Origin of the sequence: Sulfurimonas sp. (genome assembly GCF_029027405.1) — a bacterium.
GTDB lineage: Bacteria > Campylobacterota > Campylobacteria > Campylobacterales > Sulfurimonadaceae > Sulfurimonas.
Window position 1 is genome coordinate 1,384,114 of sequence record NZ_CP093396.1, and the last position, 57,671, is coordinate 1,441,784.

Genomic DNA, 57,671 nt, shown 5'->3' on the forward strand with positions numbered 1-57,671 from the left:
GCAAGACAGTCTATCCAAGCAACAGAATAAGGAAGCTCTTTGTACTCTTCAAAAGCTTCAAAAGTTTTTTTTAGGTTTTTTGTTTTTATGGTCGTTTGGTTTATAAACTGTGAAGAAACTTTTTTTAAAGAAATCTTTGCTTCAAGTATAAGACCTGTTAATCCCATACCTCCACAAGTTGCTAAAAAAAGTTCATCTCCTTTTTTACAGTTTTTTATCTCTCCACTAGGAAGTTGAAGTTTAAACTCTTCTACACACTCGCTAAAACAACCCTCAACATGATGATTTTTACCGTGAACATCAGATGCTATGGCTCCACCAATAGTTATAAGTTTAGTTCCTGGGGTAACTTTTAAAAACCAACCACGAGGTAGATAACTCTGTATGATTTCACTTAAAAGAACTCCACTTTGAATATGTAAAATACCTTTTTTATCATCAAAACCTAAGAAGTTGTTATAAGGTTTTGCGTAGATTATGTTTTTACTTAATGCGCTGTCACCATAACTTCTACCATTTCCGTAAGGTATGATTTCTTCATTTGCACCTATGAAGTCTTGAACTTGTGCTGGAGTTTTTAAAGTGATTTTATTATTGTCTATTTGTGGGTACATTCCCCAAGAGTTTAAACTCATGCTAATCCTTGAAAACGAATTTTTTATCTAAAAAGTATTTTACAGCGTAACCTATACTTAAACCTACAACTGCACCGATGTATTTTGCATTTTGATTATCAAAGAAAAAGTCAAAACCAATCTCAAAACCCCAAAATATGATAGTCGTAAAAACACTCATAAGGGTATAAAGTAAAAACTTTTTACTTTCATCTTTTTTGCTTTTTGTAGTATGAAAAAAGATATATTTTTTATCTAAAACATACTTTAAAACTAAACCACTTATAGTTCCAATAAACATAGCTATATAAAGTGAAAATGAACCGCTATAAATCAAAAAACTTAAATATTGAAAAAAGAGGTTAATTATGGTTGAGATTATAGCAAAAACTATATAACGAAAAGCAATCATGCGAAAGAGATTACCCCTATAAAACTAGCTATCCAAAGAACGATTGTGATTTGTAAAAATCTATCTTTTAGGACTATTTTAGTTGGACTTCCGCTTTGTTCTTCCACGAAAGTTATTTGCATATATCTAAAGATACCAAGGACAACAAAAAAGGTTGTTAAGTATAGGTTATGAGTATTTAAACGCTCTAAAACTTCAGGAGAAACTGTGTACTGAAGGTAGCTGACTATAACAACTCCAGCCATTAAAACCATAGATGCATTTACAAACTCTAAGTTATATCCATCTATATTTTTTCTCGTTTCTTTTCCTGCAATGGATAGAAGTACATCATCTCTTCTTTTTGCAAGTGACAAAAATATTGCAAGTAAAAAAGTTATGATGATTATCCACATAGAAAGTGGTGTGTCTGTTACTAAAGCACCAGCAAAAAGTCTTAAAACAAAACCAGTTGAGATAATGAAAATATCTACAATAGCGATATGTTTGAGTTTAAATGAGTATAGAACATTTAATGTAAAATAAAGAACTAAAACTGCAAAAAGTTTTAAATCAAAAATAAAAGAGAATAAAAAAGCTATTCCAGATAGAGATACTATAAGTTTTTGTGCAGTTGCTTTATTTACCGCACCGCTAGCGAGTGGACGATTTTTTTTACTTGGATGTTTTTTGTCTTCTTCTATATCCATTAAATCATTTAAAACATAGATGCTACTTGCAACAAGACAAAATAGTACAAATGCTATTACGGTTGAGAACAAACTCCCCACACTAAAGTGAAAACTAAAAAGAAGAGGAGCAAATATAAAAAGATTTTTTATATACTGATGTGGTCTTAAAAGAGTGATAATATGTTTCATTTTTTAATTATATCATTTAATTGGGTTTTTGACACGGTAAATATAGAATGTTTTAGTTGAGTTTATGCCTCTTTTAAAAGCCACACTATCTACTAACTTCACCTCTTTATATAAGTTTTTAAGTTGACTTTCTACGGGGTCTTGTGTTAAAACTAGTCCATCTTTAAGATAATCTTTTTTTCTCCACATATCGTACTGAGAAAATCTTGAACGAAGTGCTAGGTCGGTGTCAGGGTGATTTTTAAGGTAGTACTTTAGATAAGCAGCGATTGTTAAATGATCACCATAAAAAGAATCACCATCTTTTGCATAAGTTTGCACTAGATGCACGGCTTCTCTATTTCCATACATTCTGTCTTGAACTATTTCTAAGAAAAACATAAATCCAATACGACCGATTATACTAAAAGTAATGGCAATTATAAGACCAACTTTATAAGCTTTTTTAAACTCATACTTGGAAATGATATATGAGAGGAGAATCACACCGCCAATATACATAGGAGCAGCGTAGTTTAGACCCATACTTTTAAACAGACTTTTGTACATAAAAAAGCCTAAAATAACTACTATGCTAAGAGAAAGAAAAAAGAGTTTATTATCTTTGTAATAAAGTTTGTCTTTGACTAAGTAAAAGAAAAGAAGTCCTGCAAAAACAGGAGAAAATATACCAAATTGTCCTGCTAAAAAACCAAACATATCAGGAATATTTAGCGTAAAATCATCAGTAGAACCATGATCCATTTGAAAACCAAAACTTATCCAATCATTTTGATAGTTCCACCAAAGCATAGGTGAAACAACTAAAAAAGCTATGATTATGGCTAAGTAAAAACGAGGATTTAAAAATATATCTCGTCTTTTAAAAATTAAGAAAATAAGAAGAGTAAAAACAAATAAAATAGCTGTATATTTACTCAGCATCATAAGTCCAAGCATGATTCCAGTTAAAATATAATCTTTTGTTTTACCATAAAAAATAGCCTTGTATGAGTAGTACATACTAAGTGTCCAAAATAAAATAATAGGCGAATCAGTTGTAGTCATGATGTAGCCAGCATGAACTAAAATAACACTTGAAAAAATTATGATGGCATTTAAAGCAATTTTTTCATCAAACATTTCTGCTGAGAGTTTAAAAATATACACAGCTGCGATGCTAAAAGAAAATACATTTACAAGTCTTACTCCCCACTCAGCCTCAGAAATAAAATTTGTTAAATATATAAGATAGGCAATCATTGGTGGATGATCGTAGTAGCCAGTTTGTAAGTGATGACTCCACATCCAATAGTAAGCTTCATCTCCATGAAGAGGTGAAAAAGCATTGTAGATTGTGCTAAAAATTGCTAGTAAAAGTATAATTGTATAAGCACTTTTTTTAGGTGTATTATGTAGTAGTTCAAGCATTAAAAATATATCCGTTAGAGTTTAGATTGTCTAATTGTACAGTTTTACTCATAATATATATTAAAACACTTAAATTATGCAAGTTTCTTAGATGAAACCAACAATATAATCGAACTTAGTAATGAACCTAAAAACACTATGGTATAACCTGTTGGTAAATCATAATAGTAAGATATGATAATTGCACTTATACTAAAAAACCATCCAAATGCAAAACTACTTAAAAGTGATTTGTTTAGTTTAAGTGAAGTCGATACTAGTGCTGGAGCTATAAGAAGTACAAAAACTACAAGTACCCCCGCTAGGGCTACAGATGAAGTAACAGTTAATGCCAACAAAGAAAAGAACATTAACTCTTTAAAAAATCCTGTCAGTTTTGGATAAACCTTCCAAATAATTAAAGCTATAAAAGTATAGATGCCAGCACTCTTTATTACATCATCGACAGGAGTGAAAAGTATATCGCTCGCAAGTAGTGACTTGAAATGTTCCATACCTTCTGCTGAATGAGAAAGAACCATCATGATTCCACTCGCACCCAAGACATAAAGAAGCCCAATAAAGGCTTCTAGTTTTATGTTTCTTTGAGATGCAATAGCTATGATAAAAGCACTAAAAAGAGCAAAGATAAGAGTAAGAACATAGTAGTACTCAGAATGAAAATATCCAAGGCTTATGGCAGAACCAAGAGCAGCAAACTGCGCAATAGCTAGGTCTGTAAAGATGATTCCTTTTTTAAGGATTCTCATCCCAAACCACGAGTGCATCATAACAAGGATGATAACTAGCGCGATTGGAACTAAAAGAATATCTATCATTGCACTGCTCCTGTTAGGTAGTCAAAAAGAGATGTCAAATCCTTTATGCTTTCTAGCGCACCTATATCATGGGGCATTAGAACGATTTTTATACCTGTTTTTTCACGAATAAACTTAGCTGTTTTTGTAGAGTGATATACATCATGTAAGATGCAACAAGGCTTTTGCTCTTTAATGAGTTTTATAGTTTTTATAATGTGTCTTGATGATGGCGGAATTCCAGGTAGAGGCTCTATAGTACCTATATTTATAAGACCATAAGCCTTGTTAAAGTAAGCTAGATTGTTATGAAATTGTATAACTTTCATACCTTTTTTATTAGCCATTTTTTCTTGCCATACTTTCATCTTTTCTATCCAAGAAGTAGAAAACTTTTCATAGTTGTTTTTGTAAATATCAGCATGTTCACTATCTATAGAGATAAGAAACTTCTCGATACTTTTTGCTAAAATTAAAATATTGTGAGGGTCAAGATGAAAATGTGGATTCCCGTCTGGATGCACATCTCCACCAGAACGGTCAACATGAATAGGTTTATGTAAAAGATGTAGGGAATGAGAAAGGTTTAAAAAACTCTCTGAGCCAACATTTGTCTTTGGATTTCCTGCTCTACGAAGAAGTGGAGGCATCCAGCCAATCTCTAACTGACCTCCATTCATGATAAGAGCATCTGCATTTCTTACCTTAGATATAAGCGAAGGACGAGGAACCACAAAATGTGGATCCCAGTTTCCTTTTGCTAAAACAACAGTGTTTATATGCTCACCACCGATACTCTTTGTAATAGCACCAATGTAAGGATAACTAACAGCTATGTTCATGTGAGAAAATAGTGCTAGTGGTAAAAGTAGTAATAAAAATTTCATCTTTTATCCTAAAAACTATGAGCCCCATGAGCTCCAATTGATATATTTACTTGAAATATAATAGTATCTATATTTTGTTGTACATCTTGCCCTGCGACCTCTTTGTAAAGTGCATTATTTCGATTGTATTGAAGTCTAAAGCGTGCAAATTCACTTGTTGAATATTCTACCATAGCAGAGTATTTATCCATGTTTGTTGGCATATTCTTATTTACACCGTTAACTTCAACATCATTTTGATATATTGAATCATACCTTATGCCAGCTTTCCAGCTCTTGTCATGGGCATATACAAGCTGAGAGTAAAGACCTGCTTGCTTTTTTGTAAGATTTATACCATTTGGTTTAGCAGCATTATATTGCTTTCCATCCATATCACGCATCATCCACTCACTTTGCCATTTCAAAGAGCTATAAGAATCAAAATAGTGTTTAACAACTAAGTCAGCTCCATATATCTTAGAATCACCACTAAATGCATGAGCATTAGCATCATCAGTGTGGTCAAGTCTTGATTTTCCTTGTGCGTAAGACAAACCACCTAAGAAAGTAGTTTCTCCAACATCAAAAGATGTTTTAACATAACCTATAAAGAGTGATGGTGCATCTGCTGCTTCAACTTCTGTACCACCTATCGCACTCAAATCTATCTCTCCATTTCCAAGCATTTGCTCATTGTCACCTTGAAGAATTTCTGCACCTATCATAAGATAAGTGTCAGTTGGTGCTACCCACTGAAGCTGAACACCTTTTTCATTGATACCGTGCATCCCTAAAAATGACTCATAGACTAAAGGCATGTCTGCAAAGTCCCAAGAGTGGTGATGTTGCTCATTTAAGTAACCAAAGTTTGAGTTAAACTTTCCACCCTTTACTCTTGCTCCATATCCAAGAGCTGTACTTGTAAAATAAAGTTCCTCTATTTCTACACCATTTTCACTAAAGTGAAATACTCCATCCATAGTAAAGAAAGGATCCACAGAGCTAGATAGAACAAGCTCTGCATAGTTTAAGTTAAAACCATTTTTAGCATTGTAAGGTGAATGTGAGGCTGAACCGTGATCGTGTGAGCCAAGTAAACCATGTGCAACTCCTGGTAATTCAAGAGATTCTGTTTCATGGTCTTTAACACTTCTGTTTACATAAGAAACATCCATAACTAAAGAGATGTCAGGCATAAATTTAGACTGAGTAAAAGTTCTCTTTTCAACTGGAATCACATCGGTTCCACCAAAGGCTATAATCGCGCAGAATGCGCTTAGTAGTAATATTTTTTTCATAATTATCCTAATATTTTTTATATTTGTAATAGTTTTTTGTTTTATTGTTTAGGATACAAAAGGAGGGGCACGATTTTGGTAAGAGTGGTCTTTTCTGTGGAATTTGTGAACTAAGTTTGAAAGAATAATGTTTTCAAATTTGAAAACTTCTACATTTTTAAAATTATTTACGATATTTGCAGATACTGAGTGGTCGTCTATTATACATATCTGACATGTTGAATTGTCAATATCCTCATGTATATGTTCTATCTCATGCATAGCTGTGGCAGTTGTAGCGATGATAAATAGTATAGATATCAGCAGTCTTAGTTTCATAAATAACATTATATCAGATTATGATATTTATTAATAAAATAACTTTTTTATATTATTAGAAATAGCAAATTTTCCAGCAAAAAAAGTATATTTATTAATATTTGAAGATGATGTTAAAGTAAAATAGAAATATAAAATCTTTTTTGTGGTATTATAAGCTTAATATTTATTTTTAAGGTATTTGAATGGATTTAGGTACGGTAGTTGGTATAGTTCTAGTTATGGCTCTTTTACTTGGCGCCATGAGTATGGGTGTTGGGATAGGTGCGTATATTGATATTCCATCTATATTAATTGTTATTGGTGGTTCTATTGGTGCGTTGATGATTTCTTTTAAACCTGCCCAAATGAAGGGTTTTGTAAAAGTTTTTATGATTGCTATCAAGCCTCCTATAACAGATGAAATAGAATTAATAAAAAAACTTGTTGATTTTGCTACAAAAGCAAGAAAAGATGGTATTTTAGCCTTAGAATCAGAAGTAAATTCAGAACCAAATGAATTTTTGAAAAAAGGTCTTTCTATGGCGATTGATGGCAGTGAACCAGATACGATTCGTGAACTTCTAGAAATTGACATGGAACAAACCAGTACAAGACATAAAATTAATAGTTCTATTTTTAACAACTGGGCAGGATTAGCAGGAGCTATGGGTATGGTTGGTACACTAATTGGTCTTGTTGCGATGCTTCTAAACATGGCTGATCCATCAGCGATTGGTCCATCTATGGCTGTTGCTTTGCTTACGACGATGTACGGTGCGATTATTGGTAATGTTTTTGGTACTCCTATTTACAATATATTAACAATTAGAAATGATGAAGAAACTTTAGTTAAAGAGATGATTTTATCTGGAATCATGTCTATACAATCAGGTGATGCACCAAGGGTTTTAGAAGCAAAACTTCTTAGTTATTTAGCACCAAAAGACCGTATTAGTCAGTTTGACTAAAGATGGAACTGATTAATGGCTAAGAAAAAATGTCCTGATTGTGAAAAGTGTTTACCTGCGTGGTTAGCTGCGTTTGGGGACTTAATGTCACTGCTTTTATGTTTCTTCGTTCTACTTCTTTCTATGTCTAGCATGGATGCTAAAAAAATCTCAGAAGCTATTGGTTCTCTCTCTGGTGCTATGAGTGTTTTAGAAGGTGGAACAAAAACTGAAATATCAAAACAAAGGATGCAACAATCAACTCCAATAGACTCAAATGATGAAACAAGTGAAGCAGTAAATAGAGTAGTTCAAGCCGCCATGGATGCTAATGAGATGATAGATAAGGGCAATGGTCCTGCTATTACTGTTGAAGAGGCTCAGGAAGGTTTTGTTATTGAGTTACCAGCATCTTTACTATTTAAATCAGGAAGTGCAACTATCCAAAATGAGGATGCACTTTTATTTTTAAAAAGGATTGCTCTAATTGTAGATGAATTACCAAATACAATGCAAGTAAGTGTTCGGGGTCATACTGACAATCAAGGACCTGGTAAAAATAGTGTTTTTAAAGATAATTGGGAACTTTCCTCTGCAAGAGCAATTTCTGTTCTTCAAGAGCTTCTATTAGATGGAGTTGACCCAAAAAGAATTAGTGCTTCAGGACATGCTGAATTTAAACCATTAGCAACAAATGTCACAGAAGCAGGGCGAGCTAAAAACCGTAGAGTCGAGTTGCACTTTTTTGGTGAAAAATCAACCGATAAAGAAAAAGCTAAACAATCTGTTTTAGATAAAGTTACCAGTAAATAATGAGTAAACTTTTTTTCTTTTTTTTCTTTTTCTTTTTTAGTTCTATTCTAGGAGCCGCACCTGTAGATATTCCTACTATGAATTTTGCTCTAGGTGCTCCAGATACTCCAGAACAACTAGTAAGTTCTTTAAATGTTTTAATAATTTTAACCTTACTATTTTTAGCTCCAAGTATGATTTTAGTTATGACAACATTTACTCGTTTTGTCATAGTGTTTGGTTTTTTACGACAAGCTTTAGGTACGCAACAAGTACCACCCACACAACTTTTGGTTATGTTGGCAATGATTTTAACTTTTTTTGTTATGGAACCAGTTGGACAAAAAGCTTATGATAATGGAATAAAACCATATATAGAAGAAAAAATAGGTTACGAAGAAGCTTTTACTAGATCTGTTCTTCCTTTTAAGAATTTTATGATTAGAAATACTAGAGAAAAAGATTTAGCACTTTTTTTTAGAATTAGAAAAATGGAAAATCCTGATAGTATAGCTGATGTGCCTCTTTCTGTTATTATTCCTGCTTTTGTTATTAGTGAACTCAAGACTGCTTTTGAGATAGGTTTTTTAATATTTTTACCATTTTTAGTTATAGATATGGTTGTAGCATCTATACTTATGTCTATGGGTATGATGATGCTTCCTCCTGTTATGATTTCTCTACCATTTAAGATACTTATTTTTGTTCTTATAGATGGTTGGAATTTGATTATTGGCAATTTAATAGCCACGATAAAATAGGATATATTGGTAGATGCAATGTGAATATTTTGGTGAGTGTGGTGCTTGTAGAGTTTATGAAGATGGATATGAAGCTCAGCTAACTTACAAACTAAAATTAAACAAAGATAGATTTGAACCTTTTTATAAAGGCGATATATCTGTTTATAAATCACCAGAGTCGAATTATCGTTCAAGAAGTGAATTTAAAATATGGCACGAGGGTGATAATATACATTATGCAATGAATCACTTGTCGGGTAAGGGTGTTGTTCTTGTTGATGAGTGTTCCCAAGTAAATATACACATAGTTAGTCTTATGCCAAAGTTACTTCAAAGTATAAAAGAAAAAGGTATAGGTTTTAAACTATTTGGTGCAGATTTTTTATCTGCACAAAGTGGTGAAATAGTAGTTTCATTGATTTACCATCGTAAACTAGATGAAGAGTGGCAACAAAAAGCACGATTAATAGCAAATGAACTTGGCATCTATATTATTGGTAGGAGTCGTAAACAAAAGTTAGTTATTGGACAAGACTACATAACAGAAAATTTAAATGTAAATGGCGAAGTCTTTAGATTTAACTATATAGAAAATAGTTTTACTCAACCAAATACACAAGTTAATGAACAGATGATTTCATGGGCATTAGAGCATGCTCAAGGCTCAAATGGAGATTTATTAGAGTTATATTGTGGTGCTGGAAACTTTACCATACCTTTTGCTAAAAAGTTTAATAAGGTGCTTGCTACTGAGATATCAAAATCCTCAATAAATGCAGCAAAAATAAATATGCTTTTAAATGATGTAGAGAATATAGAATTTGTTCGTATGAGTGCAGAAGATTTTGTTGGAGCCTTGGATGGAGTTAGAGAGTTTCGTCGAATGAAGGGAATAGATATTAACTCTTATAAGATAGATACAATATTTATTGATCCACCTCGAAGTGGAATGGATGAAGTGAGTTGTTCTTTTGCCTCAAGATATGATAATATTTTATATATTTCATGTAATCCAGAGAGTTTAGTAAGAGATTTAGAACTTCTTAGTAAAACACATGAAGCAGTAAGTATGGCTCTTTTTGATCAATTTCCTTATACTCATCATGTTGAGATGGGTGTAAAATTACTTAGGAAGTTAAAATGAAAATAGTATTTGTTTATTTATTATTAATGTCACTGCTTTATGCAAGTGAGATACAAAGAATAGAATCAATCGTTGATGATGTTTCAAAACTTAGAGTTGAATATAAAAATCTTTTAAAAATTAAAGATAAAGAAATTAGAATTTTAAAAATAAAATTAGCAAAACTTAAAAAGAATAATCTAAAAATTAAAGATGAGAATACTTTTCCAAAGCTTGTACCCAAGAGAGGAACAAACATAGCTAAAAGTAAAAAAAAAGAAAAGGCTAGAAGCTTTAAAGCAAGTGTATTTCGTTTGAAAAAGAATAGTTCTATTTACTTTACACCAAACACTAATAAGCTATACCTTTGGAATAAAAATCGAATATTTACATCAAATATTGGAACTAAAAACTGGATAAAAATAACAGGTTATTTTGTAAATAAAAAATGGATGCGCGCTAAAAATGAATTGTGGATTAAAAGAGATGATATTAGTAAAAAGTAATATATTATGAAAATACATTTCTTTCTCGTAGTATCTTTATTTTTTATATCAAATTTCTTTGTAGCTTGTTCCACTTCTGTAAAGGTTATGAAAGTAATATGTAAAAAAGAAAATATAAATAAGTGTAATCAAGAGCAAAAAATTCAAGCTGTTAACAAAAATCCAGAACTTATAGAGTATATAATAAAACCAAATAAAGAGGTACAGATTGAAGCTTTAAAGCAAGACCCTTCTTTAATACGGTTTATAAAGAACCCCTCAAAAGAAGCAATGCTCTATTGATTATTCATAGGTGTTAAATATATTTTTTACTTTCTTAATGAAGTTAGTTTTTTCTTCAGGTAGAAGTAATTGTCTTGCTTTTCTTCTTCTTCCTAGCCTAAGTTGAAGTTGTTTTCTTATTGATTGTAATTTCACGGGACGAAAAAAAACTTCTTTATTTATCATCTTTTTTTCTCTTTTTTATTTAAGTAATTCATCAATTCCTGTACAGCTTCTTTATTTTTTATACGAAATTTTATTTCAATTCTTCGAGAAGCATCTTTGTCTTCTTTATTGTTTTTGTAAAGTATTGGCTCTGCAAAAGAGCGACCACTTGCACTTAGATATTTTTGAAATACTTTTGTCTTTTTAGGGTATCGTTTATATAGAAAATGCATAACTGCTAAAGCTCTCTTTTGAGACAAATCAAGATTATATAGATATGAACCATCAGAATTAGTGTGACCTTCTATTGTTATTAAATCAATATAACGGCGTATTTTAGCATCACTTAACAGTACATCAATGTAACGACCAAGGACGCGACTAAGTTCTTTTTTAGCACTAGGTTTAAGTTCTGACTTACCTTGATTAAATAAAATATTTGAACTAAAAGATAAGGCACCAGTTTTAGGGTTTATTTCTATCGAATTTCCAAGTTTCTTTTTTAGTCTTCTAACTACAGAAATTTTTATACCTGTTAAATTTTTTATTTTTATTTTTGTTATATTTAAATCTTCAACAACTCTTTGGTAATCTCTTGATTTGTAAAGTAAAGCTTTTTCAAGTTGAGCTATTTCTTCATCTCTTATTTTTATAAAAGTACTGTCTAATTCATGTCTAATATTTGCATTTTTTATAAAACTTTTTAGTTGAGAAGATTCTTTGTTTAATATATCTATTTTGAAACCTAGCATATCAGCATCTTCTTCGCTCGCTAGTAGCAACTCTTTTAGACTTTGCATTTCTCTTTCATTTAGTGATAGTTTTGAGGCTTTTGTTTCTATGCTTGAGTTTAAAAGTGATATATTATCTTTTAGTTCATTAGTTTCACTCTCAAGTCTACTTATCATAAGGCTTAGTTTTAGGTTCTCCTCTCTTGAAGCACGAAGTTTTTTTACAAGTTCACGAAGTTTGCTCTTTTTGCTAAATAGCTCTGATTCACTCATCTCTAGAGCACTTTTTTCTTTTTCGAGATTTATTCGTATAGTTTCTAAGTCACTTTGCATAAGTAGAGTTTTAACTACTATGGCTCCAACAACTAGTATGAAAACAAAAAGAAGACCAGCCATTAAGTCAGCATAAGATACCCAAAAGTTTTGATTTTCATCTTTATTTTGTTTTAGCATAAAATTTTATTTATCTGATTTTAGTTGAGAAATTTGTGATACTATTGTGGCTGTTTCAGAATCAATCATTTTTAATGCATCTTGTAGTTTATTTAAAAACTTACCATCAAAATCATCAATCTTTTTATCAAAAGAGTTACCTATTTCATTTATTTCTTCTTTCATTAAATTTATATTTTTAATGACTCCACTATATAGGTTTTGTACATTTTGTACATTTATATTTGAGAGAGCCTCGTTAAGTTTTACACTGTTATCACTTAATACTTCGGCAATCATAACAGCACGAGAAAATTCAGATGAAAGTGCATTATGCGCTTTGTCTAAAGTGTTATGTTGATTATTTATATTTGATGAAAACTTTTCAAATTTTTCTATTGTTTTGTCAAAAATAGATGCTAAATCTTTCTGTTGAGATGCAATCATATCAACCCTATTGGCACTTTCTTCTAAAATTTTTGATACTTTAAGAGTGGCTTTTTGTTCTTGGTCTATAATTTGTTCAAATATATTCATTCTTTGAACAAGTGCTTTGTTTAAATTTTCAACAAAAGTGCCAGATGCAAAGGTATCAAAAACACTATTTAACTTTTCAAAGTTTTCCATACTTTTTTTGAAGTATGTTTGTTCAATTTCTTCTTTTTGCCAAAAATATTCACTTGTTGCTTCTTTTATAAGATTTGCATCTTTTTGAAAACGACTCATTCCTGTTTTCTCAAAAAATATCCACCAAATTGATAAAAATATACCATATATAGATACATAAAAAGCTGTGCCAACTCCACCTAAAAGCTTTGAAATTTCTTCTTCAAGAACCTGTGATGTTTGTGAAGAAAAATCAGGCATGGAAATTGCAATACTAATAAAAGTACCTAAAATACCTAAGGTTGGAAATATACCAGCAGCGATTGAAGAAAAATTTTCATTTCTCATTTTTTTTGATTCTTGACTTAAAAAATCTTCTAAAGAAGCATTTGCTTTTTCAATTCCAGCAATAAAAAGAAGATTTTTGTTTATGAAAACTGATAAGTTGCTTTTAACTTCATCAAAATTTTTTCTAAGTTTACACGAAGCGTAGTAAGCATTGTGTCTTACAAAAAACAGATAGATAATAAAAATAGTGCCAATCATTAAAATACTGTGTATTTCAACTCGGAAATTTATAAGCTTTAGATAACCTGCAAGAGCAAAAGCTAAGAGAAAAATAGGAATCGACAGTAACCATAAAAACCTAAAAGAACAATCCCGTCCTTTACCTAAAGTTGTTGATAATTTATTAAACTCTTCTATATTTTGCATTTATCTAAATACCTTATCACAATCTTTTTGAATAGCACCTGGTATAGTGGCAATAGTCATAAACTCCGACATTGAAAGGTTCGGATACATTATTGCTATATAGTATTTTGGTGCTAATATTTTAGCTACATTATCTTCTATCAAAATAGAATAAGGGAGAAGTTCACTATTTTGATAACCAGTTTTTTTCACAAACTTACTAGTTCTTCTTGACAGTTTTACACCAATGATTACAGAACCATTATCAAGATGATGTTCATAAATAATTTTTTTTGATTTTCGAGCTTTTTTTAGAAGTGTTTTGTTATTGCCCATTGCAACTTTTATCATATCTTGATAATGAGGCATATTTTGCATAAATTGGTATCTGCTTAGTCTTGTGAATTTCACAACATCTTTTGAGTTTTTTAAATCATTAAAAATGCTGTGTAAATCATCGAGTATTTTTTTAGTTATTTTTTCATCATAATCAGTTTGCATAAATGCTTTATGTATAAACAACGGGTTTAGTATGCTAATGAGAGAATTCTTTTTATCAATAAGGAGTCTAAGAGATCCAGAGAAACCTCTTTTCTTCGTAGAAGCCATCTTTGTCATGGCATTGTTTGTAAAAATCATGGCAACATAATTTGCTTTTTTATCAATTTGATATTCACCAAGAATTTTAAAATTAGCATTTTGCAGTTTCTCTATAAGTTCTTTTTGTGAAATAAGAGCAGTTTGTAGATAAGCACTAACTCGAGAGTTTTTTACATATCCTGATTTAACATTTTTTGTAGATATAACTTCTTCTTGTTTGTAGTAATCAGGGGGAACTCTTTTACTAGAACCAATAGCATTTGTTTTCTTAACTCTAGTGATTTGCTGAGAGCTTGCAGACACGCTTACAGAAGGAACTCTAATTTTAACCTCTGGTACTTTTGGCACATTTATAATAATTATTTTATCTTGAGATGCATATAAATTTGACAAATTTAAAAGAGATAAAAGGGATATGGACAAAACTTTAATAAAGTTTACTTTCATGAGTATTCCTGATGCTTCAGGGAGCTAGATGCTCCCTAAGTTTAAAAAAAAGTCTATTTTTTAGAAGCTTTAAATTTTTTGTACTCCTCATACTCTTTGTCGGTTAAAGAGTGAGTAGCGTCGTTAGCATTTTCAGTAGCACTTACAGTTGATTTACGAGTATCATTTGAGATAGTTTTAGTAGAATCATTGAAGTTATTTGAAGTAGCTTTCGTAGAGTCATTCAAGTTGTTTGAGGTTGTCTTTGTAGAGTCATTCAAGTTGTTTGAGGTTGTCTTTGTAGAGTCATTCAAGTTGTTTGAAGTTGTCTTTGTAGAGTCATTCAAGTTGTTTGAAGTTGTCTTCGCAGAGTCATTCAAGTTGTTTGAAGTTGTCTTCGCAGAGTCATTCAAGTTGTTTGAAGTTGTCTTTGTAGAGTCATTCAAGTTGTTTGAAGTCGTCTTTGTAGAGTCATTCAAGTTGTTTGAAGTCGTCTCTGTTGAGCTTTTAAGATCACCTGAAATAGTCTTTGTAGAGTCGTTTAAGTTATTAGAAGTAGTCTTTGTTGCATCATTTACATCATGAGAAACTGCTACAGTAGAGTCTTTAAAGTCTTTTGTAGCCATAGTTGAACTATCTTTAAAGTCACGACTTGTGTTAGAGATACTATCTTTAGAATCTTCTGCCAATTCAATAGTGCTATCACGAACATCACGACTAACACTTGTTGTTGAAACTTCTCCACTTTTTACAGTAGCAATTTCACTTGTTTTAAGATCATCAGATGCTTTTACAGCTGTATCACGAGCGTCATGTCCAAGAGAAGTAACAGTTCTTTCACCACTCTTACTTACTTCAACTCCACCATCTTTCATTGAATCAGCTGTATCACGAGCATCGTGACTCATAGTTGTAGTAGCATCTTTCATATCTTTAAACATATCACCAAAACTAAAATCACCAGCAGTAGCTGTTGAAGCTAATAAACTTAATACTATAGTACTCATCACAATTGTTTTTTTCATTTATATCCCCTTAATTTATCACTAAATATCATTGATTTTTCGCCATTGAAAATGTGATAAAAGTGTGTTATATTAAAACTATATCCCGTAAATGCTAAAGTGTAACTTAAATTCACATAATAATTTTTTTATAAATTTTATAAATTTTTCTTGAAAAACATCCATTGTATCCCAATAATAGCCGATTATAATTTATTCGCATACTATATATTTGTTCTTATAATGAATATTGAATAAGCCCTTGGTTGTGATGTTAAATGATGGCCAAGTGTGACAAAAATGTGACAAAATAAAATTTACAAATTTGCATTAAAGTGTTACAAAAGTAAATATTTTTGTTATACTCTTGTTAATAGTAATAAATTATTTTATAAAGGGTTAGGTAAGTGAAAAATATATTAACAACCTTATTGTTAAGTACAGCACTTTTTTCGAGTGTATATACAAAGCAAGACAGAATCAAAGATATGCAAGTTATGGCAGAAGCAATGACAACAATTGAAACTGGTTTTTTTTATAACAATAACGATATAGTGCAAAATGGTGCTTTATCTCTCTCAGATGCTATAAGAAGAATTAAGCCACCATTGGAAGTTAAAGAAGAAAAAGACCCAATGGCTAGATACATGAATAATAAAGTAGTTTTTAGTAATAAAATAGTAAAGACTATCGATAAAAAAGCTAAGATAATTATAGAAAGATTTGCTGTTGGTGATGTTCAAGCCGCAACGCAAGCATATACAAAAATAATGAAGCAATGTATGAGATGTCATCACGAAATTCGTCAATGGTGATGTATTGAAAAATATTTTTTTAATATCAATTATTTTATTTAGTGTGAATATTTTAGCTTTTGAATTGCCAATAACAGGAACTGTAGTCTCGTATAACCAAAAAATGGTTGGAGCAAGATATATGGGTTATATCAAAAACATATATTTTGATATTGGAGACAGGGTAGAAAGAGAGGACACTCTTTTTGAAATGGAATCTGCTGAGTTTGATATTTTAAAATCTCAAGCAGATTTAGCTCTAGAACAAGCGAATTCCATTGTGAATATGTATAAAACTCGTATGGATTCTATTAATAGAGAGCGAAAAGCTTTAAAAAAACAAGGTATGTTTAATCCTGAAGATATGCAGAACCTTGATATTACAGCAAATAATGTTTCAGCAGGACTTGCATCTGCTCAAGTTCTTGTTAAAAATGCTGCTTCAAAACTAAAACAAGTTGCAACTATAACAGGTTACCTCGAGATTAAAGCACCAAATAGTGGAATAATAGTTGAAAAAAGAATTCGTGTTGGAGATTTAGTAGCTCCTGGTATGCTTGGTATGATTATTGTAGATTTAGAGCATCTACAGATTGAGGGTGAAGTTGCAGAATCAGATTTAAAATATGTAAATAAATATCAAAAAGTAAAAATAGAAATCCCATCTATTAGTTATAGGGATACAGGTTACATTAAATCAGTAGTTCCAAGTGCAAATCCTATGGCGCACACATTTAAAATAATTATTAACTTTAAAAAAAAGAGTAATAAAATATTTCCTGGAATGTATGCGAAAATTCTCATTAAAATAGATGAAAAATATTATACAAGAGATTAAGTAAGTGTCTGAGGATTATAAAAGCAAAAATATAGCAGGACACTTAGCCGAAGCATTTTTGAATAATCCGCTAACTATGCTGTTTGCAATTTCGATTATCCTTCTTGGATATATCACCTTAAATATTGCACCAAGAGAAGAGGATCCACAAATAGAAGTAAGCGGTGGTTCAATTATTATTATGATACCAGGAGCATCTCCAAAAGCTATAACGAATGTTGTTGTAAAACCACTTGAGAGAAGGATACGAGAGATTAAAGGGGTAGAGCATATTTATGGCACTGCCATGAATAATGTCGGTATGATAAATGTACAATATTTCATAGGCGAAGATAGAGAATCCTCAAATTTAAAGCTGTATGATAAAGTAATGCAAAATATGGATACTTTACCAAAAGGCATAGGAATGCCATTGGTAAAACCTTTTGATATAGATATTGATATTCCTGTTATTACTGTTGCTTTTTATCAAAAAGACGCATCTAAACCAAGCACTTTAAAACAATATCATACAGTAAGAGAAATTCAACAAGAGATAAATGCACTAAACAATGTATCTAAAAGTACTCTAAAGGGTATGCATAAACCACAGTTTAATATACAAGTAGATATAGATAAGTTATCTTCTTATCATCTTTCTTTAGGTCAAATAGCAAGTTCTGTAAAAGCTATTGCAACAAATGCACCAAATATCAATGCTCCTACAAGTAGTAATTCTATAATTGTTTTTGGTGTTAAAAATGCAATAGAAGATATAGATGATTTGAAAGATTTAATAATTGCACAATACATGGGTTCCCCAATTTATCTTAAAAATGTTGCAAAGATTGAGTATGGTTATGATGTACAACATTTTCAAAATTCTCTTATTGCACAAAGAGATAACAACTCTTCTTTTGATAGTCCAGTTCAACAAGTTACATTAACTGTATCAAAGTTAAAAGGTACAAATGCTGTTTATGTTGCCCAAGATGTTATAGATTTACTAGATGAAAGAAGTGAGTTTTTCAATCAAGAAGGCATAGGTTATATTATTACTAGAAACTATGGAGAAAGAGCAAATGAAGCTGTTGGTGAACTTATGCATCATCTTGTAATTACTATTGGAATTATTGGTCTTATTCTTATTCCTTTTCTTGGATGGAGAGAGTCTTTAGTTGTATCTATTGCAGTTCCTATGATTTTAGCCGCAACACTTTTTATAGCTTATATGACAGATCAAACTATAAATAGAATTACACTTTTCGCATTTTTACTTAGTCTAGGGCTTATTGTAGATGATGCAATTATTGTTATTGAAAACATACATAGAAGAATGCATCTAAAAGAAACACAAGATCATAGTTTTGATCGCATCATCGTTGAAGCAACAGATGAAATAGGACCATCTACAAACATCGCTACAATAGCAATCATTTTGACGATGGTTCCTATGGGGTTTGTAGGTGGAATGATGGGTCAGTTTATGAAACCTATACCATTAAATGTTCCAGTTGCTTTAGCAGTTTCACTTTTTGTAGCTTATGTGTTTACTCCATTTTTAGCAAAGAAGATGATTAAACGCGCGAAAGGAACGCATTAATGGAAGAACTTATTTATGGCATCATAGGTTCAAAAGCTAAAAGAAAAAAAGTGATTTTATATATAGTATTGGCTTTTTTATTTTCTATAATGCTCATTCCTACAAAGTTGGTCTTGGCAAAAATGCTACCTGGGAAAAGTGCAAATACCTTTAGCATCTATGTTGATACAGCAACAAATAGCTCCTTAGAAGAAACTAGAGCTGTAGCAAACTGTGTTTTAGGGTATTTAAAAAAAGAAGAAGCTGTAAAAAATGTTGAAGTATATTTAGCTCAAGGTGCACCACTTGATTATGCAGGATTGGTTAAAGGTAGTGCTTTAAAAAGAATGAAAAATCAGGCTGAAATGGTTGTAAACCTTAGTGATAAAAATTCTCGTGATGAAGCATCATATAAAATGGTGCATAGAATTCGTCCTATAATACAAAAAGCTTGCCAAACTTTAACTAATTATAGAACCGTAAAATTTGTAGAGATGCCATCAGGTCCACCAACTTTTGCAACTTTAGAGATTAATATTTTTGGTAAAGATGATAACTTGATGCGTAGGACTGCTGAGCGAGTAGCTATGATATTAGGTAAAACTGATGGTTTAGTTGATATAGATGTTATGCAAGATGACATATATCCATATTTTGAAATCATTCCAGATAAAGAAAAAATTATAAAAAGTGGTCTTAGTGTTGATCAGGTAAATAATATTTTATATATTGCTTTTGAGGGCATGGTTGTTGCTGTTAAAAACTCTAAAAAACAACAAGATCAAATTCCGATTTTTGTTCGTCTTGATGATAAAAGTAGAGAGATAAGGTCAAATTCCAAATCAGCGATATACTTTAAACTGTCAAGATTAAAACTATTAAATCAAAGAGGCATGATGATACCCATAAGAGAGGTTATAAGTGTAAATGAGATTCCATCAAGTCCAACTATTTTTAGAAAAAATTTACAAAATTTTGTAAGCATTAGTGCAGAATGTGATTTAGTTTCTCAGCTATACCCACTTTTAGAAGCTAGGGATACTATAATAGAGAAACTATCGGATGATTTTAATGTTACAAAAGTAGACGGAATGTCAACTTACATGTTTGACTTAAATTTAGTAGAAAAAAATTCAGGTAAAAAATTGTTGCTTAGATGGGATGGAGAGATGAAAGTTTCTCTTGATACCTTTCGTGACTTAGGTGGTGCTTTTATAGCAGCTCTTATTTTAATGTTCTTACTTATGGTAATGTATTACAAGTCATTTGCCTTGAGTGGTATTATTTTATTAGCAAGTTTTTTGTCTATCATTGGAGTAATTACAGGGCATTTTATTACAGATATGATTTCACTTTTTTTTGCGGACATCAACTTTTTTTTAACAGCCACTTCACTCATTGGTTTTATCTCTTTAATGGGAATTAGTGCTAGAAGTTCATTGTTACTAATAGATTTTTCTATGGCACTTATAGAAAAAGGTGTAGAGAAAAAAAGAGCTATTGCTATCTCAACAGCAACAAGAGCGAAGCCTATTGTTATGACAGCGGTTGCAATTATTTTAGGTTCATTGTTGCTCTCAACTGACCCTATTTTTGGTGGATTAGGTGTTGCTTTGATTTTTGGCTCTATCGCTTCTACTGTGGTGTCTTTGTTCCTTGTTCCTGTTCTCATAGTAAATACTGTGGCGATTTGTCCCAAAGGAATGGATCATAGACATCATGAATGTCATGGAGGGATTGATAAACATGTGGACCCTGAAGAGATGGGGTTATAAATCAAAAAAAAGGAAAAAAAATGAATAAAAAAATAGGACTTATTTTAGTGGTATTATTAGCAATAACATCACTTAATGCAGAGGTAAAAAAAACTCTATATAAAAATGGAAAAGTAAAGTTTGAGAAAACTTATAAAAATGGAAAGTTAAACGGTAACGCAAGAGTTTATTACAAAAGTGGACGCATAAAAACAAAAACATATTTTGTAAATGGTAAGGTAGATGGAGTTACTTATGGTTACTATAAAAATGGTAGATTAAAAGCAAAAATTCCTATGAGAAAAGGTAAAATAAATGGAACTCAAAAAGAATTTTATGCAAACTCGCAGTTAAAATCTGTAAGTATGTATAAGATGGATAAATTAGTTGGACATAAGAAAATTTATTATTCAAATGGAAATATGAAAGCAAAGCTAAATTTTGATGATAATGGAAATTTTTATGGAACTCAAAAAGAATATTATAAAAATGGAAATATGAAATATAAAGTTTCTATGGATAATGGTAAAGCTAAAAAAGGTCGCATCTATGAGTTAGATGGTGAAAGTAGAAAAATGAACGAAGGTGATTTTGAAAAATTAGGATTTTAAAATAATGGAATAAGCATAATGAATGTATTATTCCCACATGAGCAAATTTGAAATACTAAAGAATACATTTGGACATGATAAATTTAGAGCTTCTCAAGAAGAGGCAATAGATGCTATCTTGTCAAAGAAAGATTTAATAACCATTTTACCAACCGGTGGTGGAAAATCTTTATGTTATCAGCTTCCATCTCTTATGATGGAGGGTGTGACTATTGTTATATCTCCCCTTATAGCTCTTATGCAAGACCAAGTGAATGCTCTTGTAAATAGTTCTATAAATGCACACATGATAAACTCCTCACAAAATTATGAAGAAATACAAGAGACAACTAAAAAGCTTTTAGCTGGTGAGATTAAACTTTTATATATCGCACCAGAGAGGTTTAGTGCAAATGGATTCGTAGAACTTTTAAAAAGAGTTAATATAAATTTTTTTGTTATTGATGAAGCTCATTGTGTTAGCGAGTGGGGGCATGAGTTTAGAGCAGACTATAGAAATCTATCTTTACTAAAGCAAACCTTTCCTTTAATTAGTATAGCTGCTTTTACAGCAACAGCCACTCATAAAGTCCAAGATGACATAGTAAAGACATTGAATCTTGAAAATCCACTACAAATTCGTGGTAAGACTCTTCGAGATAATTTAAAAATTAATGCCCAACAAAGAATTGGTAATGGACGAAATCAATTAGTAGATTTCATATCAAAGTACAATGCTCAATGTGGGATTGTTTACGCTTTTAGCAGAAAGGATGTAGAGAGCGTAGCAGGATTTTTAAAAACAAAAGGTTTTAGTGTTGGAGCCTATCACGCAGGTCTTCCAAGTAAAATACGAGATAAGGTGTATAAAGATTTTATATATGAAAAAATAGACATTGTAGTGGCTACAATTGCTTTTGGTATGGGAATAGATAAGAGTAATATTCGCTTTGTGGTTCATATGAGTATGCCTAAAACTATGGAGAACTACTATCAAGAGATAGGTCGTGCTGGTCGAGATGGAGTTAAGGCTCAAACACTTCTTTTATACACAAAATCTGATGATGTAAAGATGCGATCGTTTATAGATGATATTGACAATAATGAATATAAAGAGTTGCTATATAATAAACTTCGCAAGATGTATAGCTACTCTAATTCAAGTGAATGTAGACATAAATTGATTGCACAATATTTTGATGATGATAGTGAAAGCTGTGAAGATATTTGCGATAATTGCAAGCGAGGAGAGGTTGAAAAAATAGATATTACGCTACTTGCACAAAAATTACTATCTGGCATCTATAGATGTGATCAAAGATTTGGTTTAATACATATTGTTGATATATTAAGAGGCTCAAAAGGACAAAAGATTTTTCAGTTTAACCATGACAAACTCTCTGTTTATGGAATAGGAAGTGATACAAATAAAAATGACTGGAATGCAGTGGCTGATAGGCTTTTTGAGTTAGATGCAATGGAAATAGGGGAGTTTAGAGCTGTTAAGCTTAAAAACTTTGGTATAAAAATCTTACAAAAAAAAGTGCTAATAGAGATAGATAAACATAAAATGAATATAAAAACTACTTCTAAGAAAAAAGAGATATCAACCCCATTAAATAATGATATTTTTGAGAGCTTTAGAGCTTTAAGATTAGAAATAGCAACAAAAAATGAGATACCTGCATATATAGTTTTTTCAGATAAAACACTTATAGATTTTTCTCAAAAACTACCTCAAAATAAAGAAGAAATGTTAGAAGTAAATGGAGTGGGAGAGGTTAAGTATGAGAGATATGGGGAAGAGTTTTTAGCTCTTTGTAAAGAGATAATCTAAAGATGATATAATTCGCATATGAAAAAGATACTGATAATTAGTGATGGCGCTGTTGGCGAGCATTTTATACGAAGAGTTCTTCAAACTCATACTAGTGAAAATATTTACTATATAGTTGAATTGCGTGCAAAAGAGTATGAAGATGTAAATCCAGCAAGATTTAAATTTTATAACTTTGATCCAACAAGTTTTTCAAAACTCTCAAATCTTCTCAAAATGGAGTTTGTTCAAGTTATCATTGCCATGGATAATCAAGTTGAAATTGAAAATACTATAAAAAACATTAATTTAGTTAAAGCAAAACTTCGTGTAATTGTTTTAACACAACATAATTTAAAAAATGAAGATGCAAATGTTGTTATAGTAAACTCAAATGAAATCTTAGCATCTAGACTACTTGACTATCTTCCAAATGTTCCAGTAATTGCTCAAAATGTCGGTTTGGGTGAAGGTGAAATAATGGAAGTGCTTGTTCCATTTGGTAGTTCTTTTGTTTATAAGCATATTGGCGTTATAGAGCAGAAAAACTGGCGTATTGTTGCGATATATAGAAATAGAAAACTTATTATGCCTTCAAGAAGAAGGATGATTCAACCAAACGATCAGCTTGTTTTAGTTGGTGAACCAACAGTTTTGAAGTCAGTTTATAGAGCCATTAAGAGAGAACTTGGCGAGTTTCCAGAACCTTTTGGTTCTAATCTTTACCTATATGTAGATATGACTTTAGTTAACTTGACAACGATTGAAGAGTTAATCACAAGAGCAGTATTTGCACATAAAAAATTTAAACATGATTTAATTATAAAAGTAGTAAATCCGAGTAATATACCGATTCTTCAGTATATTAAAGACTTGAGAAATACTAATGTAATAATTGATATTGAATATGATTCAAGAGATTTAGAAGATGTTTTTCATAAAGATATAAAGTCTTATCATGTAGGACTTGTTATAGTATCAGGGGATATGTTTGCGCATGATCGTACTAGAAAGCTTCTTTATGAGTCTCATGTTCCTATTTTAAAATTATCAGATAAGCCATTTTCTAGTATCAAAGAAGCAGCTATTATTTTGGGAGATAATCGTGATTTAGAAAAGATTTCTGCTACAATATTTGATATTTCTGAGCAACTAGGTTTTAACTTGGAAATATATAACTATTTGAACGAACATCAAGAAGAAAAAGAAGAAGTTATAGAACATTATTATAGTTTGGCAACTATTTTTTCTAAAAATATTAAAGTTATAAAAGAAACGCAAAATCCCATTCGAATGCTAAAGAAAAAAGATAATTTTGTTCATATTTTACCTTTTACTCAGAAGTTAACAAAAAATAGAATTTTTTCCATTTTTTCAACTGATAGTGAAAGACTATATTATAAACTTGATAATTATCATCAAATTTTTATTCCTGTTCAATTATAAAGGCTTACTTTAGTATTTTTTATGTATTATTTAATCCTATAATTAATTAAAAATTTGGATAATAAATGCTAGTAAATATACCTCTTAAAAAAACTATAGATAACTCTTATGATATAACTATCGATACTCTTGAAAAAAAATACTTTGATACAAAAGTAGCAATAGTTACAAACGATACTGTTTCAGAGTTACATCTTAAATATCTTTTAGAAAAAATATCTGCGAAAGAACTTCATATAATTACACTCAAAGATGGAGAACAATATAAAAATCAACAAAGCATAGATGCTATACTAGATTCTATGTTTGAGCATAAGTTTAATAGGAAATCAATGTTAATAGCTTTTGGTGGAGGTGTTATTGGGGATATGACAGGTTTTGCTGCAAGTATTTATCAAAGAGGTATTGACTTTATTCAGATACCTACAACGCTTCTTTCTCAGGTAGATGCTAGTGTTGGTGGAAAAACTGGTATGAATAATTCTTACGGAAAAAATCTTGTTGGTGCTTTTCATCAACCGCGCGCGGTATATATAGACCCATATTTTTTAACAACGCTCCCATCAAGGGAATTTAGTGCTGGATTTGCTGAAATAGTTAAAATGGCGGTAACCTTTAACAAAAAATTCTTTGAGTATTTACAAATAGCTAACTTAAAAGATGAAAAAATCTTAGAAGAAGTTATAAAAAAAGCAGTTCAAACAAAAGCTAATGTAGTAGCACAAGATGAGAAAGAACATGGCATACGAGCTGCTTTAAACTATGGACATACTTTTGGTCATGTTATTGAAAATGAAACAAAATATATAGAATTTTTACATGGAGAAGCAGTAGCCATAGGTATGGTTATGGCAAATGAAATATCTGTAAAGATGGGCTTGATGACAAAAGAAGAAGCTTTAAGTATAAAAGATTTATTGCAAAAATACAAACTACCAACAAGATATAAAGTAGAAAACTCTGATGATTTTTATGAAACATTTTTTCTTGATAAAAAAAGTTCAGATGCTAAGATAACTTTTATCATTCCTGTTGGTATTGGTGGTGTTAAAATTACTAATGCAGTAGATAAAGATTTAGTTATCTCAGTTTTAAATGAATTTGGAGAAGTATGATGATAAAAATATTATCAATTTTATTACTTATTTCTTCAGTATTATTTGCAAATGAGATTACAGCCGAAGAATTAAAAGCTAATGCTGAGCTAAAAGAAAGACAAAGAGTCACAAAAGTTATAGAATATGTAAGAACTTTACAAAATCTTGAAAATGAAATATCTAAAGAGAAAGTTTGGACGAAAAGTTATGCTTCTTATATGACCTCTCTTGATGTTAGAAATTCTCTTCAAAAGATAAAAAAACGCATAAAATACCTTAAAAATAAAGCTAAAAAAAATCTAAGTCAGCAAGATGAACTAAATGCGTTGATTTCAAAAGAGAGAATTTTAGCTTCTCAAATAGAAAAACTAAAAAAGAAAAATACAGCACCATTTTCAAAGATAATTACTCCTCCAAGTATTGAAGATAGACCAAGCATATCAAACCCTTTTGATATTTTTGCAGGAATTTCACTTAAAAAAACACTTACTTCAGGTTACAATGATTATATAAAAAGAAAAGATGAATTAACAGATTTAATAATTATTTTAGAAAAAGAAAAAATGATTTATAACGAACTCACTTCAATAGATGTTGATAATAAATATGATATAGATTCAAGTAAAAAGACTAAACAACTAGAACGCTTTAAAACTGCACTTGATACCATGAGTGTTACAGCAGAAGTTTATCAAAAAAGATTAGAAATTTTAGAGATAAATATCAACAAAGATATAGAAGTTCAAGTTATAAAACTTGGCAAGATAGGAGTTGTTATTCTTATCGTATTTTTTGTATTTTTTATTTTAAGACTTTTTGTTAAAAAATATATAACAGACAATGAACGCTTTTATATGGCAAATAAGTTTATTACTTTTATAAATGTAACTATTATTATTTTGATTTTATTTTTTAACTATATAGAAAATGTCAGTTATTTAGTAACTATTTTAGGTTTTGCATCTGCTGGTATCGCTATTGCGATGAAAGATTGGTTTATGAGTATTTTAGGTTGGCTTGTAATTGTTATAGGCGGTAGCATTCATGTTGGAGATAGAATTAGAGTTGATATGGATGGTATGAAATATGTTGGTGATGTGATGGATATTTCATTACTTCGTATGACAATTTTAGAAGATATTACGCTAACGGCAATTATGAAAAACAGGAGAGCAGGAAGAATAATCTTCGTGCCAAATAATTTTGTTTTTACTCGTATGATAGCTAACTATACTCACTCTTCACTAAAAACTGTTTGGGATGGTGTTCATCTAACTATCACTTTTGATTCAAATCATAAAAAAGCGATGCATTTAGCTAAAGAAATAGTTAAAAAGTATTCTAAAGGTTATACCGATATTACAAGAAAACAATTAAATAAACTTAGAAATCAATATAGTCTTAAAAATACAAATGTAGAGCCTAGAATTTTTTCTTTTATAGAGCCAAATGGTATATCTATTGATTCTTGGTATTTAACAAATGCTTACGCTACTTTGACTTTAAGAAGTGTTATTTCTGTTGAGATTGTAGATGCTTTTAACGCAGCGGATGATATAACCATCGCATACCCTACTCAAAAACTACATATTCAAAGTGAGCCAAAGCAACCTCCTTTTAATACTAACGAGATTCTATGAAGAAAGTCTACTTCAAGACTTTTGGATGCAGAACAAACCTCTATGATTCGCAAGTGATGATGGGTGCTTTAAAAGAGCATGAAATCACACAAAATGAAGCCGAAGCCGATACCATAGTTATAAACTCTTGTACGGTTACAAATGGGGCAGACACTCATGTTCGCTCATATATTTCTCATATAGAAAAAACTGCAAGTGCCAAAATACTTTTAACAGGTTGTGGAGCACATACAAAGGGGGAGAGTCTCTTAGCATCTGGGAGAGTTCATGGTGTTTTTGGTCAAAGTGAAAAACTTAAAATAGATTCTTTACTTTCAGAAGAAAAACCTTTTTATGATGCTGGAGATTTAAATCATATAGATGAAGCAGTAGTTGATGATTTTGTGGGTAAAAGTAGAGCTTTTATAAAAATACAAGAGGGTTGTGATTTTAGATGCTCTTATTGTATTATCCCTTTTGTTCGCGGGAGTGCGAGAAGCATGAATGAGAGCAAAATTTTAGAACAGATTACTAGATTAGCCCTTAATGGATTTGGTGAGTTTATTTTAACTGGAACAAATGTTGGTAGTTATGGAAAAAAAACAGATAGTTCTATGGCTAAATTAATGAAAAAAATATCAAAAATTCGAGGGGTAAGACGCATAAGGCTAGGAAGTGTAGAACCCATTCAAATAGATGATGAGTTTAAAGAGCTTCTTGATGAACCGTGGCTTGAAAAGCATTTGCATATTGCTCTTCAGCATACTTCTCCGCAGATGCTTCGTCTTATGAATAGAAGAAATGTTTATAAACAAGATAAAGAACTTTTTGATATCTTAGCTTCTAAAGATTTTGCAATTGGAACCGATTTTATAATAGGTCACCCAGGTGAGAGTGAGGATATTTGGACGGAAGCTATGCAAAATGTTCATAATTTACCCCTTACGCATCTTCATGCTTTTTCTTATTCTAAAAGAGACGGTACAGCATCTGCAACAATGAAGTTAGATGTTAATGGTAAACTTGCTAAAGAGCGTTTGCATGAGTTAGAAGATATCGTTAAGAGTAAAAATTTAGAATTTAGAAAAGCTTTTAATGGTGAGTTAGAAGTTTTAATAGAAAGTAAAAAAGATTCATTTTTTATAGGGTACGATCAACATTTTAACAAAATTTTAGTTGAATCAAATGAAGACCTGCTAGGAAATTGGATAAATATTAAAAATTATGAAAGAAGAGAGGGATTTAACTATGCCAAGTTCTAATACAAACAGAATTCTATTATATGTTTCAGCTTTTTTCATTATAGCTTTAATTCTTTTCGCACTATTAAGAGATATCGCATCTGAGATAACACTCAAAGATGCGCAAAAAATACTAGAAAATAGAACAGTTACTCAGGTAACAGTTGCTAAAGAATTTGTATATTTAAAAACAGATAGCAATTTTTACAAAATAGCTTCTTCACAAGTTACTCCAAAAATGTTTATAGATTATAAAGTAAAAGTAGATACTGGAGCAAATATCCTTATTTATTTTCTTTTTGGAGTTTTATTTTTAGGAATTGGAACTATTATTCTTAGATGGTGGCAAAAAAGAGAACCTCTTATCGAAGGTGGTGGAGTTAGACAGAGCGTTAAAAATGATTTAAATGATGCTTCTCCTATTGAAGCGATAAAAAGTGATGTTAAGTTTAGCGATATCGGTGGAATAAGTGATGTTAAAATGGAACTTGAAGAGATCATAGATTTCATGAAAAATCCAAAAAAATATAAAAATTTTGGAGCTAGAATGCCAAAAGGTGTACTCTTGGTTGGTCCTCCTGGAGTTGGTAAGACTATGATTGCTAAAGCTGTTGCTCATGAGGCAGGAGTTCCATTTTACTATCAAAGTGGTGCTTCTTTTGTTCAAATATATGTAGGCATGGGTGCAAAAAGAGTTCATGAACTCTTTGAGGCTGCAAAAAATAATTCTCCTTCTATTATATTTATAGATGAGATAGATGCTGTTGGAAAAGAGAGAGATGGTACTAGAAATGATGAAAGAGAAGCAACGCTAAACCAACTTCTAACAGAAATGGATGGCTTTGAAAGTAAAAATGGCGTTATTGTTGTTGCAGCTACAAATAAAATAGATATCCTAGACTCTGCTCTTCTTCGTGCAGGTAGATTTGATAGAAGAGTATTTGTTGAGCTTCCTACAAAAAGAGAACGCTCTTGTATTTTAAGTAAATATATTAAAGAAGTTCCACATGATTTAGATGTAGATGCCATATCAAATATGACAGTTGGTTTTAATGGAGCTTCTTTAGCTGCTCTAGTAAATGAAGCTGCACTTTTAGCTTTAAGACAAAATGATTTTCAAGTTAATATTGAGCATTTTCATCAAGTAAAAGATAAAGTTATGTTTGGCAAGAAAAAGTTACAAATGCTAAGTGAGAAGCAAAAAGCATTTCGTGTTACTTATCAAGCTGCAAAAGTAATATGTGCTACTTATTTTGACTTACCTTTTGAAAAATTAATGCTTTCAAATGAAAAACTTACGCCAACTACTGATGAACCACTAATTCAACATGAGTTAGAATCAAGAATTAAAATGCTTTTAGCTGGAATAGTAGCTTGTTCATTAAAGTATGGAGAACATGCTAGTAGTGCTAAGATAGATTTAGATGAAGCAAAAGAGTTAATATCAAAAATGCTTCAAGAGTATGGCATGGGTAATAGTTTAATATCTAATGGTGATGATAAACTGACTCTAATGAATAAGCTATACGATGAAACGAAAATCTTCATAGAGTCAATGAGTGTCGCTATGAATGCGGTTGAAGCTGTTTTAAGTGAAAGAGAAAGCATAAGTAAAATAGATGTAAAAAAAGAGATAGATGCAATTCTTTAGCGGTTTTTCTATCTCAAAAGAAGAGTATCTTTTAGAAGATTTTTTAAATACTTCAGCATATACTATTTCAGGTTTTTCGTATGGGGCAATAAAAGCATTTCAAGAAGCAAAAAAGAAGTTGGCATCTAGGCAAAGAGTAGATACTTTACAGCTTTTATCTCCTGCATTTTTTCAATCAAAAGATGAAAAATTTAAAAGACTTCAAAAGAGAGCATACTCTAAAAATAAGATAATATATTTAAAGCAGTTTTTAAACTCTTGTTTTGAGCCTTATGAAAAAAAAATAGTACAAAATAGAGTTAGTAATTTAGAAGAACTTGATGAGTTGCTTTTTTATATATGGAGTCTCGATGAGTTGAAAAAACTCCAAGAGCAGGGTGTTAAGATAGAAGTTTATTTAGGCGGTAAAGATAGTATAGTAGATGCTCTTAGTGCAAAAGAGTTTTTTTTAGAAGTGGCAACGGTTACATATATTAAAGATGCAAATCATTTTTTACAGACTACATAACAAATTAATAAACGGAGATATTTATGAGTAAAATAAAAATAGGCGTTATTACTGCTAGTGATAGAGCTAGTAAAGGAATATATGAAGATATTTCAGGTGTTGCAATTCAAGATACAATGAAAGATTATTTAAAAAGTGAATTTGAGATAATTTATAGATGCATTCCAGATGAGCAATATGTGATTGAGCATACAATCAAAGAGTTATGTGATGAAGAAGCTTGTTGTTTAGTTGTAACAACAGGTGGAACAGGACCAGCTTTAAGAGATGTAACTCCAGAAGCAACTGAGAATGTGTGTGAGAAGATGATGCCAGGTTTTGGTGAGCTTATGCGTCAAGTTAGTTTAAAGTATGTTCCTACAGCTATTCTTTCAAGACAGACAGCAGGAATCAGAGGGAAATCTTTAATTATTAACCTCCCTGGAAAACCAAAGTCTATTCGTGAATGTTTAGATGCTGTGTTTCCAGCAGTTCCATACTGCATAGACTTAATTGAAGGTCCATTTTTAGAGGTAAAAGAAGATGTTATAAATGTTTTTAGACCAAAGGCTAAGTAAGTTAAATACTTAGTCTTATCCCAACAGGACAGTGGTCAGAGCCTTCAATATAGTCTAAAATAAATGCATCTTCTAGGTTTTCTGCCAAATCTTCACTAATGAAAAAGTAATCTATCCTCCAACCTACATTTTTAAGTCTAGCGCCAGAGCGATAAGACCACCAGCTATATCTATCAATCTCATCATCATTTACATATCTAAAAGTATCTATATAGCCATGTTCTAAGAGCTTATCTATCCATGCTCTTTCTATTGGTAAAAAACCTGATGTTTTAGAGTTTGATTTTGGATTTTTTAGGTCAATCTCTTTGTGTGCTGTGTTTACATCACCGCAAATAATAATTGATTTTCCTTTATCTTTTAGCTTTTCGCAGTAATCTAAAAAGTCATTATAAAACTTCATTTTATATGCAAGTCTAGTTTCATCTTTTTGACCATTTGGAAAGTAGACATTGAAAAGAACTATATCATCGTAGTGAGTTTCTACTATTCTGCCTTCTGTTAAAGTATCTATATTTGTACAGGTAGAATTATAGTTGCTTTGTAAAGTACTCCAAGTCATAGTCCCACTGTAACCCTTTTTAGTCGCAGAATTTACTATAATTTCTTGATATTTTTTATCAAACAGTTCTTGCGGTATTTGCTCTTCTAGGGCTTTTATCTCTTGGAGACATAAAATATCAGGTTGTCTTTCATCTACCCATTTTAGAGCTTCTTTGTTACCAATAGCACGAATACCATTAACATTCCATGAAATTATTTCTATTGAGTTTGACATAATATGTAGCCTTGAAATTTTTATATGAATTCCCAAGTATAGAACTTGGGAACTAGTCGGAGTTTTTTATTAGATAAAATTCACTTCACTTATATGATGTTCAAGACCAAGTTCACTTGTTTCACAACCAAGTGCAAGACCTATCATTTGTTGCATATGAAGAACAGGAAGATTTAAGTCACGACCTACTGCATCTCCAGAGTGTTTCATTTGAGTATCAAGTTTAAGATGACATAATGGACACGGAGTTACCATCCAGTCAGCATTTCCATCTGTCGCACCAGCTATAGCAGTTCCTGCTAAGATAGAAGCAGTTTTAGGAGCTTGAAGTTCAACATGAAAACCACAACATTTATTTTTTTGCTCATAATCTACAGTATGACCACCACAAGCGATGATTAAATCATCTAGTGAAGTAGGGTTGTAAGGATTTTCAGGAGTTTTATGAGTTTTGTTTTGAAGCTCAGATGGACGAATATTGTGACAGCCATAAAAAGGAGCAATGTTAAACTGACTAAGAGGTTTAACTACCATCTCTTTGATTTTATCAAGACCAATATCATCTATGATAGCATATAGAAAATGAGTAACAGCAGAAGTGCCTTTATACTCTAAGCCAACTTCCCCAAGTTTTTCATTTACTCTTGCTTTTAAATCTTCATTATTATCTAAACGATGTTTTGTCATTGCAGTATTTAATTGACAAGTATTACAGATTGTCACCATTGTAAGTTCATGTTTTTCTGCATAAGCAATATTTCTTGCATTTAAAACTAGAGATAAAAAGTCATCATAATCTTGTAAATGTGAAGCTCCACAACATGATGCTTCCGTAAGTTCAACTAGCTCTATATTTAATTTTTTAGCAACCGCTAAAGTTGACATCATTTGCTCTGGAGTACTCTGTTTAGCTGTGCATCCTGTAAAAAGTGCATATTTTAGTTTTTTCATATTTTTACCCCTAGAACTTTGATGTTGATGATGATTTTACAAGTTTTTGAATTTCATCAAGGTTATCAGATTTTGGCACAGCCCAAGGCATAACAATTTTACCTTTTTTGTACATTTTCATAGCAACAGGAACATGTTTAATAACACCTGGACCTTCAGAGTAAAGAACTAACTCTCCTTCATCTAGAACACCGCGTTTTTTGATAGAGTGCATAAATCCAACCGCATGGCGAGTAGCCACATTTGAAGTTGCAACACCTTCTCTAAAGAGCATGTGGTGAAGTTTAGTTATTTTATCAATAGGGTTAACATCTTTTGGACAAACTTCAGCACACTCATAGCATTTTACACAGTCCCAAAGACCTTGTTTCTCTTTATGTAGCTCTTCAAGTCTTTTAACATGAGTATCATCTCGCACATCTGCCTCAAATCTATAAGCTTTAGCAAAAGCGGCAGGACCAAAAAAGTCTTCATTAACTTCAACAACTGGACAAGCATAGTGACATGCTCCACATTGAATACACAGATCTGCTTCATTTAATTCTTCCGCTTCTTCTGGCGTTACTAAGTGTTCATGCTCTGGATGTTCATCAACATCAGAGATAAGGTATGGATGCACGGAGTCATGTTTTTCCCAGAAATCACCCTTATCTATAATCATATCTTTTATAGCTCTTTTGATACTCAGCGGTTCAATAGTAAGTTCATTACCAAAAAACTCTATCATAGTACTCATGCTTTCTTTACATGCAAGAGTAGCTCGACCATTTACTTTTATGGAACATGCGCCACAAATACCATGACGACAGCTACGACGATATGAAAAACTACCATCGTGGTCCCATTTAATTCTGTTTAGTATATCTAGTACAACTTCCTCAGAAGTCACTTCCATTGTATAATTTTCATAATATGGAAGGTAATCTTCATCAGCATTAAAACGAAATACTCTGAAGTTTACTTGTTGTGTAGTTATTTTATTGATACTCATAAGTTCTCCTTAGTATGTTCTTTCTTGTAGTTCATGTTTTCCAAGTTTAACATCCATATATTCAAGTTTAATTTCACCATTTTTATCCATATAGGCCATTGTGTGTTTTAAGAAATTTTCATCATCACGACTCTCAAAATCTTCTCTATAATGAGCACCACGACTCTCTTTTCTTGCAAGAGCACTCTCAACTATAAAAGCACTGTAATCAATCATGTGACCTAATTCTATTGCTTCTTGAAGTTCTGTATTGAAAACTTTTGACTTATCTTTGATGCGAATATTTTTATATTTTTGACGAATCTCTTTAATCTTTTTTATTGCAGTATCAAGAAGTTTTTTAGTTCTAAATGCACCAACATTATCTGTCATACATTGTTGAAGTTCTTTTCTTAACTCTGGAACATTCTCTTTTCCATTATTGTTTAGTACAAAGTCAATTTCATTTATTGCAGTTTGTGCATCTGCTTGTGTTGCAGGACGAAGCTCAATAGATTCTATTTCTTTAACCATTGTTTTTCCAACAAAACGACCAAAAAGAAGAGCTTCTAAAACAGAGTTTGCACCGAGACGATTTGCCCCATGAACTGAAACACAGGAACACTCACCAGCAGCATAAAAACCTTCTATGAGTTCATCATTGTTCAGACGAACATTACCATCTATATTTACAGGGATACCGCCCATGGAGTAGTGCGCAGTTGCAGAAATTAAAATAGGGTCTTTTATCATGTCGAGACCTAAGAAAGTCATCGCCAAATCACGAAGTTCAGGAAGTTTTTCCATTATTAACTCTTCACCTAGATGAGTTACATCTATATAAACAGCATCTTTTTTTGCTCCAACTCCACGACCTTCTCTAATCTCATTTAAAATAGCACGACTTACAACGTCTCTAGATGCTAACTCCATTGCATTAGGCGCATACTTGCTCATAAACCTCTCACCAAGAGAATTTAGAAGATAACCACCTTCTCCTCTAGCTGCTTCAGAGATTAAAACGCCATTTCCAGATAATCCAGAAGGATGAAATTGTACAAATTCCATATCCTCTAATGGAAGACCATGTCTTGCAACTATTGAAAGGCCATCACCTGTGTTTGCATGTGCATTTGAGTTGACTTTATATGAACGAGCATATCCACCCGTAGCAAACATTATAGATTTTGCATTAAAAATTACAACTTGCATATCTCTAATGTTAAAGGCAACTATACCACTTGCCTTTCCATCTTTATAGATTAAATCAGCAACATACCATTCATCCCAAAACTTAACACCAACACGATGCGCTTGTTCATATATAGTTTGTAGTAGAGTTAAACCTGTTCTGTCTTTTGCAAAACATGCTCTTGGGGAACTTTGTCCACCGAAAGGTCTTTGTGCAATTTTTCCATCAGGAGTACGGCTGAACGCTGCACCCATTCTTTCTATCCATCTGATAGTTTGCGGAGCTTTTTGACACATAAACTCAACAGCATCTTGATCTGCTAAATAATCAGAACCTTTTACTGTGTCAAATTCATGCAATTCAACGCTGTCTTCATCACTAAATGCTGCATTAACACCACCTTGAGCTGCACCTGAATGACTTCTAAGTGGGTGTAGCTTCGTAATAACAGCAACATTTTTTCCTGCTTTTTGTAATTGTCTAGCTGCAGCACAACCTGCTAAGCCAGCACCAACAATTATTGCATCGTAAGTATAAATAGGAATACTCATTAGCTTTCCTTCGATTAAAGATATTAAATAAGGATGATTATATCTTTAGATGCCTTTGTATATGATAAACATTAGATTTGAAATAAGGAACTTTCATATTGTTACTTCATGAAACATTTATTAATGAGCCAGAAGCAATAAAGTTACTTTTAGTAACCATTCTTATAGTTCATGTTCTGCTAAATCTCGTATTTGTGAAATTAAATTAGTACCAGTTTTTTTCGCATATAGTAAGACTTCCTTAGCCTGCTTTAATGCTTCATTCAGGTTCTGATTGTTTGGTTTGATGATAAAACCACCAGAAACTGTAATTATTATTGGACCGCCACCTGGTGCTTTGAATTTAATCTCTGAAATACTTTGTCTTATAATATCAACATCTTTAAAAGATCGTTCTTTAGATCCTCTGGATAAAATAATTGTAAATTGATTGTAGTCAGTTCTAGCAATAACATCTGTTGCTTGTTCATGTAAAGACATAGTAAAAGCAATTTTTTTAAGAATAGCTTGAGTAAACTCTTGACTAAATGTTCTTTTTTGTTTTGAAAAATTATCTATCTCAATTATTGTTACTGAAGTGAAATTACTGTCTTTGAGACCTTTTTTATTACTATAAGAGCTCAACATTCCTTTATGGTTATTTATTTGAGTAACAGGGTCTAGCATTGCAGGGTTGTCTGTTGAAACAGGCTTTCTATTCATTCTCAGTCGTATAGCATCTGCTTCTTGTGAAAATATAACATACTCTTTTTTACTTTTATCTATTGCATATAGATATAGAATATCTTTATAGATAGCGTTTAGTCTTTTCTTATACCAAAACATAGATGACACACCAATCAGAAAAGTAAATATAGCTAGGTATTGAATGAAAATGAATTTTTTTTCATCATAAAGTATATTTTGAAAAATTATATAATCTAGATGAGCATTAACAGCATATAGAGCATTTTGTAAATCTTTACTTTTTTTTCTTTTATTTTTTAAATTTTTAATATAATATTTATGAGCAATGTCATTAAAGTTTATAGTAAGTTTAGTTAATTTATCTAAGTCTAATATGTATTCAGCTTGATTATCTAATATATATTTTCCGCTATAATCGTATTTGTTTAAACTACGAAGTTTATCAACTTCATAATGAAGTTTAGTACTTTTGCCATTAAATTGAATAAGAGCTAGTTCAATGTCTGCTTTTTGTAGGTTTGCTAGAGAATTAATTATTTTTTTTTGATTTTTAATATTGTTGATTTTAGAATAAGAGTTATTTTGTTCCAGAATCAATAGAGTTAATATTGTTATGCTTAAGCTTATTAAAATCAAAGACATTGATAGATTTGCGAATATTTGTTTGATAGAATGTTTCATGTTTGTCTTCCTAAAATGATATAATTATGAGTATTTTATATTTATAGCCTTTAATTCTTACTTAAGGCAGACATAAAGAAGTTAATTGTAATGAAAGAAAGTTATTTTATAGCCCAATTTGATAATAAACATATAGGTGATGATGGTGCATTAATAGATAATAAAGTGTATTCAAAAGATGCTTTTTTTCAAAATGTACACTTTAAAGCACAATGGATGAATCACTATCAAATAGCAACAAAAGCGATGATGATTAATATCTCAGATGCTATTGCGATGAATGCTCAGCCAAAGTATGCACTCTTAAGTGTAGCAATGCCAAAAAGCATTACAAAAGAGCAGATGCGAGAGTTGGCATCTGGTTTTAAAGATGTTGCATCTTTGCATGATATCGAGATTATAGGTGGCGACACTATAAGTAATTCAAAACTTGATATTACTATTACAATAGTTTCTGAGGTAGAAAAACCTCTTTTAAGAGTAGGAATGAGAAATAAACATCTACTAGCATTTACTGGAGACTTAGGTAGAAGTAAAAAAGATTTAAAGCGTCTTTTTAATTTGGGAATATTACATAAAAATTCTAAATTTTTAAATATAAAACTTAGAGGAAAATTTATTAATGCTTCTCAAAGATTTTTAAGTAGCGGTATGGATATATCAGATGGCTTATTTAGTGATTTAGGTAAGCTTTCACAAATAAATAAATTAGGGTATATTTTTAATAGTAAATTATCAAATGAAATTGCTTGTAGTGGTGAAGAATATGAGATGTTGATATCTTTTGATATGAGACATAAAAAAACATTGATAAGACGCGCACAGCAAACTAGGACACCACTTAATATTTTTGCACAAGCCTCAAGAGTTAAATATAGTGTAAAATGTAAAGAACATCATTTTTAAAAGGTAAACAAATTGGATAAATTTTATTCGCTAGAACATTCTAGTATAGATTTTCATTTTAAGCAGAGTCCTCGAGATTTTGTAGTAGAAGAGATTCCTCTTTATGAGTTTTCAGGAGAAGGAGAGCACCTTATTTTATTTGTAAGAAAGAAAAATCTTACTACCTCTGAGCTTATTGGAATATTGGCAAGATTTCTAGGAATCAAAAATAGAGATATTGGTTATGCTGGTTTAAAAGATAAGCATGCAATGACAAAACAATACATTTCTATACATAAGCAGCACGAAGAAAAGTTAGAAACTTTTGAGCATGAAAATATTAAAATAGTTTCTAAAACTTACCACAATAATAAGATAAGAATAGGGCATCTAAAAGGAAATAGGTTTTATATAAAAATAAAAAAAGTAAATCCAACTAGCGCAGTTAAAATAGATGAAGCACTTAAAAATATAGCTAAATTTGGTATGCCAAACTTTTTTGGTTTTCAAAGATTTGGTAATGATGGAGATAATCATATAATAGGTGAGAAGCTTGCTAAAGGTCAGGCAAAAGAAAGAAATCCTAGAGTAAAAAAGCTTCTTATAAATGCTTATCAGAGTCATCTTTTTAATTTATGGCTTAGCAGAAGGTTGGAGATAAATAGACTTATAAATTGTTTTGAAGTATCAGAGCTTGAGTCTGTTTTAAATATGCCAAACGAAGAAGTAACAAAATTAAAAGCACAAATACACCCTTTTAAATTAATAAATGGTGATATTATGGAACATTATCCGCATGGAAGACTTTTTGATTTTGAAGCGAATGAAGAAGACTTGCAAAGATTTAACGATAGAGGTATATCAATCACAGGGCTTTTGTGTGGAAAAAAAGTTAAAATATCATCTGGTATATCTAGAACAATTGAAAAAGATTTTGATGATGAAATAAATGCAGATGGTGCAAGAAGATATGCTTGGGTTTTTCCAGAGAATATAGAAGGAAGATATAAGCCAATAGAAGCTCAATATGAAATGAATTTTACTCTTCCAAAAGGCTCATACGCAACAGTTTTAATAGAAGAAATAGCTAAAAGAAAAATAATTTAAAAGGTAAAAAATGAACAAAAGACATATAACATCTTTAATTTCACAACAATTTGGTAGATTTGCGAGTAAAGAATTTTCTCCAAAAATTCAGGGTATTGTTAATAATACTTATGTCGGTTTAATGGGTTTAGATATGAGTGATTTTTATGACCGCTCAACATATAAATCTTTAAATGCACTCTTTACAAGAAAACTAAGAGAAGATAGAAAGTTTTCTAAAAGAAAGGCTGAATTTATTTCTCCATGTGATTCTTATATATCAGAAAGTGGTGATTTAAATGACGAGGATGCACTTCAAATAAAAGGTATGAGATATGATTGTCATACTTTACTTGGAGATAACTTTAGTGATGAAGAAAAAAGTATAGTTGATAATGGAAAATTTATAAATTTTTATCTTTCTCCAAAAGACTATCATCGTTATCATATACCAACTGATTTACAAGTTTTAAAAGCTGTTCATATTCCAGGTAAATTTTATCCTGTAAATATCTCATCTCTTAAGATGAGAGTAAATCTTTTTATTGAGAATGAAAGAGTTGTCTTACTATGTGAATCTACAAATGGAAAGAAATTCTATATGGTGTTAGTAGCTGCACTCAATGTAGGTGTTATGCAGGTTTCATTTGAGCCAAATATAAAAACAAACTCTAGCCATTTAGAACCAACGCTTTATGAATACGAAGACCTTCATCTTAAAAAAGGTGATGATTTTGGATGTTTTGAAATGGGTTCAACTATTGTAATTATTGCAGAGGAAAATATGTTAGAGTTAGAAAATATAAATTATTCAGATGTTAAGTATGGACAAACAATAGCAAAATATGTATAAGAACCAAGAGGAAAAAGAAGAGTATATAGAAAAACTATTTAGCGACAAAGCACTTTTTGAGTGGGAGGTTTTACATATATCTTCTCACTATGATAGAGTGGAAGTTATGGAGATACTTTCAGATGTGCTTGTAACAGATAAGCTAAAATATGAGCTAAATTTTTTGTATATTAAAGAGTATAAAGATTTTAAATTTTCTCAAATTATTAATATAATTTTTCATGAAATAGCAAATGAATGGCTTAGTTTTGCTACCAATATAATGTATTATTCAAAAAAAGAGGCTATAGAGACCTTGCAAGATAAAAAAAAAGTAATTTTTATTCACACCTTATCCATCAATTATTATAAAAAATATAGACAACAAATATTTGAAAAAGTATCAAACACTTTTATTGAGTTGGTTTCAAATGCAAAAAATGATAAAGATACAAATAAATTAATAAATAAAGTTTTAAAAAGTGATATGATAAAAAATAAACAGATTTTATCTATGCATACTTTTTCTCAACTCTACAAAAGAGTTAAGATAGCCCAGGATGTAAAGACTGCTCAAGTAGCAACTACAAATACAAGACTAATAGAATTAAAAATAAGATACGAAAGTCAAAATGATGAAAAAGAAAAAGAAAGACTTTTAAGACTTTTTAAAAAAGATAAGTTAGAATTTGAAAAGTTAAAAAATGAAAGTTTAGATAACTTTGATTCAGGAGTTAGTAGACTCCACGACACAATGGTTCATACTATGATGAGTATGAACCATTAGTTGATTATTTACTGATTTTTGAAAGTAAATCAGGGTTTATAACAAGGTTTCGTACACCATGTGCATGGTCTTCATTAAAAGTATTACCTTTACACCAATCATTTAGAGACGCTATATTAACCTTTGCTACTTTAGGGCGAACACTCCATGTAACTTGAAATGGAGACCCCTTTTCATTATAAGAAGGTCCAGTGGTTGATCCAGCATATTGAATCGGAGTACCTGTATTTGATGGTATATTCGTAGCTTGATGTAAACCATTAACTACTTCATGTTTAGTTAGTATATTAAAATTAAGAGCATTTTTATCATTAACAAGAACATAAACCTGAGTTTCTACGCGTAGTTGAGGGTTTTTAATTGAGTCACTTAAACATGAACCCAAAGTTGGACCAGGTTTTACTTTTGCAGTTGAGTAAACATAGTGAACTTCAATAGTATCGCCAGAACTAAGCCCACCATGCTTACTTTGACAAGCTTCATTCTTAGTTAGTTTTAGTTCAGATTTACTTAGTTTAGATGAATATTTATATCCACTTTGGTAACCGTGACCATCTCCATTCCCTGCATATAGAGTAAATTCTCCACCTTTATGCTCTGCATTTTTATGAAAATGAATATTACATAGATTCATTTTTTTATAAGTAGGTGCTGAGTTAAATGCTCTTTCATTTTTACCTGTAAGCGCATCTATATCGCGTGGAGATTGTGGTCCAAACCCTACATTTTTAGTGTTTTTTGCTAGTGAAGTTCGTTGTGAAGCAATTACACTATCTGTAACTGTATTGTGAACACCATGATGTATATCTTTGGCGTTTAGGCTAAATGGTGCCATAGCAACTATGGCACATAACATTAAAGGGTTTATTCGTTTTTTCATTCTATTTCTCCTGTTTTAATAAGCATAAGTATATCAGAACTAATTGTTAACTGTTAAATATTAAACCTAAAATGCATAACATCACCGTCGTTAACAATATATTCTTTTCCTTCTAGTCTCATCTTGCCCGCTTCTTTAGCTTTGTTTTCCCCACCAAGTTCTACAAAGTCATCATAAGCAATAACTTCTGCACGAATAAAACCTTTTTCAAAGTCATTATGTATAGCTGCTGCCGCTTTTGGTGCTGTTGTATTTTTGCGAATTGTCCAAGCACGAACCTCTTTTACTCCCGCAGTAAAGTAAGACATAAGACCAAGCTTGTCAAATCCTTTATGAATGATTTGCTCAAGTCCAGATTCTTCAACACCCAGTTCATCTAAAAACTCTTTTGCTTCATCTTCTTCTAAGCCAATAAGTTCTTCTTCAACTTTTGCACAAAGTTTTATGATTTCACAGTTGTTATCTTGCGCATGTTTAGTTAATGCTTGAACATAATCATTATCTTCAAGAAGTCCATCTTCATCAACATTAGCACCATACATAATCTCTTTGTCTGTTAAAAATCTAACTTCATTGTTAAGCAGTTTATATATGTCAGTATCAGCTTCAGGGAAATTTCTAGCTAAGTTTCCATCAGCTAAAAATTCAACAAGAATTTCTGCCATTTCTAAAGCTGCTTTAGCATCCTTGTCTGCTTTTGCTTGCTTTTTTAGTCTTTGTATTCTGTTTTGTAAAACTTCAACATCAGCTAAGATTAATTCTGTTTCTATAATTTCTACATCTCTTAAAGGGTCGATGCTTCCTTCATTATGAACAATATTTTCATCATCAAAGCATCTTACTATCTGTAAAATAACCTCTGTTTCACGGATATTAGATAAAAATTTATTTCCTAGGCCTTCACCTTTAGACGCACCTTTTACTAACCCTGCAATATCTACAAAGTCTAAAGTAGAATACTGAAGTTTCTCTGGGTTAACAATCTTTGCTAACTCCAATAACCTTTTATCAGGAACAGGAACAACAGCCTTGTTTGGCTCTATTGTACAAAAAGGATAATTTGCTGCTTCTGCATTTTGTGCTTTTGTTAGTGCATTGAAAGTTGTTGATTTGCCTACATTTGGAAGTCCTACTAGACCGATTGATAATCCCATATTAAACCTTTTTTAAACATATAAAATAATTTTATAATAATATCCAAGTAAACTTATATGAATACTAAAATCTTATTAGATGTTTTTTAAGTATTGACTCATTAAACGAACTCCAGCCCCAGTTCCACCATAAACATTACAATCCCATGGACTTTCAGTATAGGCTGACCCTGCTATATCAAAGTGCATCCATTTGTTCTTGTTCTCTTCTTTAATAAATTTATCTAAAAATAGACCAGCTGTTATTGCACCTCCATAAGGTTTTGAAGATACATTTGATATATCAGCAATATCACTTTTTAGAAGCTTTTTAAGATGTCTGTTAAATGGAAGTGAGCCTATTAATTCTCCGGATGCACTTCCTGCTTTTGAAAAATCATGCTTTAGTTTATGAGAATGTCCCATAAGTCCTGTTGTGTATTGACCAAGAGCCACCATACAAGCACCAGTAAGCGTTGCAAAGTCAAAAATACCATCGGCTTTAACATTATCTTGAGCATAAGTTAAAACATCTGCTAAAACTAAGCGACCTTCAGCATCTGTATTTCTAACTTCAATAGTAGTTCCATTGCGTGATACTAAAACATCATCAGGTTTATAAGCATTTCCACCAATCATATTTTCAACAGCACCAACAAAAGCGTGAATCTCAACATCTAGTTTTAATTCACTTGCTGCTTTAATCATTCCAAGTACCGCACAAGCACCTGCTTTATCCATTTTCATTGTTACCATCGATGCAGCAGATTTTAGACTTAATCCACCACTATCATAAGTAAGACCTTTACCAACTAGAGAGATGATTTTTTTAGGATTAGCTGGTTTATATGTTAGATGAATTAATTTGCTATCATGAATAGAAGCTCGTCCAACAGCCAACATAGAGTTCATATTTTCTTCTTTTAACCTATCTTCACCAAGTATTTCACACTCTAATTTATTATCAGTTGCAAGTTTAGCAGCCAAAATAGCTAAAGTTTCAGGGTTTAACTCTTGTGGAGCAGTGTTTACAATATCACGAGTAAAACAAGTTGCTTTAGAGATTATAACTGCTTCATCAAAAGTTTTTTTAAGTTCATCATAGTCAAGCTCGTTAGATGCAAGAGAGATTTCTTTTAGAGTTATCTCATTTGGCTTTGATTTATACTCATTGAACTCATATCCACCTAGTATAATCCCTTCAACTATCCCAGTTAAAGAATTATTTTTTATAACACTAAGTGAAGCACTTTCGTAGTTTGAAGCTTTAAGAGCTTTTATTACACTAGCACTAGCACTTCTGATATCATCTATCTTTTTACTAGCTACTCCACAAAAAAGCAAACCTTTTTCATGTAGAAAACAGATAGAGTCTTGCTCTGCTTTGAAGCCTGCTTGATTTAGTATTTTAACTTCTGCATGCTCTTTTAGTGTGTCAGGAGTTAAAAACTCTGCTGTAATATCTGCTTTGATATCAGAAATGTTTTTGTTTAATAGTTGAATGTTCATAAAGTGTCCATGTTATTGAATTATTTTGAGAAATGGTATCTAAAAGAGTATAAAATATAGTTTATTTATATGATGTAAAATAGTGTCATAAAGAAATGAAAGATACTTCCGCCAAGTACAAAGAGATGCCAAATGGCATGATAAAATTTTTTATGGTCATTAATGTAAAAAAATACACCAAATGTATAAGAGAGACCACCGGCAATAAGAAGGTAAATACCTCCTTTTTCCATAGACTCGCTAAGCGGTTCTATCGCTACTACAATACTCCAACCCATGATTAGATATAAAAAAAGAGATAGTTTTTCAAAACGATTTGGATAAGTAAACTTCATATAGATGCCAAAAATTGCAGTCGCCCAGACAGCAGATGCAATAGAATATCCCCACACTCCTGCAAGAGAAACAAGAGTGATAGGAGTGTAGCTCCCTGCTATTAAAAAGTATATAGATGCGTGGTCAAATTTTTGAAACAACTCTTTTGTATGTTTATGTGTAATAGCATGGTACAGAGTGGACGAACCATACATAAGAATAAGAGTAGTTCCAAATATTGCACTGCTTGTTATTGCCATAGTTGAACCGCTAATACTTGCAAATGAAACTAATATGGCAAGTCCTGCTATGCTTAACGCTAATCCTAATCCATGAGAGATAGCGTGCCATATTTCTTCAAGAAGCGAAAAGTTATTTATATTTTCCATCCTTTACAATTTTTAATCGAAGTGAAGTATATCTTTAGCTTGGATCATATCTTTATCACCACGACCTGAAAGGTTTACGATGATAAGTTTGTCTTTTATATTTTTCATTTTTTTAAGATGTGCAACTGCATGGGCACTCTCAAATGCTGGGATAATGCCTTCTTTTTGTGATAACCATACAAAAGCATCTAGAGCTTCTTGGTCTGTTGCATTATCATATGTTACAGATTTATTATCATTATGAAAAGAGTGTTCTGGCCCGATTCCAGGGTAGTCAAGTCCTGCTGAAATAGAGTGAGCTTCTAATATTTGCCCATCTTCATCTTGAAGTGTATAGCTCATTTGACCATGCAAAACACCAGGACGACCTTTTTTAAGAGAACAGCCATGCTTGCCAGTTTCAATCCCCAGTCCACCAGCTTCAATACCAATACACTCAACCTCTTCATCTTCTAAAAAGTGCTGAAACATACCGATGGCATTTGAACCACCACCAATACATGCAATAACATGATCAGGAAGTTTATCTTCTTTTTCAAGTATTTGAGCTCTTGCCTCATAACCTATAATAGCTTGAAAATCTCTAACCATCATAGGATAGGGATGAGGACCAGCAACTGTTCCAATGATGTAAAAAGTATCTCTTGCATTTGTTACCCAGTGGCGAATAGCGTCATTCATAGCATCTTTTAGAGTTTTTGAACCACTCTCAACTGCATTTACTTTTGCACCTAAAAGTTTCATACGAAAGACATTTAGCTCTTGCCTGTGAACATCTTTTGCACCCATAAACACTTCACACTCTAAACCAAGTAAAGCACAGATTGTAGCAGTTGCCACACCATGTTGTCCAGCACCTGTTTCAGCTATGACTTTTTTATATCCAAGTCTTTTTGCCATTAAACCTTGCGCTATAACATTGTTAATTTTATGCGCACCTGTATGATTTAAATCTTCTCTTTTTAAGTAGATTTTAGCGTCAAGTTCATCAGAAATATTTTTAGCAAAGTAAAGTGGGGAAGGGCGACCTACATAGTCTGTTAGATAGTAGTGTACTTCACTCCAAAACACTTTATCAAAACGAATCTTTTCATACTCTTCTTTTAATCTAAGAAGTGCTGGCATAAGTGTTTCAGGAACATAACGCCCTCCAAAAATTCCAAAGTGACCATTTTCATCTGGGTCGTATTTTGACGCAGTTGGTATGTACATTAATTAACCTCTATTAAAGAATAAACAGGAGTTTTTTCTTCAAGTGTTTTAATGCCCTTTAAAAAAGTTAAACCGATTATGAAACAAGACTCTATACATTTTGCACCAGTTTGGTTTATAAGTGTTGCTGCTGCATTTGCAGTTCCACCAGTTGCAATGAGATCATCTATCATAAGAACTCTTGCATTTTGAACACCACTAAAAGCATCTATATGAACTTCAATTTCATCGATGCCATACTCAAGAGCATATTTTTCACTATAAGTTGTATATGGAAGTTTACCTTTTTTGCGAATAGGTACAAAACCAAGTCCAAGCATCTGTGCTAAAGAGGCACCAAATATAAAACCTCTAGCATCTATACCTGCTATGTAGTCTAAATTATACTCTTTGTATCGTTGGTAAAGATGATTCATTAAAACACCGTAAGCTTCTTTGTTATTAAGAAGAGTTGTAATATCTTTAAAAATTATTCCTTCTTTTGGAAAATCTTTTATATTTCTTATAGAGCCTTCAATTATTTTTCTCTCTGTGTTACTTAGTGTCATCTTATTATCCTTTATAGTAGAGCATCTATACGACTTTCAAGTGCTTTTATTTTTCCGTTTAATCTATCTGTTTCTTGTCTATGTTTAGTATTTCTTTGTTTTAAAACTTTAAGTTCATTTCTTAGTTTGTTTAACTCATCACTTAAAATATCAACATTTCCTAAAGCTCGTTGTAGCTGTATTTGATATTTTCTTATGAGGATTTCTGCTTCTTGAAGTGTCAGCTTCATTAAGTCATTACCTCTTTGTTCTTTATTTGTAATGCTTTTATAGTAAAACATTTTAACAAATAAATAAATTGATAATATCGATAAAAGTGTTAAAAGTGACCATTCCCAAAACATCGGTTTATCCTTTGATTTCTATTTTGGCTACGCGACCGATATGTCTTCCACCATCAAAACTTCCACCTAACCACGCATCTAAGATAGACTCCATGACGCCTTTTCCAACTATGCGTTCGCCAAAACATAATACATTTGCATCATTATGTCCTCTTGCGATTGTTGCAGTATAAGCATCATGACATAATGCAGCGCGTATGCCTTGATGCCTATTTGCTGCCATACTCATGCCGATACCAGAACCGCAAATCAAGATGCCTTGAGTTCTCTCATCATCTAAAACCTCTTCGCAAAGCTTATGCGCATAATCAGGATAATCAACTCTGTCAGTTGTAAATGGACCCAAATCAATAACTTCATGTCCTTTTTGTTTTAAAAGCTCTACTGTATAGTCTTTTAACTCTATCCCTGCATGGTCTGTTGCTACAAAAAATTTCATTTTTTTCCTTTATGATATTAGCAGATGCAAAATAGTTTGCACAGGCATTAGTAGTAGATAATCTTTTAGTGGTGTCATCAAAAGAATAAGAACCATAAAGATTCCATATTTTTCATTTTTATAAAAAAATTCTGCCACAGCATTTACTTTGTATTTTAGCGATAAGTGCATTAAAAAATGTGCTCCATCAAACTGAGGTATAGGAATAAGGTTAAATACTCCAAGAACAACATTTATTATAAGTAGTTGCGTAACAAAAAGATAAGCAAAAAGTTGAGCATCTAGTCCTGTTGGTTTACTCATAGAAACTAAAACTATAGATGCTAGGGCAGCAACAGTGAAGTTATAAACTATACCAGCTAAATCGACTTGCATAGCAGCGTTATAGCCACCTCTTCGTATAACTGTTGCAGTATTTATAGGTACAGGTTTTGCCCAACCAAATAAAAATCCACTCTCTCCACCTAAAAGCATAGGTATAAAGTACATAGATGCAGGAACTAATATAGTACCAACTAAATCAACATGTGTTAAAGGGTTTATAGATAATCTTCCAGCATTTTTAGCAGTTGTATCACCATACATATAAGCTACACATCCATGCATGATTTCATGCCCGATGATAGCTACTCCTAGAGCTAATACTGCTGCCAATATCTTTAGTATATCAATAGATTCCATGGTCATCTTTATCTAGTTTAATTCTTTCTTTTATTGCAAGGTCTAGATGCCTAGGTTCCTCGAGGTCACTTGGTGTTTTTCCTATTCTGTCCCATCTTATTTCCCAGTTATCATCAACTGAAAAGTAAACAAACCAAGGTGTTCCTTCTATATTTTCATAAGGAACAGCACCCCAAAAACGACTATCGTTTGAGTGATCTCTATTATCACCCATCATAAAGTAAGTGTCTTTTTGCACAGTAGTTGGAGGAAAGTAAAAAAGTTGCATAGGGTATCTGCCATTATTTATGATTTTTTCATCATTGTGAATTCCAGGATGTGCTTTTTTGTAAGGATTTTTAACCCAAAGTTTTCCAGAAAAAACTATAAGTTCAAAACCTTTAAAGTTCTCTTTTATCCACTCATCGCCTTCCTTATGGTGAATAAAAAGATTTTTTTGCGAAACAAAAAGTTCATCGCCTGGAAGAGCTACACATCTTTTTACATAGTGCTGTTTTGTATTATGTGGAGGTCTAAAGATAACAATGTCACCTCTTTGTGGTGTGTCACCATCCATTAAGCGTAGCTTATCACTCCAAGGCATAATAGACATTTCAATAAAAGGAATGTGCGGCATAGCCAAGCCATAAGCAAACTTTTTAGCAAAAAGATGATCACCTATAAGAAGAGAATCTTTCATACTTCCTGATGGAATTCTAAAAGCTTGAGCTATAAAAAAGATGATAAAAAGAACTATGGTTACAGTTCCTGTCCAAGAGTTTGAAAATCTATAAACTTTTAGTAAAAGTCCTTTCATTTATGCTCTCTCTTTTGCGTGAGTTTTTGCAGCTTTTAGTGTATTTCTAAGAAGCATTGCTATTGTCATTGGACCAACACCCCCAGGAACGGGAGTTATGTATGAACATTTTTTACTAACATTTTCAAAGTCAACATCACCAACAAGTTTACCATTGTCTGCTCTATTTATCCCAATATCTATAACAATGGCATCTGACTTTATCATATCTTGTGTAATCAGGTTTATAACACCAACACCAACTAGCAATATGTCAGCATCTAGAGTATGTTTTTTTAAATCATCAGTATGGATATGACAGATTTCAACAGTTGCATCTGCGTTTAAGAGTAGAGATGCCATAGGTTTTCCAACTATATTTGAGGCTCCTACAACTACGCAGTTTTTACCTTTAATGTCAATGTTGTACTCTTTGAAAAGTTCCATAACACCAAGTGGGGTACAAGGAACAAAGCCATCTAAACCTGTTGTTAATCTTCCAACATTAAAAGGATGAAAACCATCTACATCTTTGCTGGGAGTAACAAGCTCTAAAATCTTCGTTTCATCTATTTGTGAGGGAAGAGGAAGTTGAATAAGTATACCATCTATACTTGGGTTGTTATTCATCATTGATATTGTATTTTCAATAGTTTCTTGAGAGATATCTTGAGGCATCTCGTGAGTAACGGAGTAAAAACCTACTCTATCGCAAGCTTTCTTCTTCATATTTACATAAGCAGCACTTGCTGGGTCTTGTCCAACCAAAATTACTGCTAAACCAGGTACGATGCCTGTTGTTTCTTTAAAGTTTTTTACTTCATTTCCTAGTGCTATTTCTATCTTTTTTGAAAGTGACTTACCATCGAGAAGTTGCATTTAAACCTCTTAAATTATTTTTTTGTTATTATACCACTATATATTAAGTTACAGACCATAAATAACTTCATTCTCAACAATATTTAAAAGGTTTAGGTTCAAGGCAAGCTTTTTTTTGCGATACTAGTATCGTTAAAGAAAGTTTAACGCAGTGCCCAAAGGGCATAGCAAAAGATGAATCTTTTAAATGTTGCCCTTCGGGTGAAAAGATAAGTCATAATCTACTTCGTTGAAAATCCTTGAAGCTACTAGTAGCTCCTTCGGACTTTCGCCTTGTATCTCATAACTTATCTTTTCATTGAGTATGAAGTTATTTATGGTCTGTAACTTAAAAGGTCGCTTTATGAGATATTTATTGCTTTTTATTGTTCCAATTTTTCTATTTGGAGAAACTACTTTTATTACGCCATTAGAGTATGCCTCTCAGTTATATAAAAATCCAAGAGGTATAGGCTGTCATCACTGTCATGGAGATAAAGGTGAAGGAAAAGTAATAGCAAGATACATAGAAGAAGGAGTAGAAAAAGAATTTTCAGGACCTGCTATAAATGAGCTTAATTTCAATATATTTTATAATGCCTTAAATAAACGAAAAAATGGAATGCCAAGATATTTTTTAACAAAAAAAGAACTTCAAGCCTTATATCTTTACTTACAAGAAAATAAAGGTAAAAAAAATGTTAAGTAATATACTCGAACTTTATAACAATAGGGACATAAAAGCTCTTGATGAATTGGCTATACCAACTTTTAGAGTTTTAAATACTATGAGTAATTTTTCTAGCGTAATTATAGTTAATTGTAATGATATAAAGCAGTTAAATAACATAGAATCTATAGAAGCAAAATGTATAATGTTAGATTTAACAAACACAAAACAAGAAGAGGACAGACATCTTGCTTTATTATTTTGTGCTACATACCTTTGTAGTCATAGAGAATATGATAAAAAACTTATAATTCAAGTGAATTCTTTAAATAGTGGAGGATATGAAGAGATAACATACTTAAACCAGTTTATGCCAGATGCTATTGTCGTTTCAAATATAAATAATTCAAAAGAAGTTAAAAATGTTCTTGCTCTTTTACATGAAGATGTAGAGTTGCATCTATGTATTCAAACATCAGAATCTTGGCATAATTTAGCAACTCTTAGATGTGAACCTAGAGTAAGCACTTTTTATCTTGGTATTTTAAGCTTACTTGATGATATGAAGTTAGATATTTCAATAATAAACTTAGATAACCCTACAATGAGATATATGCTTTCTCATTTTTTAGTTACTTGTAAAGCTATGGGAGCTAAGCCTGTTTCTTTTCTTTGTAAGAACTCAAGTCAAGAGAATTCTTGGTTGGAATTTGAAAAAAATATGGGTTATGATTCTAAGTTATTTTCCAATAGCGTTGTCTAAAATAGCAATAGCCTCATAATAACTATAATAGTCAATTACTAAAGATGATTTAGCATCTATATAACCTTGTCTAGATTGTTGAAGTTCAATATAGTCAGATAAACCATACTCATATCTCTGTTGTGCCTGTCCAAACTTTTCTTTAGAAACTTCTAAAAGATTTTGAGATAACTCAACTGAATCTTTCATTTTATGCACATTAATATAAGCCTGTGTAGTGTCTTTTTTAACAGATAGTTTTATTTTTTGAAGTTGTAATTTTGATATATTAATTTGAATTTTTTTCTCTTGAGTATATGCAGAAGTTGCTCCACCTTGGTAGATATTCCAATCTAAATTTAACATTGCATTCCATTGTTCTTCAGGAATAAAGTTTTTTAGTTTATCAACTTCTTGCTTTGTGTAATCAGCATTAAAGTACAATTGCGGATAATATTTAGATGAAGCAATTTCACTAGATGCCATAGCTGAGTTTATATTAGAAAGATTTTTTTTTAATTCATATCTATTTTTATATGCAAAATTTATGGAGTCTATAAGTGTCAAGTTGTAGTCTGTTAAAGACTCATAAATTGTTTCTAAAGTTAATTCTTTAGAATAAACTTCATATTTTTTATCGACCTCAATAAAACCTACGACTTCATCAAGGTCAGCGTATGAAAGTTTTAAATTATAAAGACTTTTTTTCAAATCTAAGTTAGATTTTATTAGTTCAACTTTAGCATCTGATACATCAATTTTTGTTCGTATTCCAGCTTCAAAATATTTTTTTGAACGATAAAGTTGAATTTCATTGAGCTTCACATTTTCTTTATGTACATTGATGAGTGCGATTGATTGTAACACTTGATAATAAGCTGTTTTAACATCTCTTTTTTTATCAGATATTATTTGTTCATTTGAGTATAGATAAGACTCAGAATCGTACTTAAAACTATCCACATTGCCACCCGTTTGACCAAAATCATAAATGATTTGTTTTAAAGTCAATTTTCCTAGAAGGAGGGTATCATTACTCATACTGGTTTGACCAGCATTTATATGTAAATCTATTTTAGGTAAGTAGCCAGAAAATGCATTGTCATATCTACTTTTAGAAGCTTCGTATTTAGAAGAACCTATATGTAAATCAGGAGAATTTTTAAGTGCCTCTAAAACTAGCTTATCAACATTATATATATCTTTAGCATCTATACTTAGAGCTAGTAAAATTATTAGTAATAGTTTATTCATTATATAGATTCCCTTCTTTTTATTTCATCTTCAACGCTAACAAATTTTTCTCTCATTGTTTCAAGGAGGACATAAAGAACTGGTACAAAAAGAGTTGAGATAAAAGTCGCAGCAATCATACCAAACATTAAAACTATACCGATAGATTGTTGGGTTATAGCTCCTGCTCCTGTTGCAAAAGCAAGAGGAAATATACCAAAAAGGAAAGATAAAATTGTCATCATAATAGCACGAAATCTTAGACTACCTGCATTTATAGCAGCTTCAATTATTCCTACTCCTGCTTCGCGTTGCTCTTTCGCAAATTCAACTATTAAAATTGCATTTTTAGCTGCGAGGGCGACAAGCAAGACGAGTCCAACTTGAGCAAATGTATTTAGTGGTAAACCTGACCAATGAAGTCCAGCAATAGCACCTGCCACAACCATAGGAACAGAAAATAAAATCATTAGCGGCAGTATCCAAGATTCATATTGAGCTGAAAGAACTAGAAAAACTACAAGGAGTACGAAAAATACTACATATATTTGGGCATTGCCTGCAAGTGTTTCTTGATAACTCATACCAGCCCAAGAGTAACCATAAGCTGTTGGTAGTATTCTTTTAGATATTTCATCCATAGCAGCCATTGCATCACCAGAACTATAACCAGGAGCTGCTGCACCATTTATTTGAATACTTCTATACATATTGAAGTGAGTAAGGTTTTGTGGACCTATCGTCTCTTTAACTTTGAGTAAAGCACCTAGTGGTATCATCTTATCTGCTCTATTTTTAACAAAAAGCTTGTTTATATCTTCTTTAGAGCTTCTAAACTCTTTATCTGCTTGAACAAAAACTCTGAAAACTTTACCAAATTTTGTAAAATCATTTACATAAATAGAACCTAAATAGGCCTGCATAGTAGTAAATAAGTCACTCATATCTACTCCAAGAGCATTTGCTTTTTCTCGGTTTATTTCAATATCATACATAGGGTAATTTGTAGCAAAGGTTGTAAATGCATAAGCAATTCTAGGATCAGCAAAAGCTTCTTTTATCATCTCATTTGCAAAGTGCTCAAATGTATTTAAATCACCAGATAGATAGTCTTGGAGTCTAAAGTCAAATCCACCAACATTACCAACCCCAGGAATTCCAGGAAGGTTAAATGCTGCTACATTTGCTTCACTTACAGAAGCTGTTTTTTGTTGAATTTGCCTAATGATTCCAAAGGCACTATTTTGTTTTGTTGTTCTTTCTTTCCAATCTTTTAAAGAAACGAACATTGCAAGAGCTGAGCCATCTATTGAAGATGTAATAATATTATACCCTTCAATACTTACTATGTTTTCAACACCGTCAATAGAGTAGATGATATCTTCTACTTCTTTTCTTATTTTTGTTGTTTGAGCAATAGAAGTACCAGGTTTTCCATTAACAGATACCATCAACATACCTTTGTCTTCTGAAGGAACAAAGCCTGTAGGTGTAATCAAAAAGAGATAGTACATAAGATAAAAAATTCCACCCATTACGAGTATCATAAAGTATCTAATTTTTATTAGCATAGTTATTGCTATTTTATACTTGGCTGTAAGTGCATTGAAAAATGTATCAAATGCTCTAAACATGATAAACTTTCTCTCTCCTTTTTTACGCCTTTTAATAATAATCGAACTAATTGCAGGTGAAAGAGTAAGTGCATTTAAAGATGATACTAAAACTGCGAAGGCAATAGTTAGAGCAAATTGTTGATAAAGAGCACCCGTAATACCTGGTAATAAAGAAACGGGGATAAAAACAGCCACTAAAACAAGAGTAGTTGAGATAATTGGTCCAATGAGCTCTATCATAGCTTTTTTTACAACTTGAGCCATTGTCAATTCTGGTTCTTTATACATGATGACTTCAACATTTTCAACAACTAGAATGGCATCATCCACAACAATACCTATGGCTAAAATAAGTCCAAAAAGTGTTAAAAAATTGATACTAAATCCACCTGCAATTTGCATTGCGGCAAAAGCACCAATGAGAGAAACGGGGATAGTTGCTGCAGCAATAACAGTAGGTCGCCATGAACCTAGAAATATAAAGATTATTATAATAACAAGAGCTATTGCCATAAAAAGATTGTTTACAACATTATCGATGGCAACCTCAACATATTTTGTTGTATCATAAGGAACGGCATAGGTTACACCATCAGGAAAACGACTTTGAAGTTTTTGCATAGTCTCTTCAACTTTTTTTCTAATATCAAGAGCGTTGGCTTCGCCAAGTTGAAAAACACCAATTAAGCCAGTTGGTTTTTTAGCACTTATTGCGTTCCAGTCATAAAATTCACTACCAAGTTCTACACGAGAAACATCACTAAGATATACTAAAGAACCATCTTCCTTATACTTAAGTACAATCTTTTCAAACTCTTTAACATCAGTAAGTCTTCCCTGTGTAGATAAAATAAACTCTTGTTTTTGGTTATCAAAAGTAGGTGTTCCACCAATTTTACCAATAGATGCTTGCTTATTTTGACTTTTAATAGCAGAAATTACTTCCATAGGAGTCATATTTAGAGCTTTTAGTTTATCTGGGTTTAGCCAAATACGAATAGAGTATTTTTTCTCACCCATGTTTTCAGCTTTACCAACACCTGGGATTCTTTTAATCTCATCAAGTATATTAATGTTTACAAAGTTTGAAAGGAAACTTCCATCATATCTTTCATCTCCACTAATAGCGATCAGACAAACTATAGAAGGTGATTTTTTATCTACTATAACTCCTTGTGCTGTTACTTCTGTAGGAAGAGAAGCTGTGGCAGTTGAAACCTTATTTTGAACATCAACAGCACCAATATCGATGTCATAACCAGGTTCAAAATAAACATTTATACTCGAACTACCATTTGCAGCCGATGAAGACTCCATATAGATTACGCCTTTGATACCATTTAGTTTATCTTCTAAAACACGAGTAACAGTATCTTCAACAACATAAGCATTCGCTCCAGTATATGTAGCACTTACATTTACAGTAGGAGGAGCTACATCAGGGTACTCTGATATAGGAAGAACAAGCATTGAAACAAGTCCACCAGTTATTATGATAAGAGCAATAACTATTGCAAGTATAGGTCTTTTTATAAAAGTTACAGAAAACATTTATTTAGTTACCTTCTGGAATAAGATTATATTTTTCTAAAACTGCTTTGATACCTTGCGTTGAACTAACATCAGTTGTTTTTACTTTACGACCACTTTTTAGCTTAACAAGAGCAGACACTATAACTTTATCGCCATCTTTAAGACCACTGTGAACACTGACATAGTATTTACTTGAATAATCAGTAGTTATATCAATTCTTTTAATAGTTGTATTTTCATCTGTAATATAAACATAGCTTCCAAGTTGATCGTTAAAAACAACTTCTGGTGGAATCATTAGAAATTCGTATTTATCATTTATAAACATATTTATATAAACAAAAGTTCCAGGTAGAACTCTTCCTTTTGTATTTTTAATTGTTGCACGCATTGTTATAGTAGAAGTTAATGGATCAACTATATTGTTTGAAAAATCTATATACCCGTTAAGTCTACTTTTCTCTATACTTCCAGCAACTTCAATAAAAGCATTTGACTTATCTTTATTTCTGTATTTTTGGAACATTCTTACATCTCTTTGTGAAGGAGAAAAATATGCATATATTGGATCGGTGTTCACTATAGTTGTAAGAAGAGTTGATTCTCCTTGACCAACAAGGTTCCCAACATCTACGCGTCTTGCACTTGCATATCCACTGATTGGGGCAGTTATAATCGTGTAACTAAGTTCTATTTTAGCTTTATTTATTTGGGCAAGATCACCAGCAATAACCGCTCTTAGACCAGCTTGTTGTGCCTGATACTGTTCTAGTGTAGCACGAGGAGCTAGACCTTCATCAACTAATGGTTGATATCTATTAACATCTGCTGTAGCTAACGCTAAAGAAGCTTCATCTTGTTTTTTTTTTGCTTTTGCTGCATTTAAAGAAGCTATATATTCGTTTTGTTGAATTTTAAAAAGTTTTTGTCCTTTAGTGACATATTGACCATCTTTGAAGTATATCTCTTGAAGTACTCCAGCTACTCTAGCTCTTACATCTTGATCACTACTAGCCTTTGTCATACCAGTGTATTGCTTCCATATAGGAATAGCTTCTTTTTTAACAGTAATAGTATTTACTGCAAGTAGTGGCATCTCTTTTTTTTCTACAACTTGTTTTTCATCAGAACAGGCAGTAAAAAAAAGAAGAGATGAAAGGACTAAAGAAGAGAAAGTTTTAATGTGCATTTAATTGCCTTAATATATTTTTTAGATTATATCTGAATATATTTAAACTTTTTTTGTTGAAACCATTTTTAAACCAACTATGCTTACAACAATAAGACTAATATATCCATGCCGTATTCAATTGATATTTTGTATCATTTTTTGCTAAAATTTTACTTTAATAAAGAAAATAGTAAAATAAAACCGCTATAATTTATTATTTATAATTAAAAGGTGTTCTATATGCAAAAATTATTATTCTATTCACTCTTATATGTCTTTTCATACTCACAACTTTCAAGTAGTGTAGTAGATTTGAATTTAACCTTGCAAGAGAAAGAATTTGTAGCAAAAAAGCAAGTGATAAAATATGTCTTTGATCATGATTGGGCTCCTTTTGAATGGGAGGATGGCATTGGTAACCATGTTGGAATAATTTCTGACATCTTAAAGCTTATTGAAATAAAAAGTGGTTTGAGATTTCAAGCAACTCACTCAACATCTTGGGTAGAAGCTCTTGAAAAAATAAAAAATTTAGATGCGAATATGGTAAGCGGACTTGCAAGAAATAAAGTACGAAATGAGTATCTAAATTTCACTAAAAATACTCTATTTTCAATACCTTATGTTTTTTTAAGTAGAAATAACGATTATTTTCCAGATGGTTTTAACTCTTTAAATAAAGGTAGGTTGGCATTTGTTAAAGGCTATGCAATTGAAGAATTTCTTATAGACGAATATCCAAATTTAAAATATGAAACAGTAGCTAATATTAAAGAAGGTTTTTTAAAGCTAATGGATAAAAAGATAGATGTACTTTTACTAAACCTAGCTAGTGCTCAATATGAAATGAAAGTAAACGGTAACAATAAACTAGGTATTAGCTATAAAACTAAATATGTTTTACCCTTACGAATTGGTATAACTAAAGCATATCCAAAAGAAGCTTTGCAGATAATTGATAAAACATTAGAAACTATTTCAAAAGAGAAAGTCCATAAAATATATAAAAAATATTCTAACTCACATAATAAATATATTTTGACATTAAGTAAAGAAGAGTTTTTATGGATACAAGAGAATCCTATTGTTAAGTTTGTTGGTGATCCCAATTGGCTTCCTTTTGAAGCTTTTAATGAAGATGGAAAATATATTGGTATTGTAG

The 57,671-nt window shown here is 31.5% G+C and carries 57 protein-coding genes (2 of these 57 only partly in view); 26 read left to right on the top strand and 31 right to left on the bottom strand.

The window, feature by feature from the left end; translation table 11 throughout:
* The 8 genes from MOV42_RS06505 to MOV42_RS06540 form a co-directional block, all read right to left on the bottom strand.
* Positions 1-635: the beginning of an FAD-binding oxidoreductase gene (locus MOV42_RS06505; protein ID WP_324172967.1), read on the bottom strand. 658 nt of this gene lie to the left of the window's left edge; the window shows 635 of its 1,293 coding nt (coding positions 1-635); it begins with the start codon at positions 633-635; its stop codon lies off the left edge, out of view.
* 1 nt (position 636) lies between these two features.
* Complete coding sequence (locus MOV42_RS06510; RefSeq protein WP_324172968.1) at positions 637-1,026, bottom strand: GtrA family protein; 390 nt, start codon at positions 1,024-1,026, stop codon at positions 637-639.
* Positions 1,023-1,886 carry a UbiA prenyltransferase family protein gene (locus MOV42_RS06515; RefSeq protein ID WP_324172969.1) on the bottom strand — a complete coding sequence of 288 codons (864 nt, stop codon included), beginning with the start codon at positions 1,884-1,886 and terminating at the stop codon, positions 1,023-1,025. Before MOV42_RS06515 ends, MOV42_RS06510 begins: the two co-directional genes overlap by 4 nt.
* A gap of 12 nt (positions 1,887-1,898) precedes the next feature.
* The gene (locus MOV42_RS06520) at positions 1,899-3,296 is read right to left on the bottom strand and encodes an ArnT family glycosyltransferase (RefSeq protein WP_324172970.1); all 1,398 of its coding nucleotides are present in this window, start codon (positions 3,294-3,296) and stop codon (positions 1,899-1,901) included.
* A 74-nt stretch (positions 3,297-3,370) separates the two neighbouring features.
* Complete coding sequence (locus MOV42_RS06525) at positions 3,371-4,114, bottom strand: metal ABC transporter permease (RefSeq protein ID WP_324172971.1); 744 nt, start codon at positions 4,112-4,114, stop codon at positions 3,371-3,373.
* Complete coding sequence (locus tag MOV42_RS06530; protein WP_324172972.1) at positions 4,111-4,980, bottom strand: metal ABC transporter substrate-binding protein; 870 nt, start codon at positions 4,978-4,980, stop codon at positions 4,111-4,113. The genes MOV42_RS06525 and MOV42_RS06530 overlap by 4 nt, the downstream gene beginning before the upstream one ends.
* A gap of 8 nt (positions 4,981-4,988) precedes the next feature.
* Positions 4,989-6,260, bottom strand: a complete 1,272-nt coding sequence (locus MOV42_RS06535) for a hypothetical protein (protein ID WP_324172973.1) — start codon at positions 6,258-6,260, stop codon at positions 4,989-4,991.
* Positions 6,261-6,308: 48 nt separating this feature from the next.
* Complete coding sequence (locus MOV42_RS06540; RefSeq protein WP_324172974.1) at positions 6,309-6,578, bottom strand: hypothetical protein; 270 nt, start codon at positions 6,576-6,578, stop codon at positions 6,309-6,311.
* A 185-nt stretch (positions 6,579-6,763) separates the two neighbouring features.
* On the opposite strand from MOV42_RS06540, the gene MOV42_RS06545 reads away from it, so the two are divergent.
* From MOV42_RS06545 to MOV42_RS06570, 6 genes are all read left to right on the top strand, one after another.
* Positions 6,764-7,528, top strand: a complete 765-nt coding sequence (locus MOV42_RS06545; protein WP_324172975.1) for a motility protein A — start codon at positions 6,764-6,766, stop codon at positions 7,526-7,528.
* Positions 7,529-7,543: 15 nt separating this feature from the next.
* Positions 7,544-8,320 carry a flagellar motor protein MotB gene (locus MOV42_RS06550; RefSeq protein ID WP_324172976.1) on the top strand — a complete coding sequence of 259 codons (777 nt, stop codon included), beginning with the start codon at positions 7,544-7,546 and terminating at the stop codon, positions 8,318-8,320.
* On the top strand, positions 8,320-9,060 hold the full coding sequence (fliP, locus tag MOV42_RS06555) for a flagellar type III secretion system pore protein FliP (protein WP_324172977.1): 741 nt from the start codon (positions 8,320-8,322) through the stop codon (positions 9,058-9,060). Before MOV42_RS06550 ends, fliP begins: the two co-directional genes overlap by 1 nt.
* A gap of 13 nt (positions 9,061-9,073) precedes the next feature.
* Positions 9,074-10,186: a tRNA (uridine(54)-C5)-methyltransferase TrmA gene (gene trmA / locus MOV42_RS06560; protein ID WP_324172978.1), complete on the top strand. Its 1,113-nt coding sequence runs from the start codon at positions 9,074-9,076 to the stop codon at positions 10,184-10,186.
* A complete protein-coding gene (locus tag MOV42_RS06565; RefSeq protein ID WP_324172979.1) occupies positions 10,183-10,671 on the top strand; it encodes a hypothetical protein in 489 nt (162 codons plus the stop codon). Before trmA ends, MOV42_RS06565 begins: the two co-directional genes overlap by 4 nt.
* A gap of 87 nt (positions 10,672-10,758) precedes the next feature.
* Positions 10,759-10,953, top strand: coding sequence for a hypothetical protein (locus MOV42_RS06570; protein WP_324172980.1), 195 nt, complete (start codon positions 10,759-10,761; stop codon positions 10,951-10,953).
* 161 nt (positions 10,954-11,114) lie between these two features.
* Here the strand turns inward: MOV42_RS06570 and MOV42_RS06575 are convergent, their stop codons facing one another.
* From MOV42_RS06575 to MOV42_RS06590, 4 genes are read right to left on the bottom strand one after another with little or no spacing between them, the layout of a single operon-like run.
* Positions 11,115-12,281, bottom strand: a complete 1,167-nt coding sequence (locus tag MOV42_RS06575) for an OmpA family protein (RefSeq protein WP_324172981.1) — start codon at positions 12,279-12,281, stop codon at positions 11,115-11,117.
* A gap of 6 nt (positions 12,282-12,287) precedes the next feature.
* Positions 12,288-13,580, bottom strand: a complete 1,293-nt coding sequence (locus MOV42_RS06580) for a MotA/TolQ/ExbB proton channel family protein (protein WP_324172982.1) — start codon at positions 13,578-13,580, stop codon at positions 12,288-12,290.
* A complete protein-coding gene (locus MOV42_RS06585; protein ID WP_324172983.1) occupies positions 13,581-14,606 on the bottom strand; it encodes a hypothetical protein in 1,026 nt (341 codons plus the stop codon).
* A gap of 53 nt (positions 14,607-14,659) precedes the next feature.
* Positions 14,660-15,610 (bottom strand): hypothetical protein, encoded by a 951-nt coding sequence (locus MOV42_RS06590; protein WP_324172984.1) that lies wholly within the window; start codon positions 15,608-15,610, stop codon positions 14,660-14,662.
* A 386-nt stretch (positions 15,611-15,996) separates the two neighbouring features.
* Between MOV42_RS06590 and MOV42_RS06595 the strand changes: the two genes are divergently transcribed.
* The 13 genes from MOV42_RS06595 (at position 15,997) to mog (ending at position 31,061) form a co-directional block, all read left to right on the top strand.
* The gene (locus tag MOV42_RS06595; protein WP_324172985.1) at positions 15,997-16,404 is read left to right on the top strand and encodes a cytochrome C; all 408 of its coding nucleotides are present in this window, start codon (positions 15,997-15,999) and stop codon (positions 16,402-16,404) included.
* A gap of 4 nt (positions 16,405-16,408) precedes the next feature.
* Positions 16,409-17,221, top strand: a complete 813-nt coding sequence (locus tag MOV42_RS06600; protein ID WP_324172986.1) for an efflux RND transporter periplasmic adaptor subunit — start codon at positions 16,409-16,411, stop codon at positions 17,219-17,221.
* Positions 17,222-17,225: 4 nt separating this feature from the next.
* The gene (locus MOV42_RS06605) at positions 17,226-18,803 is read left to right on the top strand and encodes an efflux RND transporter permease subunit (protein WP_324172987.1); all 1,578 of its coding nucleotides are present in this window, start codon (positions 17,226-17,228) and stop codon (positions 18,801-18,803) included.
* Positions 18,803-20,557: an efflux RND transporter permease subunit gene (locus MOV42_RS06610; protein ID WP_324172988.1), complete on the top strand. Its 1,755-nt coding sequence runs from the start codon at positions 18,803-18,805 to the stop codon at positions 20,555-20,557. Before MOV42_RS06605 ends, MOV42_RS06610 begins: the two co-directional genes overlap by 1 nt.
* 20 nt (positions 20,558-20,577) lie before the next feature.
* Entirely contained in the window at positions 20,578-21,147 is a 570-nt protein-coding gene (locus MOV42_RS06615) for a toxin-antitoxin system YwqK family antitoxin (protein ID WP_324172989.1), read from the top strand.
* A gap of 37 nt (positions 21,148-21,184) precedes the next feature.
* A complete protein-coding gene (recQ, locus tag MOV42_RS06620) occupies positions 21,185-22,963 on the top strand; it encodes a DNA helicase RecQ (protein WP_324172990.1) in 1,779 nt (592 codons plus the stop codon).
* Between the two features lie 18 nt (positions 22,964-22,981).
* Positions 22,982-24,388, top strand: coding sequence for a COG3400 family protein (locus tag MOV42_RS06625; protein WP_324172991.1), 1,407 nt, complete (start codon positions 22,982-22,984; stop codon positions 24,386-24,388).
* Between the two features lie 65 nt (positions 24,389-24,453).
* Complete coding sequence (gene aroB, locus MOV42_RS06630) at positions 24,454-25,503, top strand: 3-dehydroquinate synthase (RefSeq protein WP_324172992.1); 1,050 nt, start codon at positions 24,454-24,456, stop codon at positions 25,501-25,503.
* Positions 25,500-27,125 (top strand): mechanosensitive ion channel family protein, encoded by a 1,626-nt coding sequence (locus MOV42_RS06635; RefSeq protein WP_324172993.1) that lies wholly within the window; start codon positions 25,500-25,502, stop codon positions 27,123-27,125. The genes aroB and MOV42_RS06635 overlap by 4 nt, the downstream gene beginning before the upstream one ends.
* Positions 27,122-28,366 carry a tRNA (N(6)-L-threonylcarbamoyladenosine(37)-C(2))-methylthiotransferase MtaB gene (gene mtaB, locus MOV42_RS06640; RefSeq protein ID WP_324172994.1) on the top strand — a complete coding sequence of 415 codons (1,245 nt, stop codon included), beginning with the start codon at positions 27,122-27,124 and terminating at the stop codon, positions 28,364-28,366. The genes MOV42_RS06635 and mtaB overlap by 4 nt, the downstream gene beginning before the upstream one ends.
* Positions 28,353-29,996: an AAA family ATPase gene (locus tag MOV42_RS06645; RefSeq protein WP_324172995.1), complete on the top strand. Its 1,644-nt coding sequence runs from the start codon at positions 28,353-28,355 to the stop codon at positions 29,994-29,996. Before mtaB ends, MOV42_RS06645 begins: the two co-directional genes overlap by 14 nt.
* Positions 29,983-30,504 carry a pimelyl-ACP methyl ester esterase BioV gene (gene bioV, locus MOV42_RS06650; protein ID WP_324170410.1) on the top strand — a complete coding sequence of 174 codons (522 nt, stop codon included), beginning with the start codon at positions 29,983-29,985 and terminating at the stop codon, positions 30,502-30,504. Before MOV42_RS06645 ends, bioV begins: the two co-directional genes overlap by 14 nt.
* 23 nt (positions 30,505-30,527) lie before the next feature.
* Complete coding sequence (gene mog, locus MOV42_RS06655) at positions 30,528-31,061, top strand: molybdopterin adenylyltransferase (protein ID WP_324170411.1); 534 nt, start codon at positions 30,528-30,530, stop codon at positions 31,059-31,061.
* A gap of 1 nt (position 31,062) precedes the next feature.
* On the opposite strand, the gene MOV42_RS06660 is transcribed toward mog, so the two are convergent.
* From MOV42_RS06660 to MOV42_RS06680, 5 genes are all read right to left on the bottom strand, one after another.
* On the bottom strand, positions 31,063-31,839 hold the full coding sequence (locus MOV42_RS06660) for an exodeoxyribonuclease III (protein ID WP_324170412.1): 777 nt from the start codon (positions 31,837-31,839) through the stop codon (positions 31,063-31,065).
* Positions 31,840-31,908: 69 nt separating this feature from the next.
* A complete protein-coding gene (locus MOV42_RS06665) occupies positions 31,909-32,790 on the bottom strand; it encodes a CoB--CoM heterodisulfide reductase iron-sulfur subunit B family protein (protein WP_324170413.1) in 882 nt (293 codons plus the stop codon).
* Positions 32,791-32,800: 10 nt separating this feature from the next.
* On the bottom strand, positions 32,801-33,781 hold the full coding sequence (locus MOV42_RS06670; RefSeq protein ID WP_324170414.1) for a succinate dehydrogenase iron-sulfur subunit: 981 nt from the start codon (positions 33,779-33,781) through the stop codon (positions 32,801-32,803).
* Positions 33,782-33,790: 9 nt separating this feature from the next.
* Entirely contained in the window at positions 33,791-35,503 is a 1,713-nt protein-coding gene (sdhA, locus tag MOV42_RS06675) for a succinate dehydrogenase flavoprotein subunit (protein ID WP_324170415.1), read from the bottom strand.
* 162 nt (positions 35,504-35,665) lie between these two features.
* The gene (locus MOV42_RS06680) at positions 35,666-36,871 is read right to left on the bottom strand and encodes a diguanylate cyclase domain-containing protein (protein ID WP_324170416.1); all 1,206 of its coding nucleotides are present in this window, start codon (positions 36,869-36,871) and stop codon (positions 35,666-35,668) included.
* Positions 36,872-36,961: 90 nt separating this feature from the next.
* Between MOV42_RS06680 and MOV42_RS06685 the strand changes: the two genes are divergently transcribed.
* Genes MOV42_RS06685 through MOV42_RS06700 form a run of 4 tightly spaced genes read left to right on the top strand, consistent with a single transcriptional unit; the run spans position 36,962 to position 40,461 of the window.
* Entirely contained in the window at positions 36,962-37,777 is an 816-nt protein-coding gene (locus MOV42_RS06685; protein ID WP_324170417.1) for a thiamine-phosphate kinase, read from the top strand.
* A gap of 12 nt (positions 37,778-37,789) precedes the next feature.
* Complete coding sequence (truD, locus tag MOV42_RS06690; protein WP_324170418.1) at positions 37,790-38,863, top strand: tRNA pseudouridine(13) synthase TruD; 1,074 nt, start codon at positions 37,790-37,792, stop codon at positions 38,861-38,863.
* A 10-nt stretch (positions 38,864-38,873) separates the two neighbouring features.
* On the top strand, positions 38,874-39,695 hold the full coding sequence (locus tag MOV42_RS06695) for a phosphatidylserine decarboxylase (RefSeq protein ID WP_324170419.1): 822 nt from the start codon (positions 38,874-38,876) through the stop codon (positions 39,693-39,695).
* Complete coding sequence (locus MOV42_RS06700; RefSeq protein ID WP_324170420.1) at positions 39,688-40,461, top strand: hypothetical protein; 774 nt, start codon at positions 39,688-39,690, stop codon at positions 40,459-40,461. Before MOV42_RS06695 ends, MOV42_RS06700 begins: the two co-directional genes overlap by 8 nt.
* Positions 40,462-40,465: 4 nt before the next feature.
* Here the strand turns inward: MOV42_RS06700 and MOV42_RS06705 are convergent, their stop codons facing one another.
* From MOV42_RS06705 to folD, 11 genes are all read right to left on the bottom strand, one after another.
* Positions 40,466-41,341, bottom strand: coding sequence for a delta-class carbonic anhydrase (locus MOV42_RS06705; protein WP_324170421.1), 876 nt, complete (start codon positions 41,339-41,341; stop codon positions 40,466-40,468).
* Positions 41,342-41,394: 53 nt separating this feature from the next.
* Positions 41,395-42,495 carry a redox-regulated ATPase YchF gene (gene ychF, locus MOV42_RS06710; protein WP_324170422.1) on the bottom strand — a complete coding sequence of 367 codons (1,101 nt, stop codon included), beginning with the start codon at positions 42,493-42,495 and terminating at the stop codon, positions 41,395-41,397.
* Positions 42,496-42,570: 75 nt separating this feature from the next.
* A complete protein-coding gene (locus MOV42_RS06715) occupies positions 42,571-43,983 on the bottom strand; it encodes a leucyl aminopeptidase (RefSeq protein WP_324170423.1) in 1,413 nt (470 codons plus the stop codon).
* A 65-nt stretch (positions 43,984-44,048) separates the two neighbouring features.
* On the bottom strand, positions 44,049-44,687 hold the full coding sequence (trhA, locus tag MOV42_RS06720) for a PAQR family membrane homeostasis protein TrhA (protein ID WP_324170424.1): 639 nt from the start codon (positions 44,685-44,687) through the stop codon (positions 44,049-44,051).
* Positions 44,688-44,699: 12 nt separating this feature from the next.
* Complete coding sequence (gene trpB / locus MOV42_RS06725; protein ID WP_324170425.1) at positions 44,700-45,899, bottom strand: tryptophan synthase subunit beta; 1,200 nt, start codon at positions 45,897-45,899, stop codon at positions 44,700-44,702.
* The gene (locus MOV42_RS06730) at positions 45,899-46,447 is read right to left on the bottom strand and encodes an adenine phosphoribosyltransferase (RefSeq protein ID WP_324170426.1); all 549 of its coding nucleotides are present in this window, start codon (positions 46,445-46,447) and stop codon (positions 45,899-45,901) included. Before MOV42_RS06730 ends, trpB begins: the two co-directional genes overlap by 1 nt.
* 11 nt (positions 46,448-46,458) lie before the next feature.
* Positions 46,459-46,791: a hypothetical protein gene (locus MOV42_RS06735; RefSeq protein ID WP_324170427.1), complete on the bottom strand. Its 333-nt coding sequence runs from the start codon at positions 46,789-46,791 to the stop codon at positions 46,459-46,461.
* 4 nt (positions 46,792-46,795) lie between these two features.
* Positions 46,796-47,230: a ribose 5-phosphate isomerase B gene (gene rpiB / locus MOV42_RS06740; protein WP_324170428.1), complete on the bottom strand. Its 435-nt coding sequence runs from the start codon at positions 47,228-47,230 to the stop codon at positions 46,796-46,798.
* A 9-nt stretch (positions 47,231-47,239) separates the two neighbouring features.
* Positions 47,240-47,911, bottom strand: coding sequence for a site-2 protease family protein (locus MOV42_RS06745; protein ID WP_324170429.1), 672 nt, complete (start codon positions 47,909-47,911; stop codon positions 47,240-47,242).
* Positions 47,898-48,707: a signal peptidase I gene (gene lepB, locus MOV42_RS06750; protein ID WP_324170430.1), complete on the bottom strand. Its 810-nt coding sequence runs from the start codon at positions 48,705-48,707 to the stop codon at positions 47,898-47,900. The genes MOV42_RS06745 and lepB overlap by 14 nt, the downstream gene beginning before the upstream one ends.
* On the bottom strand, positions 48,708-49,565 hold the full coding sequence (folD, locus tag MOV42_RS06755) for a bifunctional methylenetetrahydrofolate dehydrogenase/methenyltetrahydrofolate cyclohydrolase FolD (protein WP_324170431.1): 858 nt from the start codon (positions 49,563-49,565) through the stop codon (positions 48,708-48,710).
* 343 nt (positions 49,566-49,908) lie between these two features.
* Between folD and MOV42_RS06760 the strand changes: the two genes are divergently transcribed.
* On the top strand, positions 49,909-50,253 hold the full coding sequence (locus MOV42_RS06760) for a c-type cytochrome (RefSeq protein WP_324170432.1): 345 nt from the start codon (positions 49,909-49,911) through the stop codon (positions 50,251-50,253).
* A complete protein-coding gene (locus MOV42_RS06765) occupies positions 50,243-50,977 on the top strand; it encodes a CoA ester lyase (protein ID WP_324170433.1) in 735 nt (244 codons plus the stop codon). The genes MOV42_RS06760 and MOV42_RS06765 overlap by 11 nt, the downstream gene beginning before the upstream one ends.
* Here the strand turns inward: MOV42_RS06765 and MOV42_RS06770 are convergent.
* From MOV42_RS06770 to MOV42_RS06780, 3 genes are read right to left on the bottom strand one after another with little or no spacing between them, the layout of a single operon-like run.
* Positions 50,954-52,210 carry a TolC family protein gene (locus MOV42_RS06770; RefSeq protein ID WP_324170434.1) on the bottom strand — a complete coding sequence of 419 codons (1,257 nt, stop codon included), beginning with the start codon at positions 52,208-52,210 and terminating at the stop codon, positions 50,954-50,956. The two genes, MOV42_RS06765 and MOV42_RS06770, sit on opposite strands and share 24 nt — an antisense overlap.
* On the bottom strand, positions 52,210-55,356 hold the full coding sequence (locus tag MOV42_RS06775) for an efflux RND transporter permease subunit (RefSeq protein WP_324170435.1): 3,147 nt from the start codon (positions 55,354-55,356) through the stop codon (positions 52,210-52,212). The genes MOV42_RS06770 and MOV42_RS06775 overlap by 1 nt, the downstream gene beginning before the upstream one ends.
* 4 nt (positions 55,357-55,360) lie before the next feature.
* The gene (locus tag MOV42_RS06780; protein WP_324170436.1) at positions 55,361-56,527 is read right to left on the bottom strand and encodes an efflux RND transporter periplasmic adaptor subunit; all 1,167 of its coding nucleotides are present in this window, start codon (positions 56,525-56,527) and stop codon (positions 55,361-55,363) included.
* Positions 56,528-56,749: 222 nt separating this feature from the next.
* Between MOV42_RS06780 and MOV42_RS06785 the strand changes: the two genes are divergently transcribed.
* Positions 56,750-57,671: the 5' portion of a transporter substrate-binding domain-containing protein gene (locus MOV42_RS06785; protein ID WP_324170437.1), read on the top strand. Its footprint extends 1,406 nt past the window's final position; 922 of the gene's 2,328 nt are visible here — the first part of the coding sequence; its start codon is at positions 56,750-56,752; its stop codon lies beyond the right edge, outside the window.

Excerpts from the sequence above, each read along its gene's own strand:
- recQ (WP_324172990.1), top strand. The coding sequence starts at position 21,185 with ATGAGCAAATTTGAAATACTAAAGAATACATTTGGACATGATAAATTT.
- MOV42_RS06635 (WP_324172993.1), top strand. The coding sequence starts at position 25,500 with ATGATGATAAAAATATTATCAATTTTATTACTTATTTCTTCAGTATTA.
- MOV42_RS06610 (WP_324172988.1), top strand. The coding sequence starts at position 18,803 with ATGGAAGAACTTATTTATGGCATCATAGGTTCAAAAGCTAAAAGAAAA.
- MOV42_RS06760 (WP_324170432.1), top strand. The coding sequence starts at position 49,909 with ATGAGATATTTATTGCTTTTTATTGTTCCAATTTTTCTATTTGGAGAA.
- mog (WP_324170411.1), top strand. The coding sequence starts at position 30,528 with ATGAGTAAAATAAAAATAGGCGTTATTACTGCTAGTGATAGAGCTAGT.
- MOV42_RS06665 (WP_324170413.1), bottom strand. The coding sequence starts at position 32,790 with ATGAAAAAACTAAAATATGCACTTTTTACAGGATGCACAGCTAAACAG.
- MOV42_RS06515 (WP_324172969.1), bottom strand. The coding sequence starts at position 1,886 with ATGAAACATATTATCACTCTTTTAAGACCACATCAGTATATAAAAAAT.
- MOV42_RS06680 (WP_324170416.1), bottom strand. The coding sequence starts at position 36,871 with ATGAAACATTCTATCAAACAAATATTCGCAAATCTATCAATGTCTTTG.
- MOV42_RS06615 (WP_324172989.1), top strand. The coding sequence starts at position 20,578 with ATGAATAAAAAAATAGGACTTATTTTAGTGGTATTATTAGCAATAACA.
- MOV42_RS06590 (WP_324172984.1), bottom strand. The coding sequence starts at position 15,610 with ATGAAAAAAACAATTGTGATGAGTACTATAGTATTAAGTTTATTAGCT.
- sdhA (WP_324170415.1), bottom strand. The coding sequence starts at position 35,503 with ATGAGTATTCCTATTTATACTTACGATGCAATAATTGTTGGTGCTGGC.
- trmA (WP_324172978.1), top strand. The coding sequence starts at position 9,074 with ATGCAATGTGAATATTTTGGTGAGTGTGGTGCTTGTAGAGTTTATGAA.
- MOV42_RS06585 (WP_324172983.1), bottom strand. The coding sequence starts at position 14,606 with ATGAAAGTAAACTTTATTAAAGTTTTGTCCATATCCCTTTTATCTCTT.
- MOV42_RS06545 (WP_324172975.1), top strand. The coding sequence starts at position 6,764 with ATGGATTTAGGTACGGTAGTTGGTATAGTTCTAGTTATGGCTCTTTTA.
- MOV42_RS06575 (WP_324172981.1), bottom strand. The coding sequence starts at position 12,281 with ATGCTAAAACAAAATAAAGATGAAAATCAAAACTTTTGGGTATCTTAT.
- MOV42_RS06660 (WP_324170412.1), bottom strand. The coding sequence starts at position 31,839 with ATGTCAAACTCAATAGAAATAATTTCATGGAATGTTAATGGTATTCGT.
- MOV42_RS06685 (WP_324170417.1), top strand. The coding sequence starts at position 36,962 with ATGAAAGAAAGTTATTTTATAGCCCAATTTGATAATAAACATATAGGT.
- MOV42_RS06770 (WP_324170434.1), bottom strand. The coding sequence starts at position 52,210 with ATGAATAAACTATTACTAATAATTTTACTAGCTCTAAGTATAGATGCT.
- MOV42_RS06645 (WP_324172995.1), top strand. The coding sequence starts at position 28,353 with ATGCCAAGTTCTAATACAAACAGAATTCTATTATATGTTTCAGCTTTT.
- MOV42_RS06705 (WP_324170421.1), bottom strand. The coding sequence starts at position 41,341 with ATGAAAAAACGAATAAACCCTTTAATGTTATGTGCCATAGTTGCTATG.
- bioV (WP_324170410.1), top strand. The coding sequence starts at position 29,983 with ATGCAATTCTTTAGCGGTTTTTCTATCTCAAAAGAAGAGTATCTTTTA.
- MOV42_RS06745 (WP_324170429.1), bottom strand. The coding sequence starts at position 47,911 with ATGGAATCTATTGATATACTAAAGATATTGGCAGCAGTATTAGCTCTA.
- MOV42_RS06625 (WP_324172991.1), top strand. The coding sequence starts at position 22,982 with ATGAAAAAGATACTGATAATTAGTGATGGCGCTGTTGGCGAGCATTTT.
- mtaB (WP_324172994.1), top strand. The coding sequence starts at position 27,122 with ATGAAGAAAGTCTACTTCAAGACTTTTGGATGCAGAACAAACCTCTAT.
- rpiB (WP_324170428.1), bottom strand. The coding sequence starts at position 47,230 with ATGAAATTTTTTGTAGCAACAGACCATGCAGGGATAGAGTTAAAAGAC.
- MOV42_RS06715 (WP_324170423.1), bottom strand. The coding sequence starts at position 43,983 with ATGAACATTCAACTATTAAACAAAAACATTTCTGATATCAAAGCAGAT.
- trpB (WP_324170425.1), bottom strand. The coding sequence starts at position 45,899 with ATGTACATACCAACTGCGTCAAAATACGACCCAGATGAAAATGGTCAC.
- MOV42_RS06535 (WP_324172973.1), bottom strand. The coding sequence starts at position 6,260 with ATGAAAAAAATATTACTACTAAGCGCATTCTGCGCGATTATAGCCTTT.
- MOV42_RS06530 (WP_324172972.1), bottom strand. The coding sequence starts at position 4,980 with ATGAAATTTTTATTACTACTTTTACCACTAGCACTATTTTCTCACATG.
- MOV42_RS06695 (WP_324170419.1), top strand. The coding sequence starts at position 38,874 with ATGAACAAAAGACATATAACATCTTTAATTTCACAACAATTTGGTAGA.
- folD (WP_324170431.1), bottom strand. The coding sequence starts at position 49,565 with ATGCAACTTCTCGATGGTAAGTCACTTTCAAAAAAGATAGAAATAGCA.
- MOV42_RS06570 (WP_324172980.1), top strand. The coding sequence starts at position 10,759 with ATGAAAGTAATATGTAAAAAAGAAAATATAAATAAGTGTAATCAAGAG.
- MOV42_RS06700 (WP_324170420.1), top strand. The coding sequence starts at position 39,688 with ATGTATAAGAACCAAGAGGAAAAAGAAGAGTATATAGAAAAACTATTT.
- fliP (WP_324172977.1), top strand. The coding sequence starts at position 8,320 with ATGAGTAAACTTTTTTTCTTTTTTTTCTTTTTCTTTTTTAGTTCTATT.
- MOV42_RS06520 (WP_324172970.1), bottom strand. The coding sequence starts at position 3,296 with ATGCTTGAACTACTACATAATACACCTAAAAAAAGTGCTTATACAATT.
- lepB (WP_324170430.1), bottom strand. The coding sequence starts at position 48,707 with ATGAAAGGACTTTTACTAAAAGTTTATAGATTTTCAAACTCTTGGACA.
- aroB (WP_324172992.1), top strand. The coding sequence starts at position 24,454 with ATGCTAGTAAATATACCTCTTAAAAAAACTATAGATAACTCTTATGAT.
- MOV42_RS06525 (WP_324172971.1), bottom strand. The coding sequence starts at position 4,114 with ATGATAGATATTCTTTTAGTTCCAATCGCGCTAGTTATCATCCTTGTT.
- MOV42_RS06510 (WP_324172968.1), bottom strand. The coding sequence starts at position 1,026 with ATGATTGCTTTTCGTTATATAGTTTTTGCTATAATCTCAACCATAATT.
- ychF (WP_324170422.1), bottom strand. The coding sequence starts at position 42,495 with ATGGGATTATCAATCGGTCTAGTAGGACTTCCAAATGTAGGCAAATCA.
- MOV42_RS06780 (WP_324170436.1), bottom strand. The coding sequence starts at position 56,527 with ATGCACATTAAAACTTTCTCTTCTTTAGTCCTTTCATCTCTTCTTTTT.
- MOV42_RS06670 (WP_324170414.1), bottom strand. The coding sequence starts at position 33,781 with ATGAGTATCAATAAAATAACTACACAACAAGTAAACTTCAGAGTATTT.
- MOV42_RS06735 (WP_324170427.1), bottom strand. The coding sequence starts at position 46,791 with ATGTTTTGGGAATGGTCACTTTTAACACTTTTATCGATATTATCAATT.
- MOV42_RS06565 (WP_324172979.1), top strand. The coding sequence starts at position 10,183 with ATGAAAATAGTATTTGTTTATTTATTATTAATGTCACTGCTTTATGCA.
- MOV42_RS06765 (WP_324170433.1), top strand. The coding sequence starts at position 50,243 with ATGTTAAGTAATATACTCGAACTTTATAACAATAGGGACATAAAAGCT.
- MOV42_RS06775 (WP_324170435.1), bottom strand. The coding sequence starts at position 55,356 with ATGTTTTCTGTAACTTTTATAAAAAGACCTATACTTGCAATAGTTATT.
- MOV42_RS06580 (WP_324172982.1), bottom strand. The coding sequence starts at position 13,580 with ATGCAAAATATAGAAGAGTTTAATAAATTATCAACAACTTTAGGTAAA.
- MOV42_RS06550 (WP_324172976.1), top strand. The coding sequence starts at position 7,544 with ATGGCTAAGAAAAAATGTCCTGATTGTGAAAAGTGTTTACCTGCGTGG.
- MOV42_RS06730 (WP_324170426.1), bottom strand. The coding sequence starts at position 46,447 with ATGACACTAAGTAACACAGAGAGAAAAATAATTGAAGGCTCTATAAGA.
- trhA (WP_324170424.1), bottom strand. The coding sequence starts at position 44,687 with ATGGAAAATATAAATAACTTTTCGCTTCTTGAAGAAATATGGCACGCT.
- MOV42_RS06540 (WP_324172974.1), bottom strand. The coding sequence starts at position 6,578 with ATGAAACTAAGACTGCTGATATCTATACTATTTATCATCGCTACAACT.